The 54,511-nt window shown below is 69.4% G+C and carries 56 protein-coding genes, 1 tRNA gene and 1 pseudogene; 21 read left to right on the top strand and 37 right to left on the bottom strand.

All coding sequences use genetic code 11. The features are described from left to right. The first annotated feature begins 146 nt into the window (after window positions 1-146). Entirely contained in the window at window positions 147-572 is a 426-nt protein-coding gene (locus tag J3S89_RS02840) for a L,D-transpeptidase (RefSeq protein WP_217925962.1), read from the top strand. Here J3S89_RS02840 and J3S89_RS02835 read toward each other — a convergent pair. The 6 genes from J3S89_RS02835 to J3S89_RS02810 form a co-directional block, all read right to left on the bottom strand. After that, window positions 562-2,241 (bottom strand): AMP-binding protein, encoded by a 1,680-nt coding sequence (locus J3S89_RS02835; protein WP_217925961.1) that lies wholly within the window; start codon window positions 2,239-2,241, stop codon window positions 562-564. The two genes, J3S89_RS02840 and J3S89_RS02835, sit on opposite strands and share 11 nt — an antisense overlap. Window positions 2,242-2,422: 181 nt before the next feature. Beyond that, window positions 2,423-3,127, bottom strand: a complete 705-nt coding sequence (locus J3S89_RS02830; RefSeq protein WP_217925960.1) for an outer membrane protein — start codon at window positions 3,125-3,127, stop codon at window positions 2,423-2,425. 112 nt (window positions 3,128-3,239) lie between these two features. Beyond that, on the bottom strand, window positions 3,240-4,364 hold the full coding sequence (locus J3S89_RS02825) for a helix-turn-helix transcriptional regulator (RefSeq protein WP_217925959.1): 1,125 nt from the start codon (window positions 4,362-4,364) through the stop codon (window positions 3,240-3,242). A gap of 226 nt (window positions 4,365-4,590) precedes the next feature. Next, window positions 4,591-4,665 (bottom strand) — tRNA-Val (locus J3S89_RS02820). Between the two features lie 120 nt (window positions 4,666-4,785). After that, the gene (locus J3S89_RS02815; RefSeq protein ID WP_217925958.1) at window positions 4,786-5,301 is read right to left on the bottom strand and encodes a CAP domain-containing protein; all 516 of its coding nucleotides are present in this window, start codon (window positions 5,299-5,301) and stop codon (window positions 4,786-4,788) included. A gap of 23 nt (window positions 5,302-5,324) precedes the next feature. Further along, entirely contained in the window at window positions 5,325-7,895 is a 2,571-nt protein-coding gene (locus tag J3S89_RS02810; protein WP_217925957.1) for a DUF3772 domain-containing protein, read from the bottom strand. A gap of 180 nt (window positions 7,896-8,075) precedes the next feature. On the opposite strand from J3S89_RS02810, the gene J3S89_RS02805 reads away from it, so the two are divergent. Together J3S89_RS02805 and J3S89_RS02800 are read left to right on the top strand one after the other, a co-directional pair. Next, window positions 8,076-9,005, top strand: a complete 930-nt coding sequence (locus J3S89_RS02805) for a YihY/virulence factor BrkB family protein (protein WP_230489046.1) — start codon at window positions 8,076-8,078, stop codon at window positions 9,003-9,005. An 8-nt stretch (window positions 9,006-9,013) separates the two neighbouring features. Further along, window positions 9,014-9,766, top strand: coding sequence for a hypothetical protein (locus J3S89_RS02800; protein ID WP_217925955.1), 753 nt, complete (start codon window positions 9,014-9,016; stop codon window positions 9,764-9,766). Window position 9,767: 1 nt separating this feature from the next. On the opposite strand, the gene ccrA is transcribed toward J3S89_RS02800, so the two are convergent. After that, the gene (gene ccrA / locus J3S89_RS02795; RefSeq protein WP_217925954.1) at window positions 9,768-11,069 is read right to left on the bottom strand and encodes a crotonyl-CoA carboxylase/reductase; all 1,302 of its coding nucleotides are present in this window, start codon (window positions 11,067-11,069) and stop codon (window positions 9,768-9,770) included. 443 nt (window positions 11,070-11,512) lie between these two features. On the opposite strand from ccrA, the gene J3S89_RS02790 reads away from it, so the two are divergent. Beyond that, the gene (locus tag J3S89_RS02790; RefSeq protein ID WP_217925953.1) at window positions 11,513-13,492 is read left to right on the top strand and encodes a protein meaA; all 1,980 of its coding nucleotides are present in this window, start codon (window positions 11,513-11,515) and stop codon (window positions 13,490-13,492) included. A 387-nt stretch (window positions 13,493-13,879) separates the two neighbouring features. On the opposite strand, the gene J3S89_RS02785 is transcribed toward J3S89_RS02790, so the two are convergent. The 8 genes from J3S89_RS02785 to ftsE all read right to left on the bottom strand — a co-directional run bounded on the left by J3S89_RS02785 (window position 13,880) and on the right by ftsE (window position 20,388). Then, window positions 13,880-14,317 carry a MerR family transcriptional regulator gene (locus tag J3S89_RS02785; RefSeq protein ID WP_217925952.1) on the bottom strand — a complete coding sequence of 146 codons (438 nt, stop codon included), beginning with the start codon at window positions 14,315-14,317 and terminating at the stop codon, window positions 13,880-13,882. A gap of 233 nt (window positions 14,318-14,550) precedes the next feature. After that, window positions 14,551-15,408 (bottom strand): pirin family protein, encoded by an 858-nt coding sequence (locus tag J3S89_RS02780; protein WP_217925951.1) that lies wholly within the window; start codon window positions 15,406-15,408, stop codon window positions 14,551-14,553. 118 nt (window positions 15,409-15,526) lie between these two features. Then, window positions 15,527-16,561 (bottom strand): DUF2125 domain-containing protein, encoded by a 1,035-nt coding sequence (locus J3S89_RS02775; RefSeq protein WP_217925950.1) that lies wholly within the window; start codon window positions 16,559-16,561, stop codon window positions 15,527-15,529. 99 nt (window positions 16,562-16,660) lie between these two features. Continuing rightward, window positions 16,661-17,038 (bottom strand): hypothetical protein, encoded by a 378-nt coding sequence (locus J3S89_RS02770; RefSeq protein ID WP_217925949.1) that lies wholly within the window; start codon window positions 17,036-17,038, stop codon window positions 16,661-16,663. 76 nt (window positions 17,039-17,114) lie between these two features. Continuing rightward, entirely contained in the window at window positions 17,115-17,894 is a 780-nt protein-coding gene (locus J3S89_RS02765; protein ID WP_217925948.1) for a lysophospholipid acyltransferase family protein, read from the bottom strand. Between the two features lie 29 nt (window positions 17,895-17,923). After that, entirely contained in the window at window positions 17,924-18,652 is a 729-nt protein-coding gene (locus tag J3S89_RS02760) for a YdcF family protein (protein WP_217925947.1), read from the bottom strand. Window positions 18,653-18,709: 57 nt separating this feature from the next. Then, window positions 18,710-19,723: a cell division protein FtsX gene (locus J3S89_RS02755; RefSeq protein WP_217925946.1), complete on the bottom strand. Its 1,014-nt coding sequence runs from the start codon at window positions 19,721-19,723 to the stop codon at window positions 18,710-18,712. Between the two features lie 5 nt (window positions 19,724-19,728). Next, window positions 19,729-20,388, bottom strand: coding sequence for a cell division ATP-binding protein FtsE (ftsE, locus tag J3S89_RS02750; protein WP_217925945.1), 660 nt, complete (start codon window positions 20,386-20,388; stop codon window positions 19,729-19,731). A gap of 86 nt (window positions 20,389-20,474) precedes the next feature. Between ftsE and J3S89_RS23010 the strand changes: the two genes are divergently transcribed. The 3 genes and pseudogenes from J3S89_RS23010 to J3S89_RS02740 all read left to right on the top strand — a co-directional run bounded on the left by J3S89_RS23010 (window position 20,475) and on the right by J3S89_RS02740 (window position 22,522). Next, complete coding sequence (locus J3S89_RS23010; protein ID WP_338019789.1) at window positions 20,475-21,488, top strand: zinc-ribbon domain-containing protein; 1,014 nt, start codon at window positions 20,475-20,477, stop codon at window positions 21,486-21,488. After that, window positions 21,479-22,024: pseudogene (gene hpt / locus J3S89_RS02745) on the top strand (hypoxanthine phosphoribosyltransferase); the annotation flags it as partial. The gene J3S89_RS23010 and the pseudogene hpt, both read left to right, overlap by 10 nt. A gap of 105 nt (window positions 22,025-22,129) precedes the next feature. Further along, window positions 22,130-22,522: a response regulator gene (locus J3S89_RS02740; RefSeq protein ID WP_217925943.1), complete on the top strand. Its 393-nt coding sequence runs from the start codon at window positions 22,130-22,132 to the stop codon at window positions 22,520-22,522. A 67-nt stretch (window positions 22,523-22,589) separates the two neighbouring features. Here J3S89_RS02740 and J3S89_RS02735 read toward each other — a convergent pair whose 3' ends face one another. The 3 genes from J3S89_RS02735 to argH all read right to left on the bottom strand — a co-directional run bounded on the left by J3S89_RS02735 (window position 22,590) and on the right by argH (window position 26,820). Beyond that, window positions 22,590-25,046: a TIGR02302 family protein gene (locus tag J3S89_RS02735; RefSeq protein WP_217925942.1), complete on the bottom strand. Its 2,457-nt coding sequence runs from the start codon at window positions 25,044-25,046 to the stop codon at window positions 22,590-22,592. 101 nt (window positions 25,047-25,147) lie between these two features. Then, on the bottom strand, window positions 25,148-25,372 hold the full coding sequence (locus J3S89_RS02730; protein ID WP_217925941.1) for a lipoprotein: 225 nt from the start codon (window positions 25,370-25,372) through the stop codon (window positions 25,148-25,150). A gap of 41 nt (window positions 25,373-25,413) precedes the next feature. Beyond that, entirely contained in the window at window positions 25,414-26,820 is a 1,407-nt protein-coding gene (gene argH / locus J3S89_RS02725; protein WP_217925940.1) for an argininosuccinate lyase, read from the bottom strand. A gap of 45 nt (window positions 26,821-26,865) precedes the next feature. Between argH and tlpA the strand changes: the two genes are divergently transcribed. Continuing rightward, a complete protein-coding gene (tlpA, locus tag J3S89_RS02720; RefSeq protein ID WP_217925939.1) occupies window positions 26,866-27,549 on the top strand; it encodes a thiol:disulfide interchange protein TlpA in 684 nt (227 codons plus the stop codon). A 73-nt stretch (window positions 27,550-27,622) separates the two neighbouring features. Here tlpA and J3S89_RS02715 read toward each other — a convergent pair whose 3' ends face one another. Together J3S89_RS02715 and J3S89_RS02710 are read right to left on the bottom strand one after the other, a co-directional pair. After that, window positions 27,623-27,955, bottom strand: coding sequence for a hypothetical protein (locus tag J3S89_RS02715; protein ID WP_217925938.1), 333 nt, complete (start codon window positions 27,953-27,955; stop codon window positions 27,623-27,625). 151 nt (window positions 27,956-28,106) lie between these two features. Beyond that, window positions 28,107-28,292: a hypothetical protein gene (locus J3S89_RS02710; RefSeq protein WP_217925937.1), complete on the bottom strand. Its 186-nt coding sequence runs from the start codon at window positions 28,290-28,292 to the stop codon at window positions 28,107-28,109. Between the two features lie 113 nt (window positions 28,293-28,405). On the opposite strand from J3S89_RS02710, the gene J3S89_RS02705 reads away from it, so the two are divergent. After that, complete coding sequence (locus J3S89_RS02705) at window positions 28,406-29,299, top strand: LysR family transcriptional regulator (protein ID WP_217925936.1); 894 nt, start codon at window positions 28,406-28,408, stop codon at window positions 29,297-29,299. Here J3S89_RS02705 and ureG read toward each other — a convergent pair whose 3' ends face one another. Genes ureG through J3S89_RS02690 form a run of 3 tightly spaced genes read right to left on the bottom strand, consistent with a single transcriptional unit; the run spans window position 29,300 to window position 31,390 of the window. Next, window positions 29,300-29,932: an urease accessory protein UreG gene (ureG, locus tag J3S89_RS02700; RefSeq protein ID WP_217925935.1), complete on the bottom strand. Its 633-nt coding sequence runs from the start codon at window positions 29,930-29,932 to the stop codon at window positions 29,300-29,302. Next, window positions 29,929-30,693: an urease accessory protein UreF gene (locus tag J3S89_RS02695; RefSeq protein ID WP_230489040.1), complete on the bottom strand. Its 765-nt coding sequence runs from the start codon at window positions 30,691-30,693 to the stop codon at window positions 29,929-29,931. The genes ureG and J3S89_RS02695 overlap by 4 nt, the downstream gene beginning before the upstream one ends. Further along, the gene (locus J3S89_RS02690; protein ID WP_217925934.1) at window positions 30,668-31,390 is read right to left on the bottom strand and encodes an urease accessory protein UreE; all 723 of its coding nucleotides are present in this window, start codon (window positions 31,388-31,390) and stop codon (window positions 30,668-30,670) included. Before J3S89_RS02690 ends, J3S89_RS02695 begins: the two co-directional genes overlap by 26 nt. 243 nt (window positions 31,391-31,633) lie before the next feature. Between J3S89_RS02690 and J3S89_RS02685 the strand changes: the two genes are divergently transcribed. Next, entirely contained in the window at window positions 31,634-31,951 is a 318-nt protein-coding gene (locus tag J3S89_RS02685; RefSeq protein WP_217925933.1) for a hypothetical protein, read from the top strand. A 78-nt stretch (window positions 31,952-32,029) separates the two neighbouring features. Next, entirely contained in the window at window positions 32,030-33,340 is a 1,311-nt protein-coding gene (locus J3S89_RS02680) for a methyl-accepting chemotaxis protein (protein WP_217925932.1), read from the top strand. 29 nt (window positions 33,341-33,369) lie between these two features. Here the strand turns inward: J3S89_RS02680 and ureC are convergent, their stop codons facing one another. From ureC to J3S89_RS02655, 5 genes are all read right to left on the bottom strand, one after another. Further along, window positions 33,370-35,082, bottom strand: coding sequence for an urease subunit alpha (gene ureC / locus J3S89_RS02675; RefSeq protein WP_217925931.1), 1,713 nt, complete (start codon window positions 35,080-35,082; stop codon window positions 33,370-33,372). A gap of 7 nt (window positions 35,083-35,089) precedes the next feature. Beyond that, entirely contained in the window at window positions 35,090-35,725 is a 636-nt protein-coding gene (locus J3S89_RS02670) for a LysE family translocator (RefSeq protein WP_217925930.1), read from the bottom strand. 7 nt (window positions 35,726-35,732) lie between these two features. Continuing rightward, window positions 35,733-36,038 (bottom strand): urease subunit beta, encoded by a 306-nt coding sequence (locus J3S89_RS02665; protein WP_217925929.1) that lies wholly within the window; start codon window positions 36,036-36,038, stop codon window positions 35,733-35,735. A 19-nt stretch (window positions 36,039-36,057) separates the two neighbouring features. Next, on the bottom strand, window positions 36,058-36,360 hold the full coding sequence (locus J3S89_RS02660; protein WP_217925928.1) for an urease subunit gamma: 303 nt from the start codon (window positions 36,358-36,360) through the stop codon (window positions 36,058-36,060). Window positions 36,361-36,455: 95 nt separating this feature from the next. Next, a complete protein-coding gene (locus tag J3S89_RS02655; protein ID WP_217925927.1) occupies window positions 36,456-37,310 on the bottom strand; it encodes an urease accessory protein UreD in 855 nt (284 codons plus the stop codon). 222 nt (window positions 37,311-37,532) lie between these two features. Between J3S89_RS02655 and J3S89_RS02650 the strand changes: the two genes are divergently transcribed. Continuing rightward, window positions 37,533-39,059 carry a D-alanyl-D-alanine carboxypeptidase family protein gene (locus J3S89_RS02650; RefSeq protein ID WP_217925926.1) on the top strand — a complete coding sequence of 509 codons (1,527 nt, stop codon included), beginning with the start codon at window positions 37,533-37,535 and terminating at the stop codon, window positions 39,057-39,059. Window positions 39,060-39,097: 38 nt separating this feature from the next. Then, window positions 39,098-40,321, top strand: a complete 1,224-nt coding sequence (locus J3S89_RS02645) for a CobW family GTP-binding protein (protein ID WP_217925925.1) — start codon at window positions 39,098-39,100, stop codon at window positions 40,319-40,321. A 4-nt stretch (window positions 40,322-40,325) separates the two neighbouring features. Here J3S89_RS02645 and J3S89_RS02640 read toward each other — a convergent pair whose 3' ends face one another. Continuing rightward, the gene (locus J3S89_RS02640) at window positions 40,326-40,577 is read right to left on the bottom strand and encodes a sulfurtransferase TusA family protein (protein WP_217925924.1); all 252 of its coding nucleotides are present in this window, start codon (window positions 40,575-40,577) and stop codon (window positions 40,326-40,328) included. Window positions 40,578-40,672: 95 nt separating this feature from the next. Between J3S89_RS02640 and J3S89_RS02635 the strand changes: the two genes are divergently transcribed. The 4 genes from J3S89_RS02635 to J3S89_RS02620 all read left to right on the top strand — a co-directional run bounded on the left by J3S89_RS02635 (window position 40,673) and on the right by J3S89_RS02620 (window position 44,574). Continuing rightward, on the top strand, window positions 40,673-41,716 hold the full coding sequence (locus J3S89_RS02635; protein ID WP_217925923.1) for an AMP-binding protein: 1,044 nt from the start codon (window positions 40,673-40,675) through the stop codon (window positions 41,714-41,716). Between the two features lie 105 nt (window positions 41,717-41,821). Next, complete coding sequence (gene fsa / locus J3S89_RS02630; RefSeq protein WP_217925922.1) at window positions 41,822-42,478, top strand: fructose-6-phosphate aldolase; 657 nt, start codon at window positions 41,822-41,824, stop codon at window positions 42,476-42,478. Between the two features lie 138 nt (window positions 42,479-42,616). Continuing rightward, window positions 42,617-44,116 (top strand): phosphomannomutase/phosphoglucomutase, encoded by a 1,500-nt coding sequence (locus J3S89_RS02625; protein WP_217925921.1) that lies wholly within the window; start codon window positions 42,617-42,619, stop codon window positions 44,114-44,116. Window positions 44,117-44,259: 143 nt separating this feature from the next. Beyond that, window positions 44,260-44,574 carry a hypothetical protein gene (locus J3S89_RS02620; protein ID WP_217925920.1) on the top strand — a complete coding sequence of 105 codons (315 nt, stop codon included), beginning with the start codon at window positions 44,260-44,262 and terminating at the stop codon, window positions 44,572-44,574. Window positions 44,575-44,599: 25 nt separating this feature from the next. Here J3S89_RS02620 and J3S89_RS02615 read toward each other — a convergent pair whose 3' ends face one another. The 4 genes from J3S89_RS02615 to J3S89_RS02600 form a co-directional block, all read right to left on the bottom strand. Next, window positions 44,600-44,941 (bottom strand): TusE/DsrC/DsvC family sulfur relay protein, encoded by a 342-nt coding sequence (locus J3S89_RS02615; protein ID WP_217925919.1) that lies wholly within the window; start codon window positions 44,939-44,941, stop codon window positions 44,600-44,602. Window positions 44,942-45,134: 193 nt separating this feature from the next. After that, on the bottom strand, window positions 45,135-46,079 hold the full coding sequence (locus J3S89_RS02610) for a prephenate/arogenate dehydrogenase family protein (RefSeq protein WP_217925918.1): 945 nt from the start codon (window positions 46,077-46,079) through the stop codon (window positions 45,135-45,137). A gap of 4 nt (window positions 46,080-46,083) precedes the next feature. After that, window positions 46,084-47,196: a pyridoxal phosphate-dependent aminotransferase gene (locus J3S89_RS02605; protein ID WP_217925917.1), complete on the bottom strand. Its 1,113-nt coding sequence runs from the start codon at window positions 47,194-47,196 to the stop codon at window positions 46,084-46,086. 35 nt (window positions 47,197-47,231) lie between these two features. Continuing rightward, a complete protein-coding gene (locus J3S89_RS02600) occupies window positions 47,232-48,107 on the bottom strand; it encodes a chorismate mutase (protein ID WP_217925916.1) in 876 nt (291 codons plus the stop codon). Window positions 48,108-48,244: 137 nt separating this feature from the next. Between J3S89_RS02600 and metX the strand changes: the two genes are divergently transcribed. Both metX and metW read left to right on the top strand, forming a co-directional pair. After that, a complete protein-coding gene (gene metX, locus J3S89_RS02595; protein WP_217925915.1) occupies window positions 48,245-49,438 on the top strand; it encodes a homoserine O-acetyltransferase MetX in 1,194 nt (397 codons plus the stop codon). A 5-nt stretch (window positions 49,439-49,443) separates the two neighbouring features. Then, window positions 49,444-50,094 (top strand): methionine biosynthesis protein MetW, encoded by a 651-nt coding sequence (metW, locus tag J3S89_RS02590; RefSeq protein ID WP_217925914.1) that lies wholly within the window; start codon window positions 49,444-49,446, stop codon window positions 50,092-50,094. 10 nt (window positions 50,095-50,104) lie between these two features. On the opposite strand, the gene J3S89_RS02585 is transcribed toward metW, so the two are convergent. Then, window positions 50,105-50,845, bottom strand: a complete 741-nt coding sequence (locus J3S89_RS02585) for a class I SAM-dependent methyltransferase (protein WP_217925913.1) — start codon at window positions 50,843-50,845, stop codon at window positions 50,105-50,107. Window positions 50,846-50,984: 139 nt separating this feature from the next. Between J3S89_RS02585 and gloB the strand changes: the two genes are divergently transcribed. Together gloB and J3S89_RS02575 are read left to right on the top strand one after the other, a co-directional pair. Beyond that, window positions 50,985-51,743, top strand: coding sequence for a hydroxyacylglutathione hydrolase (gloB, locus tag J3S89_RS02580; protein WP_230489039.1), 759 nt, complete (start codon window positions 50,985-50,987; stop codon window positions 51,741-51,743). Between the two features lie 10 nt (window positions 51,744-51,753). Further along, window positions 51,754-52,215, top strand: a complete 462-nt coding sequence (locus J3S89_RS02575) for a cupin domain-containing protein (protein WP_217925911.1) — start codon at window positions 51,754-51,756, stop codon at window positions 52,213-52,215. On the opposite strand, the gene yddG is transcribed toward J3S89_RS02575, so the two are convergent. The 3 genes from yddG to J3S89_RS02560 form a co-directional block, all read right to left on the bottom strand. Continuing rightward, window positions 52,198-53,094 carry an aromatic amino acid exporter YddG gene (yddG, locus tag J3S89_RS02570; protein WP_217925910.1) on the bottom strand — a complete coding sequence of 299 codons (897 nt, stop codon included), beginning with the start codon at window positions 53,092-53,094 and terminating at the stop codon, window positions 52,198-52,200. The two genes, J3S89_RS02575 and yddG, sit on opposite strands and share 18 nt — an antisense overlap. An 83-nt stretch (window positions 53,095-53,177) precedes the next feature. Beyond that, on the bottom strand, window positions 53,178-54,059 hold the full coding sequence (locus J3S89_RS02565) for a 3-hydroxybutyryl-CoA dehydrogenase (protein ID WP_217925909.1): 882 nt from the start codon (window positions 54,057-54,059) through the stop codon (window positions 53,178-53,180). Between the two features lie 258 nt (window positions 54,060-54,317). Then, on the bottom strand, window positions 54,318-54,511 hold a 194-nt coding region (locus J3S89_RS02560; protein WP_217925908.1), incomplete at its 5' end, for an electron transfer flavoprotein subunit alpha/FixB family protein.

Genomic DNA, 54,511 nt, shown 5'->3' with positions numbered 1-54,511 from the left:
GTTGTGTAGAGAAAGGTTTCGACTTAATCTTAACGGTAGGTAAAGCGTGCGTCCGGGGGCCGAAGAAGGTTAGGGTTGCAGCCGTCTTTTCGTCGCTTCGACCCGCCGTGCGTCTCGATCGCGGCGAGCGCAGAAGGATCTCAGCGATGCGTATCCTCGCCCTGACCCTCCTCGTCCTTCTCGCCGTGTTCGGCCGGGCACAGACCGCCGAAGCCGCCGTCGAGGCCCGAATCGACATCTCGACCCAGCGGATGGTGGTCCTCGTCGACGGCGTCCGCCAGGGAGAATACGCGGTCTCCACCGGCCGCAAGGGCTATCGGACCCCGACCGGAGATTTCAAGCCGCAGCGGATGCACAAGCGCTACTATTCGCGCAAGTATCACAACTCGCCGATGCCGCACTCGATCTTCTTCGCCGGCGGCATCGCGGTACACGGCACCTACGAGACCGGCCGCCTCGGCCGCCCGGCCTCGCACGGCTGCGTCCGCCTCGCGCCGCGCGCCGCCGCCGAACTCTTCGAGCTGGTGCGCCAGCACGGCATGCAGAACAGCCGCATCATCGTCAGCGAGTGACGGGCGCGCGCCCCCCGCGCCTCACGCCCGACGCGTCACGCGCCGCCTCGTCGCGCGCCTTCTCGCGGAAGAAGCGCCGGATCACCTTGCCGGTGGTGGTGAGCGGGATCTCATCGACGAACTCGATCTCGCGCGGATATTCGTGCGCCGACAGACGGTTGCGCACATGGGCGCGGATCTCCGCGACGAGCGCCTCGCTCGGCGAGAAGCCCGGCGCCAGCTTGACGTGGGCCTTGACGATCTCGGTGCGCAGCGGATCCGGCTTGCCGACCACGGCGGCGAGCGCCACCGCCGGATGGCCGGCGAGACAATCCTCGATCTCGGCCGGGCCGATCCGATAGCCCGACGAGGTGATCAGATCGTCGTCGCGCCCGACGAAGAAGACGTAGCCCTCCTCGTCGACGATGCCCTGGTCGCCGGTGGTCATCCAGTCGCCGAGGAACTTGGCCGCCGTCGCCTCCGGCTGTTTCCAATAGCCGAGGAACATCACCGGATCGGGCCGCATCACCGCGATCTGCCCGGTGTCGCCCGGCGCCACCGGCCGCCCGTCCGCGCCGATCACCGCCACCCGGTGCCCCGGCGTCGGCTTGCCGATCGCCCCGGAGCGGGTCACGCCGATCTTCGCGCAGGAGCCCAGCACCAGATTGCACTCGGTCTGGCCGTAGAACTCGTTGATGGTCATGCCGAGCTCGGCCTTGGCCCATTCGTAGGTCTCACGCCCCAGCGCCTCGCCGGCCGATCCGATCGTCCTCAGATCGATCGCATGGCGCCCGCGCGGGCTGCCCGCGCCGCGCAGGAGCTTCATCGCCGTCGGCGGCACGAAGGCGTTGCGCACCCCGTGCCGCGCGATCAGGTCCCAGGTGAAGTCCGGATCGAAATGCTCGAACCGTGCCGCCATCACCGGCACGCCGAGCGTCAGACACGGCAGCAGGATGTTGAGGAGTCCGCCGGCCCAGGCCCAATCCGCCGGCGTCCAGGCGAGATCGCCCGGCTGTGGCAGAAATTCGTGGGCATACTGCACCCCCGGCACGTGGCCGAGCACCACCCGGTGCCCGTGCAGCGCCCCCTTGGGCGCGCCGGTCGTGCCGGAAGTGTAGATCATCAGCGCCGGATCGTCGGCGAGCGTCGCCACCGGCGCGAAGGCGTCGGAGGCCCGCGCCATCGCCCCGGCGAGATCGATCGCCCCGTCCTCGGCCCCGTCGAAACAGAACACCCGCTCGAGCTCGGGCAGGAGCGGACGGATCTCGGCGACCTTGCGTGCCCCGACCCGGTTGGTGATCAGCGCCCGCGCCCCCGAATCGGCGAGCCGATGGGTCAGTGCCTCGACCCCGAAGACGTCGGCGAGCGGCAGCGCGATCGCGCCCGCGGAATAGACCGCGACATGGGCGAAGGCCGTCTCCGGCGACTGCGGCAGCAGGATCGCCACCCGGTCACCCCGGGCGATACCCTCGGCCACCAACACGTTGGAGAGGCGATGCGCCGCGCGCGAGAGGCGGCCGAACGACCAGGTCTCGAACGTGCCGTCGGGGTGGGCCTGCAGGATCGCCGGCCGGTCCGGCTCCACCGCCGCCCATTTGTGGCAGGCGTCGATGCCGATGTTGTAGGCGGTCGGCACGATCCACCGGAAGGTGGCCATGACGTCTTCGTAGGTGGCAGAGGTCGGCAACATGAAGGGCGATGCCTCGAAACGGGCGGCGATCCCGAGCGGATCGCGGGGCACGGATCATATCGATTTGATGCTGCAGCGCAACAACACGAAGGTCCGAAACCGCCTTCGAGCACGTTTCGGGCCTTCGAAACGACGAAGGGGCCCGGCGGGCCCCTTCGCATGGCGAGGACGTCCGAGCGCCTCAGAAGCGATAGTTCATGCCCACCGTGAAGGCATGGATCTGGCGATTGGGCTCGACGCGGATCGACGGCGCGCCGGTGATGTCGACGCCGCTCTTGCCGAAGTCCATGTAGCCGTACTCGCCCTTGAGCGAGACGTTCTGGGTCAGCGCATATTCGAGGCCGGCGCCGACGGTCCAGCCGGCGCGGGTCTGGGTCGCCCCGATGATCGTGCCGTTCTGGTTGTGCGAATATTCGAACTCGGCGACCGCCAGACCGCCCTTCACGTAGATCAGGGCGCGATCGAAGGCGTAGCCGATGCGCGGCGTCACGGTGATGTCCCAGTTGACGGCGCTGCGGAACATGGTGCGCGGCGGGTTCTCGTTCGACCATTTGTCGATCTGCATCAGTGAGCCGGTCGCCTCGAGGCCGAGCACGATGTTGCCCATCTGGTAGTTGTAGCCGGCCTGGAGACCGCCCATCACCCGCGTGTCGGCGAGACCGCCGACCGGGAAGCCGGCATAGCCGTTCCAGGGCGTGAAGGCGGTCATGTCGCCGTCGTGATGAGCGACGCCGACATGGGCGCCGACGTAGAAGCCGGTCCACAGCTGCGCGGCGCGCTCGGCGATCGGGGCGACCGGCGCCGGACGCGCCATGTCGGCCGCCTGGGTCAAGGCGGTGGTCGAAAGAACCGCGACCGCGGTCGCGAACAGAGTCTTGGCCAACATCGTCTCATCTCCCTGTGAGAATTCCAGAGACTGCGCTACGCCCGGTGATCGGCCTCGTCCATGCCGACGACCCTCGATCGGCGATACATTTCTGGTTCGTTGCCGGCCGGTTTCACCCATTCGGGTCAATTCGCGGCGCACTCGCCGCCGTCAGCCCGCGCCGCAGATCGGCGTGGAAGACGAAGCGGGTGAGGAGGGCGGTCAATTCGCTCTGCCGGATCAGTCCGATGCGCCGGAAGATCGACTTCAGATGCGACCGCGCGGTCTCGTAGCCGATCCCGCAGCGCTCGGCAGCCTGCCGCAGATCGCAGTCCGCGAGCCGCGCCGCCAGGCTCGCCTCCGCTCCGGAGAGTCCGAAGGCCCCGGCGAGATCCCGCGCCAGATCCTCGCCCGACGTCGCGCTCCCCGGGACCGGAAGCGGCCCCGCGTCGAGCGGCCAGGCGACCAGCAGCCGGTCGCCGGCGACGAAGGCGGTCTCACCGATCGGCAGCTCGATCACATAGCCGATCCAACGCCGCCCCTCGCCGCTCTCGAGCAGATGGAAGCGATCCCCGGCCCGCTCGCCCGGCCCGCGCGACCGCCGCGCGCGTCGCCGCGCCGAAGCGCCGTCCCGCCCGATCAGGGTCGCGACGAAACGCGGATCGAAGGGCCGCTCGCGCGGCTCCCAGCGGCGCGGCCGGCCGGAGGCATCGACGATCGCCCCGGTCGCGCCCACCGTGACCAGCACCCGCAGCAGCACCTCCTCCTCGGCCCGGGCGATCGCCATGCCGAGCGTCACCGCCTCGGACAGCGCCGCGAGACAGGGCTCGAGCCGGGAAAGCCACTCCGCCGCCGGCAGCGGCCGCGCCGCGCCGATGTGCAGGCAGACGAACCCGACGTCGCCGTCGATGGCCATCCACAGCTCCTCCGGGGTCTCCGTCTCGCTGGAGGAGGCGTCGCGCTCCGCCGTCTCCGACTCGACCCATCGCACCCGGCGCCCGTCGTCCGCGTCGAGAGCGGGATCGTCGGCGCCGTGCACCAGCCGCCAGCGGGCGACGAAGGCCGCCGACGCATGAACCGGAACCCACGCCCCCGCGCCGTCGCTCCCCTCCAACGCCACCAGCGCCTCGATCCGCGCGAAGGTCAGATCGTGATCTTCGGCGAATCGCGCGAGAACCCCGGGCCACGACGCGGCTCCGCGCCCGGCCGAGACCAGGGCGTCATGCCGTCGACAAGGAAGAAGAAGGGAAGCGGTCATGATGGGATACGATGCGGAAACATCGCGACACCCGCATTGATCCGCGCCAAATCACTGGAATTTCATATGAATTCGGCCTGCGCCCGGATGTCGCACCCTCGTCGGGCCGCAACGGCCGAGGCCGATCGGGCGCACGAGCACATGTCGCGCCGCCGGCCGGCGGCGGACCGAGACTTCGCCGGCGGAAACCCGCCGTCGACGAAGAGGAACCGTGGAGTGGAGGAAATGGTGGGCGCGACAGGGATCGAACCTGTGACCCCTTCGGTGTGAACGAAGTGCTCTCCCGCTGAGCTACGCGCCCACTCTCACGAGACGCCGCGATATAAGGGAGCCCTCGCCCCCAAGTCAAGCGCGTCGCCCTGCTTTTCCCCGCCGCGACCGATCGCCGGTCTCCGCGCCGATCGCGGCCGGAGAAACCGGCTCAGCGCGGTTCCACCACCACCAGGGTCCAGAAGATCTTGTACTTGGAATTGGGCGCGTAGGCGGTGGCGAGGCCGACCCGCGACGCCTTCGCCGCCAACATGGTGGCGTTGTGCTGCTTCGATTCGCGCCAGCCGGAGAAGGCCTCGGCGAAGGTGCGATAGCCGGCCGAGAAATTGGCGAGGAACGAGGCATAGCCGATGCCCGCGCCCTGGAGCTGGCGATCGAGGCCGGCATCGGCGGTGGAATGGACCCGGTCCGCCGCGGCCATCTGATCGACCTCGGCCTGCGCCACCCGCGCCAACCCTTGATCCCAGATCAGGGGCTGCAGGCCGTTGTTGGCGCGATACTGGTTGATCATCGACAGCGACGAGGCCGGATCGACCGAGCGACCGCCGATGTCGAGCCGTTGATAGAAGGGCGGCACGTGCTCGACCGGGGCGGGTCCACGCGAACAGGCGGCGAGCCCGGCGGCGAGGAGGAGCGAGAGGGAGACGATGCGAAGCGGGGCGACCATGGCGGTGTCTCTGAAACGGGGGGTCACGATTTCGGCGCCTCGTCCGCCGCTCGGGGCGCCTGGGCGGTGAGGCCGAGGCGGTCGAGAAGCGGTCCGAGATCGCCCAACTGGCGAATGTTGATGTCGCGCTGCGCGAAGGGGATCTCGATCCCCTTCTCCCTGAGCTCGGCGACGATGGCGAAGCGCAGATCGCTCTCCACGCCGAAGGCGTCGGTCACCGCGCCGACGGTGCAGATCAGCCGGAACTCCAGCGCGTCGGCGCCGAAATTGGTGAAGAACACCACCGGCACCGGGAACTTCAGCACCTTCTCGTGGGCCTCGGCGCAGGCGAGCAGGATCGCCTTCACCTGGGCCGGATCCGCGTCGTAGGCGACGCCGACGTTGACGACGCAGCGCCCGGTGAGATCCCGGTGCATCCAGTTCTTGACGTTGCCGGAGATCAGCGAGGAATTCGGCACGATCAGCGAGGCGCGATCGAAGGTCTCGATCTCGGTCGAACGCACGTTGATCTTGCGCACGAACCCCTTCTCCGAGCCCATCTCGACGAGATCGCCCGCCTTGATCGGCCGCTCGACCAGCAGAATGAGGCCGGAGACGAAGTTGTTGACGATCGACTGCAGGCCGAAACCGACGCCGACCGAGAGCGCGCCGGCGACGATCGCGAGGTTCTGCAGATCGAGCCCGACCACCGAGAAGGCGAGCGCCACCGAGACGATCGTCCCGACGTAGCCGAACGAGGTGCGGATCGAGTTCTTGAGACCGATGTCGAGCCGGGTGCGCGGCAGGAAGCGATGATCGAGCCACCCCTGGATGCCCCGCGTCACCGCGAGGCCGACCATCAGGAACACCAGCGCGCTCAGGATCGTCGACATCGAGAAGGTGAGCCCGCCCACCTTGATCCCGAAGAAGGCCCCCTTGGCGTCGGAGACCATGTCCTGCCCGTCGACCCCGAGCGGCGCCAGGATGAAGAGGCCCGCCGCCGCGATCAGAAGCAGTCGCACCAACCCCGACAGGACCACGCCGATCTGCTCGACCGTCTCGCGCGCCATGCCCATCGACCGGGTCATCACCAGACCGAAGCGGCTCTGCGCCCGGAAGGTCGCCAGGATGACCTCGTCGGCGAGGATCAACAGGATGTAGAGCGCCCCGAGCAGGAAGCCGATGTGGATCATCTGCTGGGTGACGAAGGAGGCGAGCGCCACGTAGCCGGTCGTCGCCGCCACCACCGCGCCGATCGCCAGGATCCAGCCGAGCGGCAGGATCCACCGCCACAGGCCCGAGCGTCCCTCGGCCGCCGCCTCGGCGATCTCCGCCGTCTCCTCGTCGCCCGCCATCGACCGCGCCGCCGAGCGCAGCGCCAGCATCACCAGGATCGCGTCGACGATCGCGAACAGGCCCGAGGCGAGGATCAGCGCCGCCACCGGCGCCGCCAGCACGTCGAGGAGCCGCAGGAACCACACGCCGACGCCGTGGACGATCGACAGCCCGACGAAGAGGCGCAGCAGCCGGACCGCGGTCTGGTCCCCGACCGGGGTGAGGCGCCACTGCGGCTTGCCCGGCGCCAGAATCGCGAGCGCGATGCCGTAGACCATCGCCGCCGAGGCGACGCCCGCCGCCAGCGCGGAAATGAAGAGTTCGACCCGCGCCGGATTGAGCTCGAACACGTCGAGCGCCCGGGCGATCCCGAACAGGCTCAGCACCGGCGCGGCGAAATTGACCAGAACGATGCCCGCCGCCTTCAGCGAGCGCACCAACATCGTCGGCTCGCCCGCGTCCGGATCGCGCTCCGTCAGGAGCGCCAACCGCCGCCGCGCCGTCCACAGGATCGTCAGAAAGACGAGGATCACCGAGCCGACCGCCGTCGCCGTCTCGAGGCCCCGCGACGCCAGGAGCGAGAACCAGTCGGCGAGCAGATAGACGAGGCCGGAGACCGTGCCCGGCATCGTCTGCGCCGCCTCGAGCCACAGCGAGGGATCGAGCACCGAGCGCGACCGCTCCACCATGTCCTTGGCGAAGCGCGAGCGCCGCTTCTCGGAGATCGCCTTGACGATCTCGTCGGCGCGCAGATTGAGGAATTGCGCCTGCTTGACCCGGCCCTGCGCCTCGGCGAGCAGCTTCTGCTGGTCGTCGCGCTCGGTCTTGACCGCCTCCGCCTCGACCGGCGCCGGCTCGTCGTCCTTGGCGGCGGGCGCCGGCCCGAGCTGCTTCAACCGCGCCTCGATCGCCGCGACCCGCGGGCTCTCGGCCTGATCGATCGCCTCGACGCCGGCGCGGATCGTATCGACGCGCGCCCGCAGCTCCGCCAGACGGCGGTCGCTCTGGCCGTCGCGGGTGAGCCCGCTGGCGATCTGCTCGATCTCGCCCTTCCAGCCGTCGAGCTTGGCCTGGATCTCGTCGGGCTTGGCCTTGACGACCGGCGCGGGCGCCGGCGGCACCGGCTGCGGCGCGCTCTGCGCCGGCGGAGCGGCAGCCGGCGCCACCGTCGCCGGACGCGTCGGCTGGACCGTCTCGCCGACGGCGGGCAGAACCGGGCCGGCGACCAGCATCGTCAGGAGAAGCGACAGGGAGAGCGCGCGAGCGCGGAGCGAGGTCACGAGAGTGCGTTTCCGTCGAAGGAGGAGAGAAGGCGAGAATCGGCGCGGACCGGCCTCGTCTGACCCGAGATTACGGCAAAAGCACAGCGAGGTCAGTCGCGAGACGAGCATGACGGCCACGGCGTCGCGTCGATCGAAAGGCGATTGTGCGCGCACGGCCGCGCACTTATCTTGCCGGCCATGTCCGCCGAACCGCTCTCGCCCCCGACCGCCCCGCCCGCCGGCGCCCCACCGCGACGCCGGGGCTGGCGCGCCGCCGGTTGGATCACCTGGGAAGCCCTCTATTGGGGCCTCCTGCGCAACGAGAGTTTCGCCCACGCCTCCAACATCGCCTTCTCGGTGCTGTTCTCGCTCTTCCCCTTCATGATCCTCGTCACCGGCATCGCCGGTTGGACGGCGAGCCAATGGGGGGTGGGCGAACTGACCGCCGCCGCCGAACAGGGCACCGGCGGCATCTTCGCGGTGCTGCCCGAGCAGGTCGCCGCGATCCTCAAACCCGAGATCACCGCCGTGCTCGAGACCTCGCAGGGCCGGGTCCTGACGGTCGGCGCGCTGTTGTTGGTGATCATCGTCACCGGCCTGGTCGAGAGCCTCAGGATGGGCCTCAACTACGCCTATCGCTCCTACGACACCCGTCACTTCCTGATCCGCCGGCTCGAAGGCACGTTCTTCATGCTGATCGCGGCGATCGTGATCCTCGGGCTCGGCTTTCTGGTGGTGGTGCTGCCGGTGCTGTGGGGGCTGCTCCTGCCGCATTTCCCGGACATCGCGCCGTGGTGGAGCTATTTCAACCGGATCCCGCTCGGCTTCTTCACCCTGGCGGTGTTCCTCTTCCTCTTCTCCGCCCATCTGTGGCTGCCGGCGCGTCACCAGAGCGTGGTCGGGGTGCTGCCCGGCGTGGTGCTGACGCTGACGCTGTGGTTCGTCGCCGGCCTCGTCTTCTCCTGGTACCTCTCCCACTTCTCCGGCTACGCCAAGACCTACGCCGGCCTCGGCGGCGCGGTCGCCTCGATGCTGTTCTTCTACATCGTCGGCCTGATCTTCCTGCTCGGCGCCGAGATCAACCACGCCATCGACCTGTGGCGCACGGGCACGCCGCCGGACCATTGAGGTGGGCCATGAGAGCCAGAGAGATCAATGTGCCATTTGTGTATACGAGCGTCATCGGCTTTGGCTTGTTCGGATTTGCGCTCGGCGCATCGATTTTTCAAAACGAAAATCTTGGAGAGTTCCATAGCGCCGCATCACAATGGCGTGACACGATAAGCATAATGGTAGCTATATTTGCTGCATTTATAGCATTCGCGAATTCAATACGACAAAATGCCATAACAATTCAAATGAATAAGGAGGAAATAGATAGAGAAAGATTTGCGGCGCGATCAACACTGGCGCTCACGCTTGGAGAAATATGTCATTATGCCGAAGAGTGCATTATATTCCTGCGAGAAATTGAGACCAACTCATATACGGAGGCATCAGTTCCATTAATTAATGCCAATACCATCGAATCTCTTGAGCAAAACATCAGATATGCGGATGATATATTTCGAGTAAAGATCGCCGAGCTCGCCAGTGATCTGCAAGTTCAATCAGGCAGACTCAAAGGGTCTGTAGCGAATCTCAGATCGATCGACCTCCACTACACAGATCGTATCAGCGATGCATTGGACATATACGTGCAAGCATCGAATCTCTTTAATTATGCAAGATTCGAAGATGAAAAGTATCCAACAGATATTGGATCAGCATTCTCGATAATGCGACGACATATCGTGCGAAGAGAAGAAGTCGAGCGGGCCATTTTGAGGCGACATGGCGGCGGAACGTCGAGCATACGAACGAACCACCGCCAGTCAGCAACTATTTAAATCAGTCTTTTCGCATCTCGGCCGAGGCCTCGAGCACGTCCTCGAAAGTGGTGAGGCCGGTGCGCGGGGCGGAGACCAGCACCGCCATGTTGCCGGGCTTGTGCTCGTTCTTCCACATCAGCGTGTGCGCCTTCGGAATGTCCTTCCACTCGAAGACTTCCGACATGCACGGCTCGACGCGGCGATCGAGCACGAACTTGTTGGCGGCCGCGGCCTGCTTCAGATGGGCGAAGTGCGAGCCCTGGATGCGCTTCTGATGCATCCAGACGTAGCGCGCGTCGAAGGTGATGTTGAAGCCGGAGGTGCCGGCGCAGAACACCACCATGCCGCCGCGCTTCACCACGAAGGTCGAGGTCGGGAAGGTCGATTCGCCCGGGTGCTCGAACACCATGTCGACGTTGTTGCCCTTGCCGGTGACGTCCCAGATCGCCTTGCCGAACTTGCGCACTTCCGAGAACCAGGTGTCGTATTCGGGGCTGCCGACCTTGGGCAGCTGGCCCCAGCACTTGAAGTCCTTGCGGTTGATGACGCCGCGCGCGCCGAGGCTCATGACGTAGTCGCGCTTGGTCTCGTCGGAGATGACGCCGATCGCATTGGCGCCCGCCGCCGCCGTCAGCTGGACGCCGAACACGCCGAGGCCGCCCGAGGCGCCCCAGATCAGCACGTTCTGCGACGGCTTCAGCTGATGCGGGTTGTGGCCGAACAGCATGCGATAGGCGGTCGCCAGCGTCAGCATGTAGGAGGCCGATTCCTCCCAGGTCAGATGCTGCGGACGCGGCAGGAGCTGGCGCGACTGCACCCGGCAGAACTGGGCGAAGGACCCGTCCGGCGTCTCGTAGCCCCAGATGCGCTGCGACGGCGAGAGCATCGGGTCGCCACCGTTGCACTCCTCGTCGTCGCCATCGTCCTGATTGCAGTGGATGACGACTTCGTCGCCGACCTTCCACGCCTTCACCTTGGAGCCGACCGCCCAGACGATGCCCGAGGCATCCGAGCCGGCGATGTGATAGGGCTGCTTGTGGACGTCGAACACCGAGATCGGCTTGCCGAGACCGGCCCACACGCCGTTGTAGTTGACGCCCGCCGCCATCACGAGCACCAGCACGTCGTGGCTGTCGAGTTCCCAGGTCGGCACCACCTCGAGCTGGAAGCTCTCCTCCGGCGGCCCGTGCCGGTCCTTGCGGATCACCCAGGCGTACATCTGCTTCGGCACGTGGCCGAGCGGCGGAATCTCGCCGATCTCGTAGAGATCCTTGACCGGACGGTCGTCGAGGGCGGCGGTGGCGACTTCATTCCCAGCCATGGTCTTCCTTCCCAACTGTCGGTCCGGGCGCAGGGGATCGAGGCTCGATCCCTGCCGCTTCCCGGCCGGTGTTCGTTGTCGCCGCCGGCCGAGCCTCCTCCGACTATGCCGCACTGCGATCGATGCCGCGCACTATCGACCCCCCTCACCCCGAATTTCCATAATACAAAGGATTGAAAAGACCGCATTCCCTCGATTTCGCGCCAGAACTTGCTGCGCTGCAAAATATCACGATCGCCGAACGTGCCCCCTCCCGACTGCGGAAACGCCGGCTCGAGGCCGTTTCCCGCGGCTTTCGGCCCGCTCCGCAGCGACCGGCGGCAAGACCCCTACCGCGGTCGCGAGACCGAATGTCGCAGTCCGACGTTCGTGTGGGATGACACGGGCTTGTGCGGCGCGATATTCAATCGATCAGAACGAGATCACAGTGGGATATCCGCGTCATGCCGCTCGCCACCCCCGACAAGCCCTGGCTCTTCCGCACCTATGCCGGTCATTCGACCGCCGAGGCCTCCAACCGCCTCTATCGCGGAAATCTGGCCAAGGGCCAGACCGGCCTGTCGGTGGCCTTCGATCTGCCGACCCAGACCGGCTACGACCCCGACCACGCGCTCTCGCGCGGCGAGGTCGGCAAGGTCGGCGTTCCCGTCTCCCATCTCGGCGACATGCGCGCCCTCTTCGACGGCATTCCGCTCGAGAAGATGAACACCTCGATGACGATCAACGCCACCGCGCCGTGGCTCTTGGCGCTCTATGTCGCCGCCGCCGACGAGCAGGGCGCCGACCGCAAGAAGCTCGCCGGCACCACCCAGAACGATCTCATCAAGGAATATCTCTCGCGCGGCACCTATGTCTTCCCGCCGGCGCCCTCGATGCGGCTCACCACCGACGTCATCGCCTGGACCTACACGGAGATGCCGAAGTGGAACCCGATGAACGTCTGCTCCTACCATCTGCAGGAAGCGGGCGCGACGCCGGTCCAGGAGCTCGCCTTCGCGCTGGCGACCGCGATCGCGGTGCTCGACAACGTGAAGAAGACCGGCGTGATTCCTCAGGCCGAATTCGGCGAGGCGGTCGGCCGGATCTCCTTCTTCGTCAACGCCGGCATGCGCTTCGTGACGGAAATCTGCAAGATGCGCGCCTTCGGCCGCCTCTGGGACGAGATCACCCGTGACCGCTACGGCGTCGCGGAGGAGAAGAACCGCCGCTTCCGTTACGGCGTTCAGGTCAATTCGCTCGGCCTCACCGAACCGCAGCCGGAGAACAACGTCTACCGCATCCTGATCGAGGCCCTCGCGGTGACGCTGTCGCGCGACGCCCGCGCCCGCGCCGTGCAGCTGCCGGCCTGGAACGAGGCGCTCGGCCTGCCGCGCCCGTGGGATCAGCAGTGGTCGCTCCGGATGCAGCAGATCCTCGCCTACGAGACCGACCTGCTCGAGTTCGCCGACATCTTCAATGGTTCCGCCGAGATCGAGGCCAAGGTCTCCGAGCTCGTCGCGGAGGCCAAGGGCGAGCTCGCCGCCATCGAGGCGATGGGCGGCGCCGTGGCGGCCGTCGAGTCCAGCTACATGAAGCAGAAGCTCGTCGAATCGAACACCCGCCGGCTCGAGGCGATCGAAGCCGGCACCTCGACCGTGGTCGGCGTCAACCGCTTCAAGGAGACCGAGCCGTCGCCGCTGACGACCGGCGAAGGCTCGATCCTGACCGTGCCGCCGGAAGTGGAACAGCACGCGATCGAGCGGATCGCGGCCTGGCGCGCGACCCGCGACGCGAGCGCCGTGGCGAAGGCCCTCGAGGCCGTGCGCGCCGCCGCCGCCGAGGGCCGCAACCTGATGGAACCCTCCATCGCCGCGGCACGAGCCGGCGTCACCACCGGCGAATGGGGCGAGACCCTGCGCTCGGTCTTCGGCGAATATCGCGCCCCGACCGGCGTCGGCCGCTCCGCCCGCGACGCCGGCGGCGATCTCACGCAAGTGCGCTCGGCCGTCGACGCCGTCTCCGCCAAGCTCGGCCGCCGCCTCAAGTTCCTGGTCGGCAAGCCCGGCCTCGACGGCCATTCGAACGGCGCCGAGCAGATCGCGGTGCGCGCCCGCGACTGCGGCATGGAAGTGGTCTACGAGGGCATCCGCCTGACCCCGGCGCAGATCGTCAATGCCGCCCTCGAGGAGGGCGTCCACGCGATCGGCCTGTCGATCCTGTCGGGCTCGCATCTGGCGCTGGTCGGCGACGTGATGGCGCGCATGAAGGCCGCCGGCCTCACCGACGTGCCGGTGGTCGTCGGCGGTATCATCCCGACCGAGGACGCCGAGCAACTCCTCGACATGGGCGTCGCCGCCGTCTACACGCCCAAGGACTTCCAGATCACCGACATCATGGCCGACCTCGTCCGCATCGTCGACGAGGGCGTGCGCTCCGCCGCCTGAGACCGAGCCTACGAAGGCTCGACCTGTTCGACGCTTCGCAGGTGAAGGCAAGCTCGAACGGGCGTCGGCCGGTCGGACGGTAACCACACGAAATTCCGACGAGTCGGAATTTCATGTGACGGGTATGAAACCAACGGCCATCGAAACGGACCGGCGGTCATCCGGACGTGACTTTCTCATGTCGGCGACGCGCATGAGAAAGTCACGTGGTTTCCAAGGCCCGATGCCTCGGCACCTTCGGCCTCTCGCATGAGCCGGCCGCGCGAGGTCGGCCGCGATCACACCGACCAGGCTTGTCCGCCACGAGCGCGTCGGACGGCCGGCGAGGTGAGGACCTTCGGGAAATGGGGACGACGAGGACGGGGGATCCGGGGCCGGCGCCTCGGCTCAGGCGTGCGGCGTGCGCGCCCGCTCGATGCGCCCGTTGAGGCCCTGCAGCTCGGCGATCCGGGTCTGGTTGGCCTCGTGGACGTCGGCGAGCAGGCGATCGAACTGCGCGAGGGCACGTTCCTCGAGGTTCGGCGCGCCGCTGTCGATGATCGCGATCAGCGCCTTCACCCCGTTCAGCGACACCTCGAATTCACGCAGTGCCACGATCACTTCGAGCCGCCGGCGATCCTCCCCGGAATAGATGCGGCGCGCGCCGGCGCGGGTCGGCGTGAGAAGTCCCGACTGCTCGTAGAATCTCAAGGTGCGCAGGGACACGCCGAGGTGCGACGACAGCTGACCGATCGTGAACGTGTCGTCCGCCGGCAGGTCGTCGAAATTCATCAGCGGGCGCAGAATTTCCGCCAGACGCTCGAGGGTTTCCGCCGATTTCGTCATCACCACCTCGGCCTGGAGGTCCAGCACTTCGGAAGAAAGTTCGTTCTCCGATCGCGTCCGAAACGGACTACACGAACTCGATCTCCCCCACGACACGATCGGATTGTGAGCTCAAAACGTTTTGGGAGCAAGCATATTGCCTCCGGGAATTTTCGGGGGGCGACCGCGCGGACACTCGTGAAAAATTTCGAAATGCACGCGCGGCGCGACCTTTCACCGCGTCCGACGGCCGATCACAACCGCCCCATGCGTCCCAGGCGAAAGTCCTCGACCGCCCGAATCAGATCCTCGTGCGTGTTCATCACGAAGGGGCCCATCGCGGCGATCGGCTCGGCGATCGGTTCGCCCGCCAGAAGCAGCAGGCGGCTTTCGGCGGCGACGCCGGTGACGACGACCTCGCCACCCGTCCGCGCGAAGAGCGCGACCGTCTCCGATGCCACCTGCCGGTCCTCGGCCGAGATGCGTCCGGTCAGCACCGCGACCATCGCGGTCCATCCCTCCGGCACCGGCCAGACGAGCTCGGCCCCGGCGGCGATCCGCGCCTCGGCGACGATCAGCTCCGTATGGGTCGCCGCCGGTCCGACGAGCTCACCGAGCGAGCCGGCGACCAGCCGCAGCGTCACGCCGGAGGACACGATTTCGGGAATGCGGTCGGAAGTGATCGCCTGATAGCGTGGCGGCGTCGCCTTGGACGCCTTCGGCAGATTGACCCACAGCTGCGCCATCGACACCGCCCCTCCGGCCTCGTCGATCGAGGCGCCCAGCATCTCCTCGTGAACGAGGCCGGCGCCGGCGGTCATCCATTGGACGTCGCCGGGACCGATGCGGTCGGCATGACCGGCGGAATCGCGATGCGCGACCTCGCCCGCATGGACGAGCGTCACCGTCTCGAACCCGCGATGGGGATGCGGTCCCACGCCACGCGGCGTCGCCGAAGGCGGGAACCGGCGCTCCGCCGCCCAGTCGAGCATCAGGAACGGGCTGATCGAAGCCGTGAAGGCCGCATCGGCGAAGAGCGGACGAACCAGAAATCCATTCCCCACCCAATGACGCTCGGGCGCGTGCAACACGGTCTCGATACGGCGCCGCATGGCGTCCACTCCTTTCGGTTTCGTCCGGGGGGAGATCCCACGGTCTCGCCGAAATGTGGGGCGCGGCGGTCTCTCGTCGAGGGCGCGAACGTCGAACGCTGCGTCCGACGCCCGCCGCTCAGGGTCGAAACAGGGGCGCCATCGGCGGCATCAGGATCCGCCCGAAGCGCGGCCGGCCGTGATCGACCACCAGATCGAGCCGCCGCCCGGGCAGGTCGGGATCGGTCGAGGTCTTGCCCAGCAGAACGAAACCGCCGAGTACGCTCGCCGTCTCCGGCCCCAGCGCGGCCGCCTGGGTCACCACCGCCTCGAGCCCCGTGGCGGCGAAACCGATCATCCCGTCGAGAAGCCCGTCGGGGCCGAGCGTCAGCGCGCCCTTGCCCGCCACCCGCACGCCGCCCACGGCGAAATCGGCGCGGATCGGTTCGATCCGCCCGCCCCGCGCGGCGAAGGCCCGCGCCGGATCGCCCGGGCCGAACGGCAAGACCTCCCGCAGCGTGGCCGCGAGCGAGAGATCCGAACGCGGCGGACCGATCCGCTTGCCCTCGACCGTCGCCACGCCCGAGGCGACGGAGACCGCGACGTCGACGTCGTTCGCGCCGGATCCGCGCCCGTGCGCCTCGAGATGTTCCGCCTGGAGCCGCGCGACGCCGGCTCCCGTCTCACGACGGGTCAGATCGAGCCCCTCGGCCGAAAGGGACAGACGCTCGATCCCCGCCGTCGACCAGCGCAGCGAGACCCGCAGCCCACGCCAGGTCGCGTCGACGCGCGTGCGCCCCGCCTCCTCAGCGACCAGCGGACCATCCGCCTCCGCCAGGACCAGCCGGGGATCCCAGATCTGCGCGACGATCCGCAGCGCCGCCACCGATCCGCCGACCCCACGCCCGGCGATCTCGAGGCCCGGATCGCGGCAGGTGATCTCGAGCCGGAAGGGGAATCCACCGACCGCCCGGTCCGGACAGACGATGCGAACGCCGTCACGCTCGAGCCGCGCCAATTGGTGATCGACCTCGGTGATCAGGCGTGAGCGCATCGTCGCCCACACCGCCGACCAGGCCGCGCACAGGACCGCCACGCCGAGAAGAACGACCCAGGGGCGGCGGAAGATCCCCCCACGACGTCTGCCGGCATCCTCGGATGGGACGGAGTTCATGGTCGATCTTCCTCGCGACGGTCCGAATCGTTACCCCCCGAGATAAGGCGACCGCGCCGTCGCTGTCGACCGCCCTCGATCGAGACCATCCGCGCGTGTTCAGCCGATCGCCCCGAAGAGCTCCGGTTCACGCCCGCTCGCCGTGAGATCGATCACCGCCCGCCGCCGTGCCGCAGCGGTCGTCGCCAGATGATGCGCCCAGATCTCGCCGGGCCGGCCGGATCGATCCGCCACCACCCGCGCGGCCGTCGGCCGCCCCGCCCGATCGCGCTCCACCGCGATCAACACCGCGTCGTCGAGCCCAATCCCGTCGAGGCCCGTGTCCTCGAACCCCGCGTCGTCGACGGCGATCGGGGAGAAGACATAGGCCCGCCCGGAGGCGCCGCGCCAGATCAGAAACCGCCCGTCGAGCGGCGAGACGGCCTCGCGTCCCCCGCGCCTCGCGACCGCCACACCTTGCGCACTCTCGAAACCCATCGGTTCCACCTCCCCTCGGGATATGGAACAAAGCTAGAACAAGAACAGGGGAAGCGCAAGCGTAAACCGGAACTTTTCAGGAACGCGGGGCGCGCTCCCACCACGCCTCGCCGCCCGGCGGAATCGGCGGCGGATTGGGCCTCGCCAGCGCCTCGGCGATCAGCGCGTCGCTCGAGGTCTCGATCAGCCGCTGCATCTCGAGGAAGGCCGCTTCCGGATCGAGCCCCGGCGGGATCGGTGGCAGAAATTCCATCACCAGCGTTCCGGGATGGCGCAGGAAGCCGTGGCGTGGCCAGAACAGGCCGGAATTGAGCGCCACCGGCACCATCGGCACGCCGAGATCGCGATAGAGATTGACCACGCCGTGCTTGTAGGCGCGCTCGGCGCCGGCCGGACGCCGGGTTCCCTCCGGATAGATGATCAACTGGCGCCCGCGCGCCACTTCGACCCGCGCCCGCTCCGAGAGCTTGACCAGCGCCGACCGCCCCGCCGTGCGATCGACCGGGATCTGTTCGGCCTTGGTGGCGTACCAGCCGAACAGCGGGATCGACAAGAGCTCCTTCTTGAGGACATAGGTCGGGTCGGCGAACAGGTCGAGCATCGACACGGTCTCGAAGGTCGACTGGTGCTTGGAGACGATCAGCGCCCCGCCCTCGGGGATGTTCTCGAGCCCCCGCAGTTCCACCTTCACCCCGCCGATCCATTCGAGCGCCCATCGGTTGGTCTTCGCCCACCGCTTGACGCCCCGTTTCAGCGCCCGGTTGGGCATCAGCTCGGTCGGCAACAGGACGAAGAGCCACACGAAGGTGTGGACGTAGAAGAAGACGTTGAAGGCGAGCGAGCGGAGAAACGTCATCGCGTGGAGATCCCGATCGGAGGAGCGGTTCAGCGCGCCGCGTCGCCTCCGACCCGCGCCACTCGGGTGGCCGTGATCTGCGGCGCCTGATGCGCGAACCGAGCGACGATATACTTGAGGTATTCGCCGAAGAGAAGTTTCGCGGTCGTCGGATGACGATACCAGGTCTCGAGATTGAGATCCGGCCTGCTCACCGGATAGGGCACCTTGCGCACCGACGGCAAGGCACGGTCGAGTTCGAGCAGCGAGCGCGGCATGTGATAGGCGCTGGTGACGACGATCAGGCTGGTGAAGCCGTGCTCCTTCACCCATTCCGCCGCCTCGGTGGCATTGCCGGCGGTGGAGAGCGCGGTGCGGCCGAGATCGACGCAACAGGCGAAGACGGTGCCGTCGCCCTCGGTCAGTTTGCGAATGTCGGCGGCGCTGGTCCTCGGATGAACCCCGGAGATGAGGAGCCGCCGCCCGCGCCCCTCGGCGAGGAGGTCGACCGCCTCCGCCACCCGGTCGCGCCCCCCCGTCAGCGCGATGATCGCGTCGGCGCGAGGATCGGCAGGAATCTCGGTGAGCGACACCGTCACCGCGAAGACGACGAAGCCGAGACCGAAGGCCGCCGCGAGACCGGCGAGCGCGTAGCCCACCGCGCGCGCCGAGCGGCGGAGGAACCGCCGCGGCGTCGCTCTCGTGCTGCCGGCCGCCGTTTCGGCCGCTCCGCGCGGCGCGCCGAGACCGGCCGACGTCTCGGGGGGTCGAATCTCCATGGCCGCCAAGATATCAGAATTCGCCGTCGCGACGTCGATGACACGCATGGCCGCCCCTCACTCGAGACGCTTCAGATGACCGAGAACGGTCGCGCGCGACGTGATGCCGGTCAGCGCCGTCACCAGCGCGACGATCGCGATCACCCCGAAGAACCCGCTCCAGCCGATCGAAAACCCGCCGAACAGGGCCTGCGCCTGATCGCCGAGCGGATCCCCCCGGCCGCTCCGCAGGAGCAGATCGCCGAGCCCGAACAGCGCCAGCGCCGCCGCCCCGCCGACCGATCCGCCCTCGAGCCCGAGCACCACGAAATGACGCCGGAACTCGCGGGCGATGAACGGATCCTCGGCGCCGACGAAATGCAGAACCTCGATCACGTCGCGATTGCCGGCCATCGCCGCCCGGGTCGCGAAGACGATCGACAGCACCATCGCCGCCAGCACCAGAACCACCACTCCGACCCCGACCAGCACCACGCCTCCGGCCATGGTGCGCAGGCGCGCCGCCCAGACCGCGTGGTCGTCGAGCATCGCCCCTTCCACCTCCTGCGCCAGTTTGGCGCGCAGACCGGAGAGATCGGCGCTGGCCGGATCCTCGAGCTCGACCACCACCAGCCGCGGCACCGGCAGCGACGAGAGATCGAGCCCTTGCCCGAGCCACGGCTCGAGCAGGGCCGTGCTCTCGCGCTCGTCGACCAGCCGCGCCGAGCGCACGCCGGACGTCTCGCGGGCGAGCGACAGCGCGCGGGCGAGACGCATCTCCATGCCGGTCGTGCCGATCGGCTTGATCTGGATCGTCGCCTCGCGGCTGATGTCGACCTGCCAGTCGTGCGCCGCCTCGCGCACCACCGAAAGGGCACCGACCGCGAGGCAGGCGAGGAAGCACATGATCGCCACCACCGAGACCAGGGCCCGGCCGGCGACCGTCTGCGGCGGCACGATCGCCCGGCCCGCCTCGCCGCCGCGAGCCCTGCGCCGAACCTGCGCCGCCGCGCGCACCACTCGCTTCGCCGCCTCGACCCGAGGCGCCGTGCGGTCCGATGGGCGTCGCTTCTTCTCCCCGCCTGTCGCCATGCGCCTCACTCGTAGATCTCGATCCGCCGCTCGGCGAGCACGATGCGTCGCGCATCGAACTGCTCCATCAAGGCGAGATCATGGGTGGCGATCAGCACCGAGGTGCCCAGGCGATTGAGTTCGACGAAGAGGCGCAGCAGCCGCTTGGCGAGCGGCGGATCGACGTTGCCGGTGGGCTCGTCGGCGAGCAGGATCTCCGGCCGGGTGATCAGGGCGCGGGCGATCGCCGCCCGCTGCTTCTCGCCGCCCGACAACACCGGCGGCATCGCGTGCATGCGCTCGCCGAGACCGACCCAGTCGAGGAGGTCGACCACGTCGGCGCGGTAGCTCGCCTCCTCTTGGCCCGCGACCCGGAGCGGCAGCGCCACGTTCTCGTAGGTGGTCAGATGGTCGAGCAGGCGGAAATCCTGGAACACCACGCCGATCCGCCGGCGCAGCGCCGGCAACTCGCCGCGGCCGACCCGCGCCGTGTCCCGGCCGAACACCCGGATCAGCCCGCGCGTCGGCTTCAGCGACAGGAACAGCAGGCGGATCAGACTGGTCTTGCCGGCGCCCGACGGCCCGGTCAGGAACTGGAACGAGCGCGGCGCGATGTCGAAGGTCAGATCGCTCAAGACCTCCGGTCCCATTCCGTATCGCAGACCCACGTTCTCGAATTCGATCACGACCCTCGGCTCCCTCGCGCGGATGCTCCGCCCTCTCCCCGCGTCCGCCGCATCCTGCACCCGGCCGCGTTGACAGTTCGTTAACCATGCCGCGAGACGACCCCGCCTCCGGCCCCGATCCTGCGCGGCGCGGTTTACGCGCCGTTCAGACGGAAGCGACGATGATGGGGGATCGAGGCGCCGGCGAGACCATGCGAACGACCTGTCCCCGTTGCGACACCGCTTATACGATCCCGGACGACCGTATCGGTCCCAAGGGGCGCAAGGTCCGCTGCACCCGCTGCGGCGAGCAATGGCGCGTGACCGCGACCGACCTCGATCCGGTCGAGGCCTTCCGCGCCGAAGCGGCCGACCCCACCGCCGACGTCTTCGCCTCCGCCGAGATCCCGTCGCCCGCCGCCCCGGCCGCCGACGCGATCGACCCTTTCGACGCCCTCGCCGCGGAGGCCGAGCCGGAGGCGGCGACCGCCGCCGAGGGCCCAAAGCCGTTCGCGGACGATCTCACCGAGCCGACCCGGGAGGCCGAGGCCGCGCCGCCCGCCTTCGAGCGTCCGGTGGAAGGCCCGCCGAAGCCGAACGCCCGCCCGCACCACCGCCGTGGACCGCATCTACCGCATCTGAAGATGCCGCGGATGCCGGCTGCGGTGACCCGGCTCGCGCCCTTCGTCGGCCCGGCCGTGTTCCTCGTCTCCTGCCTGATCTTCGCCGGCCTCGTGGTGTTCCGCGCCTCGGTCGTCGCCCAGGTCCCCGCGCTCGCCGGTTTCTACCGGCTGGTCGGCCTCGACGTGAACCTGCGCGGCCTCGACTTCGGCCCGATCGAGACGCTGCGCGAGATGGACAACGGCCAGCCGGTGCTGGTGGTCGAGGGCTCGCTCGCCAACACGTCCGGCACCGCGCGTCACGTCCCGGCGCTGCGCTTCGCGCTGCGTGACGCCGACGCGCAGGAACTCTATGCTTGGTCGGTGGACCCGCGCGCCACCGTGATCGCCGCCGGCGATCGTCTGCGCTTCAGGACGCGTCTGGTGGCGCCGCCCGAACGCGCCGCCGATCTTCAGGTGCGTTTCGCCGAGCGCCGCAATCGACAGGCCGGCCTGCCATGAACGAGCATCGCATCGACGTCCTCTTCACCGCCGAGGCGATCGCCGCGCGGATCGCAGGACTCGCCACCGAGATCCGCGAGGCCGGCTTTCGCGAGAACGTCCTGGTCGTCGCGGTGCTGAAGGGCGGCTTCGTCTTCGCCGCCGACCTCATCCGCGCCCTCCACGGCGCCGGGGTCTCGCCGGAAGTCGACTTCATGTCGCTGTCGAGCTATCGCGACGGCACCGCGTCGAGCGGCACCGTCACCGTCCTGCGCGACCTCGAGACCGACGTCGCCGGCCGCAACGTGCTGATCGTCGACGACATTCTGGAATCCGGCCGCACCCTCGCCTATGCCGTGCGGCTGCTCGAGGAACGCGGCGCGGCGCGTGTGGCGCTCGCGGTCCTGCTCGACAAACCCGGTCACCGCGTCGCGGCGATCGAGGGCGACTTCGTCGGCTTCACCTGCCCCGATCTCTTCGTGGTCGGCTTCGGCATGGACATGGGCCACGCCTATCGCGAGTTGCCCTACATCGGCCACGTCGTGGCTGCGAAATGATCGAACTTTCGGCCGATCGTCGCTGATTCGCGGGAATTTCTCTCGTGACGCGAGGCGATCGGGACGACACTCGGGACGCGACGATTCGCGGGAGGGAGAACCGCCATGGCTCGTATTCTACTGGCCGAAGACGACGATTCGGTGCGTGCCTTCGTCAGCCGCGCGCTCGAACTGGACGGCCACTCGGTGCTCGCCGTCGAGGACGGCGCGATCGCGCTGGAGACGCTGGGCGACGACCCCGACGGGTTCGATCTCCTGGTCTCCGACATCAAGATGCCGGTGATGGACGGGATCGCGCTCGCCCTCAACGTCGCGCGCGACAAGCCCGACCTGCCGATCCTCCTGATGACCGGCTATGCCGACCAGCGCGAGCGCGCCCACGGCCTCGATCAGATCGTCCGCGACGTCGTCTCCAAGCCCTTCACCCTCGCCGACATCCGCCGCATCGTCACCGCGACGCTCGCCGGCCACGCCGAGCCGACCCGTCTCGCCGGCTGACGCGGGGCGACCGCCCCGGGCCCGCCGACGCCGGCGGCCACCCCGGACGGCGCCCCTCGGAAAGGGTTCAATCGACCTCGAGCAGGCGATCGAGATAGTCACGCTCCTCGCGCGGCCGTTCCGGCTCGCCGAGCCGGCGGCGAATGTCGTCGAGGATCCGCCGCGCCCGTTCCACGTCGATCGTCTCGGGGATCCCGACGCGTCCGCCGTCGGCGTTGCGCGACCGGCGCGGGCGACCGAGCGGATCGGTCTCGCCGTCCTCGCCCGCACGTCCATCCGCCCCCGAACCTCCCGGCCCCTGCCCCCGGGCCTCGGCCATGGCGCGCGCGCCGCGCCGCAGGCCGTCGAGGGCGCGGCCCTGCGCGTCGACCGCCGAACCGCTCTCGCCCCGGTCGATCGCCCGTCCCGCCTCGTCCATCGCCCGGCCGGCCTCGCCGAGCGGCCCATCCTCGCCGCCCGCCTCCTCGCCGCCGGGTTCCTCGCCGAGCGAGCGGCGCAGACGCCGCAATTGATCGCGCAGCGCGTTCTGCTCGTTCCTCAGACGCTCCCGCTCGCCGGCATCGGCGCCGTCGCGATCGGCCCGGTGGGTGCGGTCCATGAGATCGCGCTGACGGCGGATCATGTCGCCGAGCGCCCGGTCCGCCGCCCGCTCCCCGGCCTGTCCCTCGCCCGGTCGCGCGCCGCGCAACTGGTCGAGCGTGTCGCCGAGTTCGGCGAGGAGCCTCTCCGCCGCCGCGCGCGAGCCGGTCCGGCCGAGATCCTCGATCCGGTCGAGCATGCGCGACAGATCCTTGCGATCGACCCGCCGCGCCGCCCCTTCCGCCCGGTCGCGGGCGCCGGGATCGCGCCGCGCCGCCTCGGTCATCGCCTGGAGCCAACGATCCATCGCCTGCCGCAATTCGCGGGTCAGCCGGGCGATCTCCTCCTCCGAGGCGCCCGAGCGCAAGGCCTCCGCCAGCGCCTCCCGCGCCGCCTGGAGCGCCTTCTCCTCGTCGAGCGTATCGCCGGCGTCGATCGTCACCGCCGCCGTCCACAGATCCTCGATCAGCGCCCGCATCGCCGCGTCGTCGCGCGCCCGCGTCGCCTGGAGCGCCAGATGGCGCAGCCCGAGATGCCGCCCGGCCCCGCCGCCGAAACGCTCCGGCGCCAGCGTCAGCGCGTCGAGCGCGATCATCACCGCGCCGACCTCGCCCGCGTCGAGCGCCAGCCGTCGCCGCAGTTCCACCAGCGCCCGCGCCAGCGGATCGCGGAACGGCCGCTCCGGTAGCCGGATCGTCACGGCCTCGCCGCGCCCCTCCTGCCCGCTCCCGTCGAGCGCCACCGGCGTGAGATCGACCAGCGCGCCGGCGAAGGGATGGGCGGTCAGATCGCGCACCGTCTCGGCCCGGCCGACGTGACGCGTCCCCGCCGGCAACACCAGCGGCAGGCTCGGTGGCTCGTAGAGCGCCCGCCCGTGGCCGCGCGGCGCGATGCGCGCCTCCGCCGAGACCACGCCCCAGTCGTCGTCGATGCCGTAGACGAGACGCAACCCGCCGCGCCCACGCACCGTCGGCGCCTCGGCGAGCGAGATCGTCGGCGGCCGGTCCGCCAGCACGGCGATCCGCCGCCGCAACACCTCGCGCCCGTCGTGGCGCAGCACGATCTCGCCGTCGCCGGTGACGATCCGGCGTGCCTCGCCGGCCGGGGTCGCGGCCTCGCCCGGGATCTCCGCCGTCAGGGCGGCCGCCGGCGTCGCCGTGATCTCCATCGGTCGCGCCACCCGGCCCTCGCCTCCGGCCGTCGCGCGGGTCACCAGACGGCTCCCCGCCGGCACCTTCGATTCGGTTCCGTCCTCGACCGCCGCGCCGTCGACCATCAGGCTCCTCGGCCCGAGGCCGGTGACGGTGGGCGGATCGATCCAGACGTCGAGACGGTCGCTCGGCCGCGAGCTCTCCACGGCGGCGAAGGCCCCGGCGAGCCGCGCCACGTGATCGCCCGAAGCGGCGAACCAGCCGACGAAGAGCGCCAGCCCCAGCGCGGGGCGCAAGGCGAAACGATCGAGGCGCGGCCAATCCGGATGCGGCAGACCCGCCGTGAGCGGCCCGATCCGCCCCTCGAGGCGGCGCCGATGGGCGAGCCACAGAGCCCGCGTCGCCGGCCCGGTGCCGCCGCCTTCCGCGAGACTGTCCTCGAGCCCGGTCAACTCGCGCCGCGCGAGTCCCGAGGCGCGCTCGACCCGCCCGAGCGCCGCCGTCCGCGACGCCGCCGCCGGCCACCCGGCGGCGATCCGCAGCCCGGCCCGCACGCTCGCGGCAGCGACCAGCACCGCCGCGCTCCAGAAGGCCACCGGCCCGACCAGCCCCGGCAGGGCATCGCGCAGGCCGAGCCACGCCGCCGCGACGATCGCCCCGGCGAGCCACAGCGGCACCATCGCCTGACGCCAAACCAGTTCCCACAGGGCGGCCGCGCGGGCGCGCGCCACCGCCCGCCCGATCCGATGATCGAGCGAGGGATCCCTCGGCGGGTCTCGATCGGCGCTGGTCATGGCCTGATCCCGTCTCGTCCGGTCACCGCGACCGGCCCGCCGTCACTCTCCCACGCGGCGCGGCCGCCGACAACGACCCGCGCGCGGCGACGGCTCGGCGATCACAGCAGGAAGTCGAGCACGAAGGACTTCTTCTCGGCCGGCTTGGCCGCCGGGGGCGGCGTGGTCGGGCCGATCGGAATGCCGACCGGCCGCGCCGTCTCCGCCGGCTTGGCGAGATTCGGCAGCTCCGGCTCGGCCTTGCGGCCGCACCCCGAGAGCGCGAACGCCGTCACGAGCACGAGCGCGGGGGCGAGGAGACGCGAAGGCGAGGACGAGACGGTCATGGCAACCTTCCGGGTGGGAGGGCGGACGTCGGAGGAAACGGTCAATCCCGCTCCGCGATCGGCTTTTCCTTGGCGAGACGCGCCTGCCAGCGCTTGGCCTGGGAGCGCACGTTCTTCGGCGCGGTGCCGCCGTAGCTGACCCGGCTCCCCACCGACCTCGAGACGGAGAGGACCGAATAGACCTCCTCGGTGATCCCGGCGTGAACGCTCTGCATCTCCGCGAGCGTCACCTTGTCGAGCGTCGTGTCGCGATCGGCGGCGATCGCCACGATCCGCCCGGTGACGTGATGCGCCTCGCGGAAGGGGATGCCGAGCTCGCGCACCAGCCAGTCGGCGAGATCGGTCGCGGTCGAAAAGCCGGAGCCGGCCGCCCGGCGCAGGATCACGGCCTCCGGCTCGAGATCGCGCATCATGCCGGTGGTCGCCGCGAGCGCCAGCGACAGGCTCTCGAGCCCGTCGAAGATCTGCTCCTTGTCCTCCTGCATGTCCTTCTGATAGGTCAACGGCAGACCCTTCATCACCATCAGGAGCGCGTTGAACGAGCCGGCGATGCGCCCGGTCTTGGCCCGCACCAGCTCGGCCGCGTCCGGATTGCGCTTCTGCGGCATGATCGACGAGCCGGTGGTGAACTTGTCGGAGAGCTTGACGAAACGGAACTGGGCCGAGGTCCAGATCACGATCTCTTCCGCCAGACGCGACAGATGCATCGCCGCGATCGACGCCGCCGCCAGAGCCTCCAGCGCGTAGTCGCGATCGGCGACCGAATCCATCGAATTGGCCGTCGGCCGGTCGAAGCCGAGCGCCTGCGCCGTCATCGCCCGGTCGATCGGGAAGGAGGTGCCGGCGAGCGCCGCCGCGCCGAGCGGACATTCGTTGAGACGCGCGCGCGCGTCCTTGAAACGCGCCCGGTCGCGCGCCCACATCTCCACGTGAGCGAGGAGGTGATGGCCGAAGGTGACCGGCTGCGCCGACTGGAGATGGGTGAAGCCCGGCATCACCACGCCGGCATGTTCCGCCGCCTTGGCGACGGTGACGCTCATCAGATCGTGAAATTGTGAGTCGAGGTGATCGAGCGTATCGCGTACCCAGAGTTTGACGTCGAGCGCGACCTGATCGTTGCGCGAGCGGGCGGTGTGGAGGCGTCCGGCCGCCGCGCCGATCTTCTCGGCCAGCTTCGCCTCGATGTTCATGTGGATGTCCTCGAGCCCACGCTCGAAGACGAAGGTGCCCGCCTCGATCTCGGCGGCGATCTCGTCGAGACCGGCGTGGATGGCGTCGCGGTCGGCGCCGGTGATGATGCCCGTCTCGGCCAGCATGGCGGAATGGGCCTTTGAGCCGGCGATGTCCTGACGCCAGAGCTTCTGGTCGAAGCCGATGGAAGCGTTGATCTCTTCCATGATGGCGTCGGGGCCGGTGGCGAAACGGCCGCCCCACATGCGATTGGACATGACGTACCTTCCTCGACGAGACGAGTTCGAGACCCGGAGACCACGATGAGCCATGAGCCCCCGCACCCCGACCGACCGACCGACGCCGCCCCCGCGCCGCGTGCGACATGGCGGCTCGGACTGGTGGCGATCGCGCTCGGCGCGGCGATCGGCATCGCCGGGATATACGGGATCGGCGCCCTCGGTGGCAACGACGATGCGGGTGGAAAATGCGCCGCCGCGCCGGCCGCCGCCGCCCGTCTCGCCCCGCTCGCCACCGGCGACCTCGCCGGCCTCGCCTTCGCCTCCACCCCGCGCGATCTCTCCGGCCTCACCTTCGCCGGCGCCGACGGCGCGAAGACCACGCTCGCCGACTGGAAGGGCCGCGTCGTCCTGCTCAATCTCTGGGCCACCTGGTGCCCGCCCTGCCGCGCCGAGATGCCCTCGCTCGACCGCCTTCAGGCCGGGCTCGGCTCGAAGGATTTCGAGGTGGTGACGGTCAATCTCGACACCCGCGACCCCGAGCGTCCGAAGAGCTTCCTCGCCGAGATCGGCGTCGCCGCCCTCACCCACCGCACCGACGCGACCATGGGGATCTTCAAGGCCTTGCAGAAGCTGGGGCTCGCGCGTGGCCTGCCGACGACGATCCTGGTCGATCGCTCCGGTTGTGAGGTCGCGACCCTCGCCGGCCCCGCCCATTGGGACGGCACCGCCGCCAAGGCCCTGCTCGCCGCCGCCGTGAAGCCCTGACCCGCCGAAGACGAAGACGCCGCGATCGTGGGATCGCGGCGCGAAGGCTCGGGGCGAAATCGAAGGCTACGGCTCAGGCGTAATAGTCGAGCATCGTGCCGGAGGTCTTGGTGCCGGCGGTCCAGGTGTCGCTGAACATCATCGCCGCGGCGGCGCCGACGCCGCTCATGACGGAGAAACTGTACATTCCGGCGTCGAGCAGGCCGGCGGGGTTCTCGCCCATGCCGTTCTTCTTGGCCTGATTGGCCGCCATGGTCTGCACCCGGGCGAGACTGCCGTAGCCCTGAGTGCGCATCGCCGCGGTCTCGGCGGCCCGCTTGGCGGAGGCCTTCGGCGATCCGTCGGAAAAGACGGTCCCCGTGCTCTGCAGAGCAGCCAGACCACTGCTGATCGGCATCAGGGCCATCGCTACACCTCGTGGCGCCCGGGACGGGCGGCGAATTCGGGCGGGGGCACTCGGAACCGTCGAACCCCGCGCCACGACACTAGGCGCGGCGGGTAAAGGAAGTGTTGCGCTTCAACCGCACCGACGAATTCCTTTCGAATGCCCGCCCGCCTCAGCGAATGCCGAAGCGGCGATAGGCGTCGAACACCGCGATCTCGCTCTCCGCCCGCCGGCGACGCCGCTCGGCCGCCGAGGACACCGGATCCGCCGCGTCCTGCGTCGCGTCGACGCCCCGGCCCTGCCGGTCCGGATCGGTCTCGCGCGCCCGCGGCGCGAGGAACATGTCGATGAAGCTCATGGCGCTCACCCGTCTCTCGAGGCCCCGAGGGGCGACGGGATCACGATGCCGCACGCGCTTGCATGATGAAAACAAATTGATACCATATCAGTCATTCGAAAAGGAGATCGCTCATGGCCGACCTCGACATCGAACTCCTGCGCACCTTCGTCGCCCTCGCCGAGACCGAGAGCTTCACTCAGACCGGCGAAGCGCTCGGCGCGACCCAGTCGACGGTGTCGGTTCGCCTGAAGAAGCTCGAGGAGCGTCTCGGCCGCCGCCTCTTCGAGCGCACGCCTCGCGCGGTGGCGGTGACGCCCTTCGGCGAGACCTTCCTGTTCGACGCCCGCCGCATTCTCGCCCTGCACGACGACGCTCTCGCCCGCGCCGTCCGCGTCGCGCCGCAACGCCGGATAACGCTCGGGGTCAGCGAGCATGCGACCGGCGGCCGCCTGACCGAGATCTTCGAGACCCTGCGCGGCGCCGTTCCCGGCCTTTCGGTCTCGGTGACGCTGGGCCTCTCCGAGGACCTGCTCGACGATTTCGAGGCCGGGCGCTGCGACGCCGTGGTGATCCGCCGCACCCGTCGGCCCGAGGGACAGGATCGCGGCGGACGCGTCCTGTTCCACGACGATCTCGTCTGGGCCCAATCGCCGATCCTGCCCTGGCGCCCCGGCGAGCCGATCCCGCTCGCGGCGATCGCCCGTCCCTGCCGCGTCCACGAACTGGCGCACGACGCCCTGGAGAATGCCGGCCTCGCCTTCGTCACCGCCTTCGTCAGCCGCGATCTCGCCGCGGTTCAGGCGGCCGTCGCCGCCGGCCTCGGCATCGGCTGCATGGGCCGGTCGGCGGTGCCGGCGAGCGCCGTCGTGCTGGGGCCGGAGGCCGGCCTGCCGGACCTGCCGCCGAGCGAGATCGTGCTCTTCGCCGGGCGTGATCCCACGCTCGCGCCGCTCTTCGAGCGCATCGCCGCGGCGTTCCGGCGCATTCCCGCCGCCACCGCCCACCCCCGTCGCGAACCCGCCTGATCAACCCGCGAGACCACCGCGCTCCGTCACGAAACGGGCGATCGTCTCGAGCCCGTCGCCGGTCTTCATGTTGGCGAAGACGAAGGGGCGCTTGCCCCGCATCCGCTCCGCGTCGCGCGCCATCACCGCGAGATCGGCGCCGACGAGCGGCGCGAGATCGGTCTTGTTGATGACGAGAAGATCGGACCGGGTGATGCCCGGGCCGCCCTTGGAGGGGATCTTCTCGCCCGCCGCCACGTCGATCACGTAGATCGTCAGATCGGCCAGTTCCGGCGAGAAGGTCGCGGCGAGATTGTCGCCGCCCGATTCGATCAGGATCAGGTCGAGATCGGGAAAGCGCCCGCGCATCTCCGCGACCGCCGCCAGATTGATCGAGGCGTCCTCGCGGATCGCCGTGTGCGGACAGCCGCCCGTCTCAACCCCCATGATCCGGTCCGGCTCGAGCGCGCCCGAGCGCACCAGATAATCGGCGTCCCAGCGGGTGTAGATGTCGTTGGTGATCGCCGCCAGATCGAGCGTGCCACGCAGGCGCTTGCACAGGGCGTCCATCAGCGCCGTCTTGCCGGAACCGACCGGCCCGCCGACGCCGACGCGCAGAGGACCGTTGGGGGATTTGGAGACGGATGCGGTCATGAACGGAACAACCTCGTGTACTGGGTTTCGTGGCGCATCGAGGCGACGTCGGCGAGGAACGCCGCGCCGCCGACCGCGTCGAGATCGGCCTCCATCGCCGCCGCCGCGATCTCGCGCACGATCGGCGTCAGCGAGCGCAACACGCGCAGGCCCTCGCTCTGGCCGAGCGGCACCGCCCGCACTCCGGCCGAGATCACGTTGGCGGCGAAGGCCTGGACGAAGGCCGGCGTGACGTCGACCGAAGCGAGCCCATGCGCCGCCGCCGCCACCCCGACCGCGACCGCATGGGTCCACGGCACCGCCGACCACGCCGGCGGCGCGAACCGCGACGCCAGCGCCGCGACGAGAGCCTCGAAAGTGGGATGAGACCACGTGTCGGCGATCGCCCGCACGAAGGCCGCCCCTTGCGCCGTCGCCTCGAGCCGCCGTTCCTTGGAGGGTTGCAGAGCCGCCGCCAGTTCGATCACCTCGGCGAGACGCTCGACGTCGCCGTCGCGCGCCGCCCGATGCGTCTGCGCCAAGAGGATCGCGTCGCTGCGCCCCGCGCCATGGGTCAACACGTCGGCGAGCCAGGCGCGCAGGCTCTCGCCGTCGCCGACGTCGCCCGCCTCGATCGCCCATTCGAGCCCGTGGCTGTAGGTGAAGCCGCCGACCGGAAAGGCCGGCGACAACCACACCTGAAGCGTCAACAGATCGGCGACGGAATCGCCGGACGGCGCCTCTCCCATCCCCGTCTCACCCACGCCGGGGCTCGTGATCATGGTCGTGATCGTGCCCATGGTCGTGGTCGTGGTCGTGGTCGTGGTCGTGGTCGTGGTCGTGGTCGTGAGTGTGGCCGTGGTGGGTGTGCCCGTGTCCATGGTCGTGATCATGACCGCAGTCCGGTCCGCAGTCGGGCCCGTGGACGTGCGGCGCGCGCTCCGCCCGCCGCTTGGCGCGACGCGCCAGCGCCGCCGCCAGCGCCGGATCCTCGACGTCGTGAGCATGATCGGCCGGACCGTGATCGTGGCCCATGGTGGCGCCGTGGCCATAGGCGCCGCCTTCCGGGTCGAACGGCGCCTCGACGAAGCCGATCGTCGCCCCGCCCATCTTCTTGACCATCTCCACCAGCACATAGTCGTCGCGGATCCTGAGCGCCCCCGGCAGGATCTGCGTCGGCGTGTGGCGATTGCCGAGATGCCAGGCGAGCCGCGTGAAGGCGAGCGGATCGGCCACCCGGAACTCCACCAGCTTCTCCGGCGCCGAGACGATCGCGACCAACCGCCCGTCCTCGAGCTCGAAGGCGTCGCCGTTCGCCAGCGCCGGGGTCTCGGCGAGATCGACCAGGAACTCGACCCCCTTCTCCCCCATCACCACGCCGCGCCGCCGCCGCCGCTCGTCGAAATCGAGCACGACCCGGTCGCGCGCGAGCGCGGACGAATAGGAACCGGCGGGAACGATGGTGGTGGCTCGAATCATGGATGACGCCTCGAACGTGCTGTGTCCGCCCCCTCGCCGGGCCGGACCGAGGGGGGACATTCGCCCCGAACGGCGGCGAGGGCAAGGCCACCGACGGCGCCCGATCCCTCGACCCTCGCCGGTGGCGCGCTCGGCGTCGCGCCGTCCGAGATTAAAATCGATTGAAAATGATACCGAACGTTAATTTCGCTTTGCTCGAATGTCGATCGAACCGGAGATCGACCGATGGCGAAGTCGTTGCGCATGATAACCTTTGCCGTCGTCGGCCTGATGGCCGCCGGCAACATGACGACCATCGCGATCTCCACCTTCGCCTCGCGCGCCAACGATGCGCGCATCACCGAGGTGACGGACGAGAACCGCACCCTCGAGACGAGGATCGCGCCGCTCGGCGGCCTGATCAAGGACATCGAGATCGACGTCGTCCAGGTCCAACAGTTCCTTCAGGACTACGCCGCCACCCGCGCCGAGGACGGGCTCGACGACGGCCTGAACGAGGCCGCGAAGGCCGCCGCCGCCTTCGCCACCCATGTCGCCGATGCCGGCGCGATCGCCCGCTAGCTCGGTCGGCGCGATCTCGCGACCGCCCTCGACGAGACCGCCGCCGCCTTCGCGCCCTATCGCGAGATCGGCTTCCGCATGGCCGCGATCTATGCCGCCGAGGGCACCCGCGCCGGCAACGCCATGATGCCCGAGTTCGACGAACGCGCCGACGCGCTCCAGAAGCGGGTCGGCGCCCTCTTGGAGATCCGCGACGCCATGCTGCGCCAAAGCGCCGCGCGCATCGCCGCCGAGCTCGCCGAACTCCGCGCCACCGGCGATCGCGCGGGCTGGATCACCACCGCGACCATGGCGCTCCTGACCCTCCTCACCTTCGCCTGCGGTGCCTTCCTGCTGCGCCGGGTCGTCCGCCCGATCACCTCCCTCGCCGACGTGATGCAGGCCCTGGCCGGCGACGAGCGCGGCATCACCGTGCCGCATACCGAGCGCGGCGACGAGATCGGCCGCATGGCCCGCGCCACCGACGTCTTCCGCGAGGCGATCGAGGCCCGCGAGACCCTCCGCCGCGCCCAGGCCGAGAACGAGGAGCGGGTTCTCGCCGAGCGCCACGACGAGCGTCAGGCCCTCGCCGACGACTTCGCCCGCCGTATCGCCGCCGTCGTCGACACGCTCGGCGTCACCGCGGAACGCATCGGCCACGATGCCCACGCCGTCGACACCATCGCCCGCGGCACCGCCGGTCTCGCCGACGAGACCGCGCGCGCCATGTCGCGCGCCGATGCCGACGTCGCCGCCGTCTCCTCCGCCGCCGAGACGCTCACCCGCGCGATCGGCGAGGTCGAGGGCCGGATGCATCAGGCCGAAACCATCTCCGCGGCCGCCACCGAACAGTCCGAACGCACCAACCGGATCGTCCGCGACCTCGCCGACAGCACCGGCCGCATCGGCGAGATCGTCGGCCTGATCAACGCCGTCGCCGCCCAGACCAATCTGCTCGCCCTCAACGCCACCATCGAGGCCGCGCGCGCCGGCGATGCCGGTCGCGGCTTCGCCATCGTCGCCCAGGAGGTCAAGCAACTCGCCGCCGAGACCTCGAAGGCGACCGAGGAGATCGCCCGTCAGATCGACGCCGTGCAATCGGTCACCGGCACCGCCGTCACCGCGATCAACTCGATCACCGAGACCGTCGGCCGGGTCGGCGGCATCCTCCACGCGATCACCGAGGCGATCGAGGAACAGGGCTCCGCCACCCGCGAGATCGCCCGCTCGATCGCCGCCGCGACCCGCGAGACCGGCGCCGTCGCCGCCAACATCCACGCCGTCGACGGCTCGACCCGCGACACCACCACCGCCGCCCTGTCGATGGTCGACGCCTCCGGCGAACTCGATCGGGTCGCCGGGCGGCTCCGAGACGAGGCCTCGGCCTTCGTCGCCCGCATCCGCGCCTGACGGACGGGATCCCTCGCGGCCGGACGGCCTCAGAACAGGAAGTAGCGCTGCGCCATCGGCAGAACCTCGGCCGGCTCGCAGGTCAGAAGCTCGCCGTCGGCGCGCACCTCGTAGGTCTCGGGATCGACCTCGATATGCGGCATGGCGTCGTTGAGCACCATGTCCTTCTTGCCGATGGTGCGGCAGTTCTCGACCGGCAACACCACGCGATCGAGCTTCAGCCGCTCGACGATCCCCGCCTCGATCGCCGCCTTCGAGACGAAGGTGATCGAGGAGGTGGTCATCGCCTTGCCGAAACCGCCGAACATCGGCCGATAATGGACCGGCTGCGGCGTCGGGATCGAGGCGTTGGGATCGCCCATCGGCGCCGCCGCGATCGTGCCGAGCTTCAGCACCAGATCCGGCTTCACCCCGAAGAAGGCCGGCGACCAAAGCACGAGATCGGCGAATTTGCCGACCTCGATCGAGCCGACATGGGCGGAGAGACCATGGGCGATCGCCGGATTGATGGTCACCTTGGCGAGATAGCGGCGGACGCGCAGATTGTCGTTCTCGCCGGTCTCTCCCGGAAGACGCCCGCGCTGGACCTTCATCTTGTGCGCGGTCTGCAAGGTGCGGATGATCACCTCGCCGACGCGGCCCATCGCCTGACTGTCGGAGGAGATGATCGAGAAGGCGCCGAGATCGTGCAGGATGTCCTCGGCCGCGATCGTCTCGCGCCGGATCCGGCTCTCGGCGAAGGCGACGTCCTCCGGGATCGACCCGTCGAGATGGTGGCACACCATCAGCATGTCGAGATGTTCGTCGAGCGTGTTGCGCGTATAGGGCCGGGTCGGATTGGTCGAGGAGGGGATGACGTTCGGCAGCCCCGCCACCTTGATGATGTCCGGCGCGTGGCCGCCGCCGGCACCCTCCGAGTGATAGGCATGGATCGTGCGGCCCTCGAAGGCGGCGATCGTGTCCTCGACGAAGCCGGATTCGTTCAGCGTGTCGGTGTGGATCGCCACCTGCACGTCGTACTGATCGGCGACCGTGAGACAGTTGCGGATCGCGGCCGGCGTCGTGCCCCAGTCCTCGTGCAGCTTGAGGCCGCAGGCGCCCGCCACCACCTGCTCGACCAGCGCCTCCGGCAGCGAGGCGTTGCCCTTGCCGGTGAAGGCGAGGTTCATCGGGAAGGCCTCCGCCGCCTGCAGCATGCGGGCGAGATGCCAGGAACCGGGCGTGCAGGTGGTCGCCGCCGTGCCGGTCGCGGGTCCCGTGCCACCGCCGAGCATGGTGGTGACGCCCGACATCAGCGCCTCGTCGATCTGCTGCGGGGCGATGAAGTGGATGTGGGTGTCGAGCCCACCGGCGGTGAGGATCTTGCCCTCGCCGGCGATCGCCTCGGTGCCGGGCCCGACGATGATCGTCACGCCCGGCTGGACGTCCGGATTGCCCGCCTTGCCGATGCCGACGATGCGCCCGTCCTTGAGGCCGACGTCGGCCTTCACCACGCCGAGCTTGGCGTCGATGATCAGCGCGTTGGTGATCACCGTGTCGACCGCGCCGGCCGCGCGCGAGACCTGCGACTGGCCCATGCCGTCGCGGATGACCTTGCCGCCGCCGAATTTGACCTCGTCGCCATAGGTGGTGAAGTCGCGCTCGACCTCGACGATCAGATCGGTGTCGGCGAGGCGGACCTTGTCGCCGACCGTCGGTCCGAACATGTCCGCATAGGCCGCTCGGTTCATCGTGAAGGACATGGACGCGTCACCTGTCTCGAGACGAGGGAACCGCGACCATCCCGGTCACGGCGATGAGAAGGAGGGCCGAGATCGCCTCGCTCAGGGTCTTGAGCCCCGGCCGCGCCGCCGCCCGAGCCGCTTCCGACGCCAGGAACGCGTAGAGCGAGAACACCGGCAGTTCCAGGATCACCGCGAAGAGGCCGAAGTCGACCATCCGCAGCGTCCAGCCGGCGCGCGACCCGGCGAAGACCGAGAGCAGCGCGAAGAAGAAGATCATCACCGTCGGATGGGTCATCTGCAGGGAGAAACCCTCGATGAACGCATGCCGGAACCCGTTGCCCCGGTGCGGTTCGACCGGGATCACCCCGCGTCCGACGATCGCGTGACGGAGCGACCGCCCGAGCAGCCAGACGAGACAGGCGAGCCCCACCCACTTGGCGCCGTAGAGCAGCGGCGGCACCAGCATCATGGTCATGAACAACGCCGAGAAGGCGAAGAAGCACCAGACGAGATCGGCCAGCACGATGCCCAGGATCAGGCCCTGCGAGCGCAGAACCCCCCGGCCCATCCCCTCCGCCACGATCCGGCCGACCGCCGACCCGGGCGCCAGGTCGAGCAGGATGTTGGTCAGGACGAAGGCGACGACGAGCGAGACGGACATGCGACCCTCACAAAGCGCCCGACACGTCGCCGCGGAAGCCGTGGACCACACGCAACCCGCCGAAGGGCACCAGCCGCACGGTGCGCGATTGGCCGGGCTCGAACCGCACCGCCGTTCCCGCGGGAATATCGAGCCGGAGCCCCCGCGCCGCGACGCGGTCGAAGGCGAGGCCCGGATTGGTCTCGGCGAAATGATAATGGCTGCCGACCTGGATCGGCCGATCGCCGGTGTTGGCGACCTCGAGTTCGGTCACCGGCAGGCCGGCGTTCAGTTCGATGTCGCCGTCGACGGCGAAGACCTCACCGGGGATCATCGGCTCTCTCCTGGCTCGCTCAACGGATCGGATGATGCACGGTGACGAGCTTCGTCCCGTCGGGGAAGGTCGCCTCCACCTGGATGTCGTAGATCATCTCCGCGACCCCCTCCATCACCTGCGCGCGGGTCAGCACATGCGCGCCGGCCTCCATCAGATCGGCGACGGTGCGGCCGTCGCGCGCGCCCTCCACCACCACGTCGGTGATCAGCGCCACCGCCTCCGGGTGATTGAGCCTGACGCCGCGCTCGAGCCGGCGCCGCGCCACCATCGCCGCCATCGAGATCAGCAGCTTGTCCTTTTCGCGGGGCGTGAGATTCATCGTGCGGCGTTCCTGCTGGGGCCAGCCCGTCCCGGGCGAGGGCCGGAAGCGGGCATCGGATCGGTTTCGGCGCAGTCTGATGCCTCGCGCCCGGCTCAGCAAGACCAGACGCGCGGCAATTCTGCCCGTCGAATGAGCACCAGAAGCCGCGACAGCTCCGCCTTCAGCCGCGCCGGCTCGCCATGCGCCAGCCGGATCACCAGGAGACCGTCGAAGGCGCTCGCCCCGCCGGCCGAGCTCCCCGTCGCCAGCAGGGCCCGGACCTCGTCGAGCCGCGTCTCGGCCTGCGGGTCGACGAAGACCACCGTGGCGAAGGCGCGCGCCCCGGCTCCCGTCGCCGCTCCGGCGAGAATGGTCCGCGCCGCGCCCTCCACCCGGAACGTGTCGGCGAAGACCAGCCGGCCGCCGCGCCGGATCCGCCAGCGATCGACGAGACGGCAGGTCTCCACCTCCTCGCCCATGGCGGTGCGGCCGAGCACGATCGCCTCCACCATCAGCGCCGAGGCGTCGGCCGCCATGGTCACGTCGAGCCGGCGCGACAGGGCCGCCCGATCGAACAGGATCGTCTCCTGCGGCAGCCATTCGGCCCGCGCGCCGTCGCCGATCTCGAGCAGGCTGTCGATCTCGCCGGACAATTCCCCGTCGGTCGTCGAGGAGCGATAGACCCGCTCCGCCGCCTGCGAGGTCACCAGCGCCCGCGTCCCCGCGCCGAAGCGGGCGCCCCAGGCGATGCGGTCGCCGCCGGCGATGCCGCCGCCGGTGTTGATCAGCACCGCAGTCGCCGGCGTCGCGCCGTGGACCTTGGGAAGCCGAATCTTGGCCTGCCCCTCCTGGAACAGACGATCGAGCCGGGTCGCTCCGTCGTCGAGGCGGAAGCCGACGTCGGCACGCCCGCGCGCCCGTTGCAGGACCGGCGGCGCGGCGATCGGATCGGGGGGAAGTGAGGCCATACGTTCGAGGTCTCCCGGCGACGGTCATGGCTACACCGACCGGCGCCGGAGAAAAACCCCTTGCCCCGTTCTCGACGCATTCTCGAGCGACCTCTGACCCCTGCCGGCGCTCCTGCGACCACGGGCCCTTGGCCTCGCCCCGGCGAATGCGTTATCGAAGACGACGAACCGACGGCCTACGGCCGAACCCCGTCCCGTTCGAGAGTGAGACAGAGAGCCGTGATGAGTTTTTCGACGCCGTCCGGTGCGCGCTCCCGCGACCTCCCGCGAACCCGCCCCGGCCGCCGCCTCGCCTCTCTCGCCCTCGCCGCTCTCCTCTCCGTGACCGCGATCCTGCCCGCCGCCGCCGCGCCGAGCGCCGGCGCCTGGCTCGTCTTCGACGCCGCGACCGGCGAGGTGATCTCGCGTCACAACGCCGATCAGGCCTGGTATCCCGCCTCCGTCACCAAGCTGATGACCACCTGGGTCACCTTCCAGGCGATCCGCTCCGGCCGCATCACGCCGGCGTCGCTGGTGCCGATGACCGTCGCCGCGTCGCGCCAGCCGCCGAGCAAGATGGGCTTCAAGCCCGGCGAGGTCGTCACCGTCGACAACGCGCTGAAGATCATCATGGTGAAGTCGGCCAACGACGTCGCCTATGCGCTCGCCGAGGCGGTCGGCGGCTCCCAGGACGCCTTCGTCGCGGAGATGAACCGGCAGGCGCGCCTCCTCGGCATGCGCGAGACCCATTTCAACAATCCACACGGCCTGCCCGATTCCGGTCAGGTCACCACCGCGCGCGATCTCGGCCTCCTCGCCCGCGCGCTGCTGCGCGAATTCCCCGAGGCCGAAGGGCTGTGGCACCTGCCCGGCATCCAGATCGGCAGCGAGGTGATCCGCAACCACAATCACCTGATCGATCACTTCCCCGGCGCCGACGGCATGAAGACGGGCTTCATCTGCTCGTCGGGCTTCAACGTGGTCGCCTCCGCGACGCGCGGCAACCGCAGGCTCGTCGCCGTGGTGCTCGGCTCGCCCTCCGCCCGCAGCCGCGCCGAACTCGCCGCCGAACTCTTCACCAAGGGGTTCGAGGAATCGGGCGGTGGTCTCTTCGGCCGCTTCTCCGCGCCCGATACGATCGACCGGATGCCGCGCGGCCCCGAGGCCGGCAATCCGCCCCGCGACGTCAAGAAACAGATCTGCGGCCCCAAGAAGGACCGCACCCCGGATCCCGAGTCGCTCGGCACCACCGAGGCCTCTGCCGGCGGCCAGCGCGAGAGCAGCGGCGCCCTCGTCCGCCCCGGTTCGCCCGAGGCCCGTCAGATCCGCACCTCCTATCTCACCGAACGGTTCGAGCCCGGTCCGCCGGTGCGCGTCTGGGTCGGCGGCCCCGAGGATGCCCCGGCCGGCGTCGGCGGCATGCTGGCGCTCGCGCCCGAGCCGATCGGCGATCGCGCGCCCCTCTTCGCCGCCCCCGCCACCGCGATGCCCGCCCCGATGGGCGCGATCCGCCCGCGCGCGCCGCTGCCCCCGCCGACCCCGGCGATGGGCGCCGGCCTCGAGGCGGCGCTGCCGCCCTCCGACGGCCGCCCCCTCCATCTCGGCGCCCCCGGTGCCGCCGCATCCGCCGCCGCCGCCCCCCGCATCGAGCCGACCAAGGCCACGGCGAAGGCGACCGCGCCCAAGCCTTCGCCCGCGAAGAAGGCGGCCGCGAAGCCGACGAAGAAGGTCGCCGCCCAGGCGATGCCGCCCCGCAAGCCCAAGCCCTGACCCGACGCGCCGCCCGCCGGCGCTCGAAGGATCCGCCGATGACCGAAGCCGCCGCTCCGCGCCACCCGCCCGCCCCGATCCCGCTCACGGTGATCACCGGCTTCCTCGGCTCCGGCAAGACGACGCTGCTCAACCGCCTGTTGCGCGATCCCGCCATGGCCGAGACGGCGGTGATCATCAACGAATTCGGCGAGATCGGCATCGACCACGTCCTGGTCGAACGCGCCGACGACGGCGTCGTCGAACTGACCTCCGGCTGCCTCTGCTGCACGATCCGCGGCGACCTCGTCGCCACGCTCGAGGATCTCCTGAAGCGCCTCGACAACGGCCGCCTCGCGGCGCTCCGCCGAGTGGTGATCGAGACGACCGGCCTCGCCGATCCCGCGCCGATCCTCCACACCGTGATGCGCCACCCCTATCTGGTGCGCCGCTACCGGCTCGACGGCGTCGTCACCCTGATCGACGCGGTCAACGGCATGGCCACCCTCGACGCCCAGGTCGAGGCGGTGAAACAGGCCGCCGTCGCCGACCGCCTCGTCCTCACCAAGACCGACCTCTGCGACACGCCCGAGCGCCGGTCCATCCTGACCGCCCTGAAGACCCGCCTGCGCGTGCTCAATCCGGCCGCCGCCCAGCTCGACGCCGCCGCCGGCGAGGCGACCCCCGCCGCCCTGCTCGAGACCGGCCTGTGGCGCCCGGAATCGAAGACCGCCGACGTCACCACCTGGCTCGCGGAAGAGGCCTACCGCGATCGCGACGCCGAGCGCCGTCGCGCCGAGGCCGCCGCCCATGGTCACCACCACGGCCACGACCACCATCACCATGGTCACGGTCATGACCACGGTCACGGCGACCACGTCCACGACCCCAACCGGCACGACGACCACATTCGCGCCTTCTGCCTCGCCACCGATCGGCCGATCGCCGCGGCGAGCCTCGATCTCTTCCTGGAACTGCTGCGCTCGGCGCACGGGCCGAAGCTGCTGCGCGTCAAGGGCGTCGTCCGCCTCGCCGAGGATCCCGAGCGCCCGCTGGTGCTGCACGTGGTCCAGCACGTCGTCCACCCCGTCGCCCAGCTCGAGCGCTGGCCCGACGGCGATCACCGCACCCGGTTGGTCTTCATCACCCGCGATCTCGAGGAAGGCTTCGTCAAGCGCATGTTCGACGCCTTCGTCGGCGAACTCGCCCCCGACACGCCCGACACCAAGGCGATGACCGACAATCCGCTGTCGATCTCCGGCTTCTCCGGCAGCTTCGGCTGAAGGGTCACGCCGGCGGGCGCCCCGGCCCCCGCTCGATGACGAAGATCAGCACCGCGCCGTCGCGGCGCCGGTCGACGAGGACATGGCCGTCGGTCGCGACGAGATGGGGAATGTCGAGCGCCGCCATCGGATCGCTGGCACGGACCACCAGCCGATCGCCCGGCGCCGAGCGCTCCAGCGCGCGCCGCGTCTTGAGCGCCGGCAACGGGCAGTTCAGCCCGACGAGATCGAGAATGTCGTCGTCCCGCCGCTCCATCGTGGCCTCCCGGTGACCGCCGTCGTCGAAGCCCTCTAGACGAGCGCGCCGAAACGCGCAACGAGGGGGGCCACGGAAATCGAGGGAGGCCTCGTGTGAAGGCGTTGCGGACCTGGGTGAAGGAGAAGGCCGAGGCGAAGGCGCGCGAGACCCTGACGCGCCGTCTCGAGACCCTCGCGCGCGGCTCCGCTCTCCTGCGCGACGAGATCGAGGAATGGGCCGCCGAGGGGCGCGATCGCGCCGCCCTGATCGGCACCGACGAGACCCTCGCCTTCCGCGATCTCTACGAGCGCGCCAACCGCTGGGCCCGTTGGGCGATCATCGAGGGCATCGCCCCCGCCGAGCCGGTCGCGCTCCTGTTCTCCCCGCGCCCCGAGCGAACCCCCGCCTGGGTCGGCCTCGGCGCCGTCGGCGCGGTGCCGACCCTGTTCGACCCCGCCCTCGGCGAGACCGCCCTCGCCGCCGCGATCGGCGCCATTCGTCCGCGCCACATGGTGGTCGACGCCGCCCTGCTGCCGTTGTTCGAGGCCGCCGCCGCACGGATCGGCCATGCCTGCACCGTCTGGATCCACGGCGCCCATCCGATGGCCTATCAGCGCATCGACGAGGCCCTCGCCGGGCTCTCCGCCGTGCGCCTGACCGGCCGCGACCGGCGCTCGCTCGCCCCTGGCGACGCCGCCCTGGCGGTGATCGCCCCCGGTCCCGATGGGCGCCCCCACGTCGGCCATCTCGATCACGGCCGCCTCGGCGCGATCGCCACCCTCCTCGCCACCGCCCTCGGCGCGACCCGCGACGACCGCCTCGCCGTGGTCGAGACCGCGCTCTCGCTCGAGACGCTGCTCGCCCCGACCATCGCCCTCGCCCGAGGCGCGCCGTGCCGGCTGATCGCGGGAAACGCGGCCGAGGCCGTCGCCATGCCGGCCGACGCGACCCTGCTCCATCTCGACCGCCCGCCCCTCGACGCCGCGCCACCCGGCCCGCGCATGATCGTCGGCATCGATGCCGAGGCCGGGCCGGACACACCCGAACCACCTCAGCGCCGGACCTGGTCGATCCGCCGCGACGACATCCGCGTCGAGCTCCGCCTCGACGGACACCCGATCGCCCTTCCCGCCTCGGACGCGGAAATGCGATCGTAACCTTCTCGGTCTAGGCAGGACCGGGGACCGCGAGCGACCGCGCCGGATCCGCGCGGTCATGAGCCGGTGGAGTGGCCGAGGCCGCCCGCCGCAGGAGAATGCGACATGAAGTTCTTCGTCGATACCGCCGACGTCGCCGAAATCCGCGAGCTGGCCGAGACCGGCCTGCTCGACGGCGTCACCACCAACCCCTCGCTGGTGAAGAAGGCCGGTCGACCGTTCCGTGAGGTGATCGCCGAGATCTGCGCGCTGGTCCCCGGCCCGGTCTCCGCCGAGGTGACCGCGCTCGACGCCCCCGGCATGATCGCCGAAGGCAAGTCCCTGGCGAAGATCGCCGGCAACGTCGTCATCAAGCTGCCGCTGACCTGGGAGGGTCTCAAGGCCTGTAAGGCGCTGACCGGCGAGGGACTGAAGACCAACGTCACCCTGTGCTTCTCGGCCAATCAGGCCCTGCTCGCCGCCAAGGCCGGCGCGACCTACGTCTCGCCCTTCGTCGGCCGCCTCGACGACATCGGCCTCGACGGCATGGAGCTGATCGGCGAGATCCGCGCCATCTACGACAATTACGACGCGCTCCAGACCGAGATCCTCGCCGCCTCGATCCGCACCCCCAACCACGTCAAGCTGGCGGCGCTCGCCGGTGCCGACGTCGCCACGGTGCCGCCCTCGGTGCTGAAGGGCCTCCTCGCCCATCCGCTGACCGACAAGGGCATCGAGCAGTTCATGAAGGATTGGGCCGCCACCGGCCAGTCGATCCTGTGATCCTTCCGGCCGCGCCGAAAGGCGCGGCAAGATTGGAGTACCGCGCCGAAAGGCGCGATCCGACTTGAAATGCCGCGCCGGAAGGCGCGGCAGCCCACACCGTTCCCGTCCGCCGATCTCGACCGAGGATCCCCGCCCATGTTTCCGACGCCGCAGCCGCTTCTGGTGCCCAACACCTACGCGTTCGAATCCGCGCCGATGGTGAAGGCGACCGGCTTCCGCGAATACGACGCCCGCTGGCTGTTCGGCAAAGAGATCAACCTGATGGGGATCCAGGCGCTGGGCATGGGGCTCGGCACCCTCCTCGCCGAGCGCGGCGTCCGCCGCGAGATCGTCGTCGGTCACGACTACCGCTCCTATTCCGCCTCGATCAAACTGGCGCTCGTCACCGGCCTGATGGCGGCGGGCTGCAAGGTCCACGACATCGGCCTCGCCATCACCCCGATGGCCTATTTCGCCCAGTTCGACCTCGACGTCCCCGCCGTCGCCATGGTCACGGCCTCGCACAACGAGAACGGCTGGACCGGCGTCAAGATGGGCCTCAATCGCCCGCTGACCTTCGGCCCCGACGAGATGAGCCGGCTCAAGGACCTCGTCCTGAAGGCCGAGTTCGACCTCTGCGGCGGTGGCTCCTATCGCTTCGTCGAGAATTTTCCGGCTCGCTACGTCGCCGATCTCACCACCCGCGCGCCGCTGAAGAAGAAGCTCAAGGTGGTCGCCGCCTGCGGCAACGGCACCGCCGGCGCCTTCGCCGAGGACGTCCTCTCTCGCCTCGGCGCCGAGGTGATCCCGCTCGACACCGCGCTCGACTACACCTTCCCGCGCTACAACCCCAATCCGGAGGACATGAAGATGCTTCATGCCATCCGCGACGAGGTTCTGCGCACGGGGGCCGACGTCGGCCTCGGCTTCGACGGCGACGGCGATCGCTGCGGCGTCATCGACGACACCGGCGAGGAGATCTTCGCCGACAAGGTCGGCGTGATGCTCGCCCGCGACCTCGCCCGCGTCCATCCGAAGCCGACCTTCGTCGTCGACGTCAAGTCGACCGGCCTCTACCACTCCGATCCGGAGCTCGAGGCCCTCGGCGTCACCACCGACTATTGGAAGACCGGGCACAGCTACATCAAGGCCCGCGTCAACCAACTCGGCGCGCTCGCCGGCTTCGAGAAGTCGGGCCACTATTTCTTCAACACGCCGATCGGCCGCGGCTACGACGACGGTTTCGTCTCGGCGATCGCCATCCTCGACATGCTCGATCGCAATCCCGATCGGAAGATGTCGGACCTGAAACACGCCCTGCCCAAGACCTGGTCGTCGCCGACCATGTCGCCCCATTGCGACGACGAGATCAAATACGGCGTCTGCGACAAGGTGATCGCTCGCCTCCTCGCCATGAAGGAGAAGGGCGAGACGCTGGCCGGTCACGGAATCGTCGAGGTCAACACCGTCAACGGCATCCGCGTGACCACCGACGACGGCACCTGGGGTCTGATCCGCGTCTCCTCCAACAAGCCGGAACTGGTGGTCGTCATCGAGAGCCCGGTCTCCGAGGCGCGCTACCGCGACATGTTCCACGCCATGGACGCGGTGCTGCGCGAGAACCCGGAAGTCGGCGCCTACAACCAGACCATCTGAGCGCGCCACGCCCCTCTCCCCCACTCGGGAGACGGGCGCGACACTACGCCCTCGCGCGGCTCGCCGCCCGGGGGCGTTGCTTTGTCGGCTCTCGAGAGGTAACCAGACCGAACGCCCTCTCCCGAGCCGAACCGGACGCACCGATGACCCAGCCCCCGACCGACGCCTCCAAGAAGCGCATCCTCGGTTTCTGTTGGTTCCGCCGCGAGACCTACGATCACGACCGTTCGGTGATGTCCGACCCGGAGATCCTGTTCGACAGTTTCGACGAGTGGCTCGCCGCCGCCCGCAAGATCGAACGCGAGGTCGCGGCCAAGGGCGACAAGGTCGTGCGCATCCGCTTCGACCTTCCCTCCTTCCTGCTGTGGTGCGCCGCCCATGGGCGGCTGCCCGACGAGAAGGCCCGCGCCGGCTGGGCCGCCGGCGAGGCACGCAAGAAGTTCGGCACCCGCTTCTGACGGTCCCGATCGCCCGTGTCGGGCCTCAGTAACCGCCCTTGCGCCGGCTTTCCGGCAGCCCGGCGATGCGGCCCGCCTGCTTGGAGGGATCGAGCGGGAACAGGTCGTAGAGCGCGCGCTGCTCGACCTTCTCGCCCCATTTCTCGCTCATCGCCTTCATGATCGTGCGGGTATTGGGCTGATGCTCGCCGTTGTCGAAATATTCCTCGCGCAGATAATTCATCACGTCCCAATGACGCGGTGTCAGTTCCGGGATCGCCTCGTGGGCGGCGATGTGCGCGGCGAGGTCCGGGCTCCACTCGCTCTGGTCGACCAGATAGCCGGAAGCGGTGGTCTCGTAGGTCTTTCCGTCGAAATCATAGGCCATGGCGTCTCTCCCAATCCTTGTCGGCCGCCGCGCCCCGTCTCGTGCGGGTCGTTCGGCGGCCCTCGGCGCGGATCGCGCGATCCACGTCGAGAACATTAGGAGGTTTACATATTAGGAGACGCTGGTCCACGGGGTTCGTGCGCGTGACCCGCGCGATCGCCCCTCACCGCGACGACATTTCACGCGAGGACGCTCAGTCCTTCTTCGGCACGCGTCCGAAGTCCGGCGCCGTCGTGTCCTGGCCGAGATCGAGAATGCCGCGGCGGATCGCCCGCGTCCGGGTGAAGTGCTCGAAGAGCTTCTCACCGTCGCCGAAGCGCACCGCCCGCTGCAACACGAAGAGATCCTCGATGAAGCGCCCGAGCATCTCCAGCACCGCCTCGCGATTGTGCAGGAAGACGTCGCGCCACATGGTCGGATCCGAGGCCGCGATGCGGGTGAAGTCGCGGAAACCGCCGGCCGAGAACTTGATCACCTCCGATTCGGAGACCTTCTCGAGATCGGCGGCGGTGCCGACGATGTTGTAGGCGATCAGATGCGGAATGTGCGAGGTGATGGCGAGCACCATGTCGTGGTGCTCCGGCGACATCGTCTCGACCTTCGATCCGAGCCCGCGCCAGAAGGCGACGAGCGTCTCGACCGCTTCCGTCTCCGCCCCCTCCGGCGGCGTGACGATGCACCACTTGTTCTCGAACAGCTCGGCGAAGCCGGCGTCGGGGCCCGAATGCTCGGTGCCGGCGACCGGATGGGCCGGGACGAAACGGGCATGGGCCGGCAGATGCGGCGCCATCTGCCGGACGACGTCGGCCTTGACCGAGCCGACGTCCGAGACGATCGCGTGCGGAGCCAGATGATCGGCGATCGCCGCCGCCACCGCCCCCGACGCGCCGACCGGCACCGAGACGATGACGCAGTCGGCGCCCGCCACCGCTTCGGCCGGATCGAGGCAATAGCGGTCGCCGAGCCCGAGCGCGCAGGCGCGCTCGAGCGTCTCCTCGCGGCGGGTCGAGATCACGATCTCCTCGGCCAGCCCCTTGGCGCGGGCACCGCGCGCGATCGAGGATCCGATCAGGCCGATGCCGATCAAGGTGAGCCGGCGAAAGACCGGCTTCGTCGGCTCGAGAACGGCATCGGTCATGGTCTCAACCCTTCAGGAAGTCCGTCAACGCGGCGATCGTCGCCTCGTTGGCCTCGGCGCTGCCGATGGTCATGCGCAGCGAATTGGGAAGCCCATAGGCCTCCATCCGCCGCACCACGATGCCGCGCGACTGGAGGAACGCGTCGGCGTCCGGCGCGCGTTTGCCGTCGACGTCGGGGAAGTCGATCAGGATGAAGTTCGTGACCGAGGGCACCACCGTGAGCCCGAGCGCCTCGAGCGCCTTCGTCACCTTGGGCAGCCACAGCTCGTTGTGATCGGCGGCGAGCCCGGCGTGCTCCTTGTCCTCGATCGCCGCGACACCGGCGGCGAGCGCCGGAGCGTTGACGTTGAACGGACCACGGATCCGGTTGATCGCGTCGACCACGTGCTCGGGGCCGACCATCCAGCCGATGCGCAGCGCCGCGAGGCCGTGGATCTTCGAAAAGGTCCGGCACATCACCACGTTGTCCGAGGTCGAGACCAGCTCCAGCCCGGCCTCGTAGTCGTTGCGCCGGACATATTCGGCATAGGCCGAATCGAGCACCAGCAACACCGACTTCGGCAGCCCCGCCTGAAGCCGCTTGACCTCGTCGAAGGGAATGTAGGAGCCGGTCGGATTGCCGGGATTGGCGAGGAAGACGATCTTCGTCTTCTCCGTCACCGCCGCGAGCAACGCGTCGACGTCGACCACACGGTTCTTCTCCGGCGCCACCACCGGCACGCCGCCCGCCGTCCGAATCGCGATCGGATAGACCAGGAATCCGTATTGGGGATAGAGCCCCTCGTCACCCTCGCCGACATAGGCCTCGGCGAGGAGATGGAGGAGATCGTCCGAGCCGTTGCCACAGACGATGCGGGCGGGATCGAGACCGTAGGCCTTGCCGATCGCCTCGCGCAGACCGCTCGCCGCGCCGTCGGGATAGAACTCGAGCGTCGCCGCCGCGGCCTGGAACGCCTCGATCGCCTTCGGGCTGGCGCCGATCGGGGTCTCGTTGGAGGAAAGCTTGTGCAGCTTGACGCCGGCCGCCGCCTTGGACTTGCCGGGAACATAGGCCGCGATGTCGAGGACGCCGGCGCGCGGGGTCGGGCGCTGCGGGCGGGACGTGTCTTGGGTCATCGAAGAATCTCTCGTCGAGAGGGGAAACGAAGGGTTCAGCGGATCGCCGAGGCGGCGGAATCGATGCCGGCCGCGCTCGGCCCGGGATGTCGGATCGGCTCCGGATAGCCGCCGACGGCACGCGGATCGCGCACCTCGACGCCGGCGCGGGCGAAGGCGGCGACCACCGCCTCGATCGCCGTCTCGGCCGGCGAGGCCACCAGGAATTCGCAGCGCGGACCGTCGTCGTGACGGGCGAGCAGTTCGAAGCCCTCGACCTCCAGCGCGTCGGTCGGATCCCGGTCGCCGACGCCGAGGAAGGCGTGGACCAGCACCTCCGGCCCGACCGCTTCCGAGATCGGATTGGAGACCACGAGCGCCGGCAGATCGGCGACCCGGCCGGCGAAGGCGATGTAGGGAAGGCGCGCGATGATCCGCGGGCCGTCGCCGCCGAGCGCCCGCCACCACGGACCGACCCAGCTCGGCTGCGCCGTCTGGACGATGCCGAGATCGGACACCGACCGAGCCACCGCCGCGATCACCTCCTCCGGCCCGCTCTCGAGATGCGCCGGCACGGTGAAGCCGAAATAGAACCGGGCGAGATCGCGCATGGCGACGGGATCGCGGCCGCCGTCCATGTAGACCTCGTAATGGGCCTGGAGAAAGGTGAAGGTGGAGACGATCTCGCGCCAGATGTGCTCGACCGTGACGATCGGCAGAATGCCGCGATGGCGCATCACCAGACGGCGCATCATGTCGGCCTCGCGCGCCGGGCGGAACGCCGCCCCGGTCACCGCCGTGCCCTTGACCTTGATCAGTTCGTCGATGATCGCCGAGCGCGCCACCAGGAGGCGGTGAACCTCCTCGTCGATCCCGTCGATCTCGCGTCTGAGCCCGGCGAGGCGCGCCGCCGGATCGATGCTCTCCGTCATGGCCGAAGCCGTCCTTCCCATTGCCCGGAACGAGCGGTCTTCATAGGCGCGGAACCGTGCGAAATCAAAGAAAACATTGACAGGACCGCCGCGCCTCCCCATCCCTGTCCGTCCACCGCGCGAGAACCGTTCGAGCCATGGATCCGACCGAAACCAATCTCCGGGATGCGGCCTCCGCCGATCATCGCCGCCGTCAGGCCGACGAGCCGTCGAGCCGCGTCGCCCGTTTCGGGCCGGACGTGCCGCTCACCCTCGACGGCGGCATCACGCTTTCGCCCTGGCAGATCGCCTACGAGACCTACGGCACCCTCAATGCCGAGAAGTCCAACGCCGTCCTGGTGTGCCACGCCCTGACCGGCGACCAATACGCCGCCTCGACCAATCCGCTCACCGGCAAGCCCGGCTGGTGGGAGCTGGTCGTCGGACCAGGCAAACCGATCGACACCGACCGTTTCTTCGTGATCGCCACCAACGTCCTCGGCGGCTGCATGGGCACCACCGGCCCGGCCTCGACCAACCCCGAGACCGGCAAGGCCTGGGGCCTCGATCTGCCGGTGATCACCATCGCCGACATGGTCCGCGCTCAAGCCGCGCTGATCGACCATCTCGGCATCCCCGATCTCTTCCTGGTGGCCGGCGGCTCGATGGGCGGCATGCAGGTGCTGCAATGGGCCTCGGCCTATGGCTCGCGCGTCTTCGCCGCCGCGCCGATCGCCACCGCCGCGAGCCATTCCGCCCAGAACATCGCCTTCTACGAGGTCGGCCGTCAGGCGGTGATGGCCGATCCCGATTGGCGCGAGGGCCGCTACCTCGATCACGGCGTCCAGCCCCGCAAGGGTCTGGCGGTGGCGCGCATGGCCGCGCACATCACCTACATGTCCGAGGTGTCGTTGCATCAGAAGTTCGGCCGCCGGCTCCAGAACCGCGACACGCTCGGCTACGGCTTCGACGGCGATTTCCAGATCGAGAGCTACCTGCGCCATCAGGGATCGAGCTTCGTCGATCGCTTCGACGCCAATTCCTATCTCTACGTCTCCAGGGCGATGGACTATTTCGACCTCGCGGCCGATCACGGCGGCATTCTCGCCAAGGCCTTCGAGGGCACCCGAACCCGGTTCTGCGTGATGAGCTTCACCACCGACTGGGCCTTTCCGACCCGCGACAGCCGGGTGATCGTCCACGCCCTCGCCGCCGCCGGCGCCAAGGTCTCCTTCGCCGAGATAGAGAGTGATCGCGGCCACGACGCCTTCCTGCTCGACGAGCCGGAGATGCACGCCATCCTCTCCGGCTTCATCGACGCCGCCGCGCGCGCCCGCGGTCTCGAGAGGTGACGTCCATGCTCGACCCGACCACCCTCTCCAAGACCCCGACCGTCCCGGCCTCCCGCGTCGACCTCGCGGTGGTCGGCGATCTCGTGCCCGAGGGCGCCCGCCTCCTCGACGTCGGCTGCGGCGACGGTACGCTCTTGGAATGGCTCGAGGCCGCCAAGCACATCGACGGACGCGGCATCGAACTGTCGCAGAAGGGCGTCAACGCCGGCGTCGCGCGCGGTCTCTCGGTGATCCAGGGCGACGCCGACACCGACCTCGCCACCTATCCCGACGCCGGGTTCGATCTCGTCATCCTGTCGCAGACTCTCCAGGCGACCAACCGTCCCCGCGACGTCCTCGAGGAACTGCTGCGCATCGGCCGAAGGGCGATCGTCTCGATCCCCAATTTCGGCCATTGGCGCATCCGCCTCCAGTTCATGCTGTGGGGCCGCATGCCGGTCACCGAGGATCTGCCCTGGTCCTGGTACGACACGCCCAACATCCACTTCTGCACCATCCGCGACTTCGTCGAACTGGTGAAGGAGATCGACGCCGACATCGTCGAGGCCTTCGCCCTCGACGCGCGCGGCCGCAAGCTGTCGTTCAAGGCGCCGTGGTGGTTCTGGAACCTCTTCGGCGAACAGGGCGTGTTCGTGCTGGAGAAACGGCGGCGCTGAGAACCGAGGGTCAGTCCTCGTCGCGAGTATGCCGCGCCAGCGCCGGTCGGAACACCGGCGCCAGTCGCATCTTGTTGCCGACCCGCTGCGGGATGCCCTGATAGAGCTGCTTGGTCGCCTCGACGACCAGGACGCCGGCGAAGCCCGGCCACACCTTGAGCCCGAAGGCCTCGAGCGGGCGCGACAGGCGTAGCATGGTCGGGCGCGACGACGGCAGCATGTAGAGCGCCCCGCGCCAGTCGATCGGCGAGAACAACGTGTCGCGCAGCACCGTGTCGAGCTGCCCCTGGCTGAACGGACGCCCGTATCCGAACGGCGTCGTCTCGAGCCGCGCCCAGAGCCCGATGCGGTTCGGCACCACCACGATCAGGCGCCCGCCCGGCGCCAACACCCGCCACGCCTCGCGCAGGACGTCGTCGGGATCCTCGGCCATCTCCAGGGCATGCACCATCAGCATCCGGTCGATCGAGGAATCGGCGAGCGGCAGCATGGTCTCGTCGACCAGCGCCGTCGCCGACGGCCCCTCGCCCGGCCAGTTGACCACCCCTTGACGGCCCGGCATGAAGCCGATCACCCGCTCCGCCTGACCGAGCCAGGGCCGCATGAACGGCGTCGCATAGCCGAGCCCGAGCAGACGATCACCCGCGAGCCGCGGCCACATCTCCATGAGCTTGGCACGGATCGAGCGGCGGACCAGCGCGCCGAGCGCGCTGCCGTAGAAGTTCCTGAGATCGACGACGTCGAGATACATGTCCGCTTCCGGTCTGAGAACGAGGCGGCGATCGCGACGCCGGTCGCCTCGACGACGAGAGAATGTTAGTCGTAGGCCGACCGGCCTGTCGAGGGATCCGAACGGCGCGGCGAGACGAGACCAGGATGGAAGCGAGACCATGATCGAAATCCGCATGTTCCCGGCCCGCGACGACAATTACGGCCTGCTCGTCCACGATCCCGCGAGCGGCGCCACCGCCGCGATCGACGCCCCCGACGAGGAGGCGATCCTCGACGCCCTCGAGGAGACCGGCTGGCGCCTCGACGAGATCTTCGTCACCCATCACCACTACGACCACGTCGAGGCGATCAAACCGCTGAAGGCCCGTTTCGACGTGCGCGTCACCGCCTCCGCCCATGATCGCGACCGCGTGCCCCTGGTCGACCGGACCGTCACCGACGGCGACACGATTCGGCTCGGCGAGGTGCCGGTGACGGTGATCGCCGTCCCCGGCCACACCCTCGGCCACGTCGCCTATCACATCGCGGGCTCCGTCTTCGTCGGCGACACCCTGTTCTCGCTCGGCTGCGGCCGCCTGTTCGAGGGCTCGCCCGCGCAGATGTGGCAGAGCCTCCTGCGCCTGCGCGCGCTTCCCCCCGAGACCCGGGTCTGGTGCGGCCACGAGTATACCGAGGCGAACGGCCGTTTCGCCCACACCATCGAGCCGGAAAACCCCGATCTCGCCGCCCGCCTCGACGAGGTCCGCGACCTGCGTCTCGAGGGCCGGCCGACGCTGCCCACCACCATCGGCCGCGAGAGCGCGACCAACCCCTTCCTGCGCGCCGACGTCGCCGCCGTCCAGGCCGGCCTCGACATGGCGGGCGCCGCCGCCGTCGACGTCTTCACCGAGATCCGCGCCCGCAAGGATCGCTTCTGAGGGACGCCAGATGACCGACCTCACCGCTCTCAGCGCCGCCGACGTGATCAGGCTGCTCGATCTGAAGCCCCATCCGGAGGGCGGCCACTTTCGCGAGACCTTCCGCGACGCGCCCGGCCCCGACGGCCGCGCCCGCTCGACCGCGATCTATTTCCTGCTCGCCGCCGACGAATATTCGCATTGGCACCGCGTCGACGCCGTCGAGACCTGGCACTGGTACGCCGGCAGCCCGCTGGCGCTCACCGTCTGCGAGAACGGTCACGATGCGTGGTGCGTGCATCTCGGCGCCGAGCTCGGCCTCGGCCGCCGCCCGCAGGCGATCGTCCCGGCCGGCGCTTGGCAGACCGCCGTCGGCCTCGGCGCCTGGACCCTGGTCGGATGCACCGTGGCGCCCGGTTTCGAATTCTCCGGCTTCGAACTGGCGCCGCCCAACTGGTCGCCGAGCCCGCGCGGGTCACGCCTCGGCGGATGACGCGGGCGCCTTGCGCCGGAGCAGCATGTCCTTGGAGGCGACGATCGCCCCGAGCGTGATCGCCCCGGCGGCGAAGCCGATCGATGCGTCGAAACGCCCGTGACCGGAGAGGATCAGCAGCAGCGTCGAGAGCAGCGGCGCCAGATAGCTCGCCGCGCCCAGCACCTGGATGTCGCCGCGCTTGACGCCGTGGTCCCAGACGAAGAAGGCGAGGCCGAGCGGGAACACCGCCAGCGCCACAACGGCCCCCCACTGCACCGCCCCGACCGGCCACACCGAGGTCTCGAAGACCGCGTGGCAGACGCCCGACAGGATCGCCGTGGCGAGGCAGAACCCGGCCACCGTCGCCGTCGGCACCGAGCCGACCCGGCGCGACAGGACCGAATAGCCGGCCCAGGTGAAGGCCGCCCCGGCGGCGCAGAGATAGCCCGCGACATGGGCCGGATCGAGATCGATCGCCCGCCCCTTGGTCACCACCGCCACCGCCCCGGCGAGACCGAGACCGGCGCCGATCAGGTGATGCGGTCGCAGCCGCTCGCCCGGCAGCAGGCCGGAGAGCACCACGATCAGCAGCGGCCAGAGATAGTTGACGAGGCTCGCCTCGACCGGCGGCGCCCAGCGCAACGCCGCGAAATAGAGCGCGTGATAGCCGAAGAGACCCGCCACCCCGAGCAGCCACACCCGCCACGGTTGGCGCAGCACGCCGAGGCGCCCGGTCACCGCCAACCCGATCGTCGCCGCCACGCCGGAGATCCCGAAGGTCAGCGCATTGAGCAGGAACGGCGGCACCGTGCCGGAGACCGCCACCAGCGTGCTCAGCGCCGACCACATCAGGATCGCGGTGAGGCCGACGAGCGTGGCGCGAGGACGAGAGGTCATGATCGATCCGTGGCGGGGTCCGGAACGGACGACGCGCCCGAGCGGAACCCGGACGCGTCGAAGAGAGGAACGGTCGCGCCGCCTCAGCGGGTCGGCACCGGCTTCTCGCCGCGATAGTCGTAGAAGCCGCGCTGGGTCTTGCGACCGAGCCAACCGGCCTCGACATATTTCACCAGTAGCGGGCACGGCCGATACTTCGAATCGGCGAGCCCCTCGTAGAGCACCTGCATGATCGACAGACAGGTGTCGAGGCCGATGAAGTCGGCGAGCTGGAGCGGGCCCATCGGATGATTGGCGCCGAGGCGCATCGCGGTGTCGATCGCGTCGACCGATCCGACGCCCTCGTAGAGCGTGTAGATCGCCTCGTTGATCATCGGCAGCAGGATGCGGTTGACGATGAAGGCCGGGAAGTCCTCGGCCACCGTCGAGATCTTGCCGAGCTTCTGGACGAAGCCCTTGCACAGGTCGAAGGTGACGTCGTCGGTGGCGATGCCGCGCACCAGCTCCACCAGCTGCATCAACGGCACCGGGTTCATGAAGTGCACGCCGACGAACTTCTCGGGACGATCGGTCGAGGCGGCGAGCCGCGTGATCGAGATCGACGAGGTGTTGGTGGCGAGCAGCCCCTCCGGCTTGAGAACCGGGCAGAGCTGCTGGAAGATCTTGCGCTTGACCTGCTCGTTTTCGGTCGCGGCCTCGATCACCAGATCGCAGTCGGCGAGAGCGTCGAGGTTTTCGGCTGCGGTGATCCGCGCCAAGGCGGCGACACGAGCGTCCTCGGTGATCAGGTTCTTGTTGACCTGACGAGTCATGTTGCCGTTGATCGTCGCCAGTCCCAACTGGATCCGCTCGGTCGACATGTCGTTGAGCGAGACGTCGTAACCGGCGATCGCGCAGACGTGTGCGATGCCGTTGCCCATCTGGCCGGCGCCGATCACGCCGACCCGTTTGATTTCAAACCCCATGACGGCCTCGGTCTTCTGGTGACGCGGAGCGGTAGGCCCGCGCTCGTCCTCGAGGGACACGGGCGCACTCTAGGCCCATGCCGTCCCTTTCGCAATGCAGCAAAACCCCTTGCTCTGGGACTTCGAGGAGCCGGCGGCGGCCACCTCCCCGAAACGATCACGCTCGCCCGTCGAGACGGGCGAGCGCATATTCGTGTGCGGCGTGACGTTGGGCAAGCCGTCCGGCGTCATCCCATCGTCGGACGCCGCGACCGTCTCTCACTTGCCACGCTTGGCGAGTTCCTCGGCCATTTCGGGCAGGGCCTGGAAGATGTCGGCGACGAGGCCGTAGTCGGCGACCTGGAAGATCGGCGCCTCCTCGTCCTTGTTGATCGCCACGATCACCTTCGAGTCCTTCATGCCCGCCAGATGCTGGATCGCCCCGGAAATGCCGCAGGCGATGTAGAGCTCGG

Source organism: Pinisolibacter aquiterrae, from assembly GCF_019160155.1.
GTDB classification, from domain to species: Bacteria; Pseudomonadota; Alphaproteobacteria; order Rhizobiales; family Ancalomicrobiaceae; genus Pinisolibacter; species Pinisolibacter aquiterrae.
Note: the sequence above shows the minus strand (reverse complement) of the source record. Positions and strands in the feature narration are given on the sequence as shown.

Excerpts from the sequence above, each read along its gene's own strand:
- J3S89_RS02840 (WP_217925962.1), top strand. The coding sequence starts at position 147 with ATGCGTATCCTCGCCCTGACCCTCCTCGTCCTTCTCGCCGTGTTCGGC.
- J3S89_RS02835 (WP_217925961.1), bottom strand. The coding sequence starts at position 2,241 with ATGTTGCCGACCTCTGCCACCTACGAAGACGTCATGGCCACCTTCCGG.
- J3S89_RS02830 (WP_217925960.1), bottom strand. The coding sequence starts at position 3,127 with ATGTTGGCCAAGACTCTGTTCGCGACCGCGGTCGCGGTTCTTTCGACC.
- J3S89_RS02825 (WP_217925959.1), bottom strand. The coding sequence starts at position 4,364 with ATGACCGCTTCCCTTCTTCTTCCTTGTCGACGGCATGACGCCCTGGTC.
- J3S89_RS02815 (WP_217925958.1), bottom strand. The coding sequence starts at position 5,301 with ATGGTCGCCCCGCTTCGCATCGTCTCCCTCTCGCTCCTCCTCGCCGCC.
- J3S89_RS02805 (WP_230489046.1), top strand. The coding sequence starts at position 8,076 with ATGTCCGCCGAACCGCTCTCGCCCCCGACCGCCCCGCCCGCCGGCGCC.
- J3S89_RS02800 (WP_217925955.1), top strand. The coding sequence starts at position 9,014 with ATGAGAGCCAGAGAGATCAATGTGCCATTTGTGTATACGAGCGTCATC.
- ccrA (WP_217925954.1), bottom strand. The coding sequence starts at position 11,069 with ATGGCTGGGAATGAAGTCGCCACCGCCGCCCTCGACGACCGTCCGGTC.
- J3S89_RS02790 (WP_217925953.1), top strand. The coding sequence starts at position 11,513 with ATGCCGCTCGCCACCCCCGACAAGCCCTGGCTCTTCCGCACCTATGCC.
- J3S89_RS02785 (WP_217925952.1), bottom strand. The coding sequence starts at position 14,317 with ATGACGAAATCGGCGGAAACCCTCGAGCGTCTGGCGGAAATTCTGCGC.
- J3S89_RS02780 (WP_217925951.1), bottom strand. The coding sequence starts at position 15,408 with ATGCGGCGCCGTATCGAGACCGTGTTGCACGCGCCCGAGCGTCATTGG.
- J3S89_RS02775 (WP_217925950.1), bottom strand. The coding sequence starts at position 16,561 with ATGAACTCCGTCCCATCCGAGGATGCCGGCAGACGTCGTGGGGGGATC.
- J3S89_RS02770 (WP_217925949.1), bottom strand. The coding sequence starts at position 17,038 with ATGGGTTTCGAGAGTGCGCAAGGTGTGGCGGTCGCGAGGCGCGGGGGA.
- J3S89_RS02765 (WP_217925948.1), bottom strand. The coding sequence starts at position 17,894 with ATGACGTTTCTCCGCTCGCTCGCCTTCAACGTCTTCTTCTACGTCCAC.
- J3S89_RS02760 (WP_217925947.1), bottom strand. The coding sequence starts at position 18,652 with ATGGAGATTCGACCCCCCGAGACGTCGGCCGGTCTCGGCGCGCCGCGC.
- J3S89_RS02755 (WP_217925946.1), bottom strand. The coding sequence starts at position 19,723 with ATGGCGACAGGCGGGGAGAAGAAGCGACGCCCATCGGACCGCACGGCG.
- J3S89_RS23010 (WP_338019789.1), top strand. The coding sequence starts at position 20,475 with ATGCCGCGAGACGACCCCGCCTCCGGCCCCGATCCTGCGCGGCGCGGT.
- J3S89_RS02740 (WP_217925943.1), top strand. The coding sequence starts at position 22,130 with ATGGCTCGTATTCTACTGGCCGAAGACGACGATTCGGTGCGTGCCTTC.
- J3S89_RS02735 (WP_217925942.1), bottom strand. The coding sequence starts at position 25,046 with ATGACCAGCGCCGATCGAGACCCGCCGAGGGATCCCTCGCTCGATCAT.
- J3S89_RS02730 (WP_217925941.1), bottom strand. The coding sequence starts at position 25,372 with ATGACCGTCTCGTCCTCGCCTTCGCGTCTCCTCGCCCCCGCGCTCGTG.
- argH (WP_217925940.1), bottom strand. The coding sequence starts at position 26,820 with ATGTCCAATCGCATGTGGGGCGGCCGTTTCGCCACCGGCCCCGACGCC.
- tlpA (WP_217925939.1), top strand. The coding sequence starts at position 26,866 with ATGAGCCATGAGCCCCCGCACCCCGACCGACCGACCGACGCCGCCCCC.
- J3S89_RS02715 (WP_217925938.1), bottom strand. The coding sequence starts at position 27,955 with ATGGCCCTGATGCCGATCAGCAGTGGTCTGGCTGCTCTGCAGAGCACG.
- J3S89_RS02710 (WP_217925937.1), bottom strand. The coding sequence starts at position 28,292 with ATGAGCTTCATCGACATGTTCCTCGCGCCGCGGGCGCGCGAGACCGAT.
- J3S89_RS02705 (WP_217925936.1), top strand. The coding sequence starts at position 28,406 with ATGGCCGACCTCGACATCGAACTCCTGCGCACCTTCGTCGCCCTCGCC.
- ureG (WP_217925935.1), bottom strand. The coding sequence starts at position 29,932 with ATGACCGCATCCGTCTCCAAATCCCCCAACGGTCCTCTGCGCGTCGGC.
- J3S89_RS02695 (WP_230489040.1), bottom strand. The coding sequence starts at position 30,693 with ATGATCACGAGCCCCGGCGTGGGTGAGACGGGGATGGGAGAGGCGCCG.
- J3S89_RS02690 (WP_217925934.1), bottom strand. The coding sequence starts at position 31,390 with ATGATTCGAGCCACCACCATCGTTCCCGCCGGTTCCTATTCGTCCGCG.
- J3S89_RS02685 (WP_217925933.1), top strand. The coding sequence starts at position 31,634 with ATGATAACCTTTGCCGTCGTCGGCCTGATGGCCGCCGGCAACATGACG.
- J3S89_RS02680 (WP_217925932.1), top strand. The coding sequence starts at position 32,030 with ATGGCCGCGATCTATGCCGCCGAGGGCACCCGCGCCGGCAACGCCATG.
- ureC (WP_217925931.1), bottom strand. The coding sequence starts at position 35,082 with ATGTCCTTCACGATGAACCGAGCGGCCTATGCGGACATGTTCGGACCG.
- J3S89_RS02670 (WP_217925930.1), bottom strand. The coding sequence starts at position 35,725 with ATGTCCGTCTCGCTCGTCGTCGCCTTCGTCCTGACCAACATCCTGCTC.
- J3S89_RS02665 (WP_217925929.1), bottom strand. The coding sequence starts at position 36,038 with ATGATCCCCGGTGAGGTCTTCGCCGTCGACGGCGACATCGAACTGAAC.
- J3S89_RS02660 (WP_217925928.1), bottom strand. The coding sequence starts at position 36,360 with ATGAATCTCACGCCCCGCGAAAAGGACAAGCTGCTGATCTCGATGGCG.
- J3S89_RS02655 (WP_217925927.1), bottom strand. The coding sequence starts at position 37,310 with ATGGCCTCACTTCCCCCCGATCCGATCGCCGCGCCGCCGGTCCTGCAA.
- J3S89_RS02650 (WP_217925926.1), top strand. The coding sequence starts at position 37,533 with ATGAGTTTTTCGACGCCGTCCGGTGCGCGCTCCCGCGACCTCCCGCGA.
- J3S89_RS02645 (WP_217925925.1), top strand. The coding sequence starts at position 39,098 with ATGACCGAAGCCGCCGCTCCGCGCCACCCGCCCGCCCCGATCCCGCTC.
- J3S89_RS02640 (WP_217925924.1), bottom strand. The coding sequence starts at position 40,577 with ATGGAGCGGCGGGACGACGACATTCTCGATCTCGTCGGGCTGAACTGC.
- fsa (WP_217925922.1), top strand. The coding sequence starts at position 41,822 with ATGAAGTTCTTCGTCGATACCGCCGACGTCGCCGAAATCCGCGAGCTG.
- J3S89_RS02625 (WP_217925921.1), top strand. The coding sequence starts at position 42,617 with ATGTTTCCGACGCCGCAGCCGCTTCTGGTGCCCAACACCTACGCGTTC.
- J3S89_RS02620 (WP_217925920.1), top strand. The coding sequence starts at position 44,260 with ATGACCCAGCCCCCGACCGACGCCTCCAAGAAGCGCATCCTCGGTTTC.
- J3S89_RS02615 (WP_217925919.1), bottom strand. The coding sequence starts at position 44,941 with ATGGCCTATGATTTCGACGGAAAGACCTACGAGACCACCGCTTCCGGC.
- J3S89_RS02610 (WP_217925918.1), bottom strand. The coding sequence starts at position 46,079 with ATGACCGATGCCGTTCTCGAGCCGACGAAGCCGGTCTTTCGCCGGCTC.
- J3S89_RS02605 (WP_217925917.1), bottom strand. The coding sequence starts at position 47,196 with ATGACCCAAGACACGTCCCGCCCGCAGCGCCCGACCCCGCGCGCCGGC.
- J3S89_RS02600 (WP_217925916.1), bottom strand. The coding sequence starts at position 48,107 with ATGACGGAGAGCATCGATCCGGCGGCGCGCCTCGCCGGGCTCAGACGC.
- metX (WP_217925915.1), top strand. The coding sequence starts at position 48,245 with ATGGATCCGACCGAAACCAATCTCCGGGATGCGGCCTCCGCCGATCAT.
- metW (WP_217925914.1), top strand. The coding sequence starts at position 49,444 with ATGCTCGACCCGACCACCCTCTCCAAGACCCCGACCGTCCCGGCCTCC.
- J3S89_RS02585 (WP_217925913.1), bottom strand. The coding sequence starts at position 50,845 with ATGTATCTCGACGTCGTCGATCTCAGGAACTTCTACGGCAGCGCGCTC.
- gloB (WP_230489039.1), top strand. The coding sequence starts at position 50,985 with ATGATCGAAATCCGCATGTTCCCGGCCCGCGACGACAATTACGGCCTG.
- J3S89_RS02575 (WP_217925911.1), top strand. The coding sequence starts at position 51,754 with ATGACCGACCTCACCGCTCTCAGCGCCGCCGACGTGATCAGGCTGCTC.
- yddG (WP_217925910.1), bottom strand. The coding sequence starts at position 53,094 with ATGACCTCTCGTCCTCGCGCCACGCTCGTCGGCCTCACCGCGATCCTG.
- J3S89_RS02565 (WP_217925909.1), bottom strand. The coding sequence starts at position 54,059 with ATGGGGTTTGAAATCAAACGGGTCGGCGTGATCGGCGCCGGCCAGATG.